The sequence below is a fragment of the Mycobacterium sp. IS-1556 genome (assembly GCF_001499985.1).
Lineage (GTDB): Bacteria > Actinomycetota > Actinomycetes > Mycobacteriales > Mycobacteriaceae > Mycobacterium.
Window position 1 is genome coordinate 1 of record NZ_LQIM01000008.1, and the last position, 54,324, is coordinate 54,324.

At 67.0% G+C, this 54,324-nt stretch carries 61 protein-coding genes, 4 tRNA genes and 2 pseudogenes; 30 read left to right on the forward strand and 37 right to left on the reverse strand.

What is annotated here, in order from left to right; genetic code table 11:
* Window positions 1–481 (forward strand): annotated as a pseudogene (locus AU187_RS07350) (transglycosylase family protein); the annotation flags it as partial.
* 16 nt (window positions 482–497) lie between these two features.
* Here AU187_RS07350 and AU187_RS07355 read toward each other — a convergent pair.
* The 4 genes from AU187_RS07355 to AU187_RS07370 are packed head-to-tail and all read right to left on the reverse strand — an operon-like array spanning window position 498 to window position 2,073.
* Complete coding sequence (locus AU187_RS07355; RefSeq protein ID WP_059166484.1) at window positions 498–926, reverse strand: molybdenum cofactor biosynthesis protein MoaE; 429 nt, start codon at window positions 924–926, stop codon at window positions 498–500.
* Window positions 923–1,399, reverse strand: coding sequence for a MogA/MoaB family molybdenum cofactor biosynthesis protein (locus tag AU187_RS07360; RefSeq protein WP_082684026.1), 477 nt, complete (start codon window positions 1,397–1,399; stop codon window positions 923–925). The genes AU187_RS07355 and AU187_RS07360 overlap by 4 nt, the downstream gene beginning before the upstream one ends.
* Window positions 1,399–1,824, reverse strand: a complete 426-nt coding sequence (moaC, locus tag AU187_RS07365) for a cyclic pyranopterin monophosphate synthase MoaC (protein WP_059098465.1) — start codon at window positions 1,822–1,824, stop codon at window positions 1,399–1,401. Before moaC ends, AU187_RS07360 begins: the two co-directional genes overlap by 1 nt.
* 51 nt (window positions 1,825–1,875) lie before the next feature.
* Window positions 1,876–2,073 carry a hypothetical protein gene (locus AU187_RS07370; RefSeq protein WP_059098268.1) on the reverse strand — a complete coding sequence of 66 codons (198 nt, stop codon included), beginning with the start codon at window positions 2,071–2,073 and terminating at the stop codon, window positions 1,876–1,878.
* A gap of 58 nt (window positions 2,074–2,131) precedes the next feature.
* On the opposite strand from AU187_RS07370, the gene AU187_RS07375 reads away from it, so the two are divergent.
* Entirely contained in the window at window positions 2,132–4,390 is a 2,259-nt protein-coding gene (locus AU187_RS07375) for a helicase-associated domain-containing protein (RefSeq protein WP_059166485.1), read from the forward strand.
* A 143-nt stretch (window positions 4,391–4,533) separates the two neighbouring features.
* On the forward strand, window positions 4,534–6,183 hold the full coding sequence (locus tag AU187_RS07380) for a DNA repair helicase XPB (protein ID WP_059166486.1): 1,650 nt from the start codon (window positions 4,534–4,536) through the stop codon (window positions 6,181–6,183).
* A gap of 10 nt (window positions 6,184–6,193) precedes the next feature.
* Here the strand turns inward: AU187_RS07380 and AU187_RS07385 are convergent, their stop codons facing one another.
* Entirely contained in the window at window positions 6,194–6,538 is a 345-nt protein-coding gene (locus AU187_RS07385; protein WP_059098466.1) for a cupin domain-containing protein, read from the reverse strand.
* Window positions 6,539–6,734: 196 nt separating this feature from the next.
* Here AU187_RS07385 and AU187_RS24900 point away from each other — a divergent pair, with 196 nt between their 5' ends.
* Entirely contained in the window at window positions 6,735–7,334 is a 600-nt protein-coding gene (locus tag AU187_RS24900; protein WP_082691771.1) for a hypothetical protein, read from the forward strand.
* Here the strand turns inward: AU187_RS24900 and AU187_RS07390 are convergent.
* The gene (locus AU187_RS07390; protein ID WP_059166487.1) at window positions 7,331–8,323 is read right to left on the reverse strand and encodes an LLM class F420-dependent oxidoreductase; all 993 of its coding nucleotides are present in this window, start codon (window positions 8,321–8,323) and stop codon (window positions 7,331–7,333) included. The two genes, AU187_RS24900 and AU187_RS07390, sit on opposite strands and share 4 nt — an antisense overlap.
* A gap of 333 nt (window positions 8,324–8,656) precedes the next feature.
* Between AU187_RS07390 and AU187_RS07395 the strand changes: the two genes are divergently transcribed.
* The 3 genes from AU187_RS07395 to AU187_RS07405 are packed head-to-tail and all read left to right on the forward strand — an operon-like array spanning window position 8,657 to window position 9,940.
* Window positions 8,657–8,866, forward strand: a complete 210-nt coding sequence (locus AU187_RS07395) for a hypothetical protein (protein WP_156425622.1) — start codon at window positions 8,657–8,659, stop codon at window positions 8,864–8,866.
* Window positions 8,867–8,913: 47 nt separating this feature from the next.
* On the forward strand, window positions 8,914–9,339 hold the full coding sequence (locus AU187_RS07400; RefSeq protein WP_059098273.1) for a pyridoxamine 5'-phosphate oxidase family protein: 426 nt from the start codon (window positions 8,914–8,916) through the stop codon (window positions 9,337–9,339).
* A gap of 4 nt (window positions 9,340–9,343) precedes the next feature.
* Window positions 9,344–9,940 carry a class I SAM-dependent methyltransferase gene (locus tag AU187_RS07405; RefSeq protein WP_059098274.1) on the forward strand — a complete coding sequence of 199 codons (597 nt, stop codon included), beginning with the start codon at window positions 9,344–9,346 and terminating at the stop codon, window positions 9,938–9,940.
* On the opposite strand, the gene AU187_RS07410 is transcribed toward AU187_RS07405, so the two are convergent.
* The 3 genes from AU187_RS07410 to AU187_RS07420 are packed head-to-tail and all read right to left on the reverse strand — an operon-like array spanning window position 9,916 to window position 14,819.
* Entirely contained in the window at window positions 9,916–11,406 is a 1,491-nt protein-coding gene (locus AU187_RS07410; protein ID WP_082684013.1) for a class I adenylate-forming enzyme family protein, read from the reverse strand. The genes AU187_RS07405 and AU187_RS07410 overlap by 25 nt on opposite strands.
* A 35-nt stretch (window positions 11,407–11,441) precedes the next feature.
* A complete protein-coding gene (locus tag AU187_RS07415; protein WP_059098276.1) occupies window positions 11,442–13,598 on the reverse strand; it encodes a 3-hydroxyacyl-CoA dehydrogenase NAD-binding domain-containing protein in 2,157 nt (718 codons plus the stop codon).
* 9 nt (window positions 13,599–13,607) lie between these two features.
* Complete coding sequence (locus AU187_RS07420; RefSeq protein WP_059098277.1) at window positions 13,608–14,819, reverse strand: acetyl-CoA C-acetyltransferase; 1,212 nt, start codon at window positions 14,817–14,819, stop codon at window positions 13,608–13,610.
* A gap of 226 nt (window positions 14,820–15,045) precedes the next feature.
* On the opposite strand from AU187_RS07420, the gene AU187_RS07425 reads away from it, so the two are divergent.
* Window positions 15,046–16,218, forward strand: coding sequence for a pyridoxal phosphate-dependent aminotransferase (locus AU187_RS07425; protein ID WP_059098278.1), 1,173 nt, complete (start codon window positions 15,046–15,048; stop codon window positions 16,216–16,218).
* Window positions 16,219–16,265: 47 nt separating this feature from the next.
* Here AU187_RS07425 and AU187_RS07430 read toward each other — a convergent pair whose 3' ends face one another.
* Genes AU187_RS07430 through AU187_RS07440 form a run of 3 tightly spaced genes read right to left on the reverse strand, consistent with a single transcriptional unit; the run spans window position 16,266 to window position 18,310 of the window.
* Window positions 16,266–16,724, reverse strand: a complete 459-nt coding sequence (locus tag AU187_RS07430) for an SRPBCC family protein (protein ID WP_059098279.1) — start codon at window positions 16,722–16,724, stop codon at window positions 16,266–16,268.
* A 9-nt stretch (window positions 16,725–16,733) separates the two neighbouring features.
* Window positions 16,734–17,174: an SRPBCC family protein gene (locus tag AU187_RS07435; RefSeq protein ID WP_059098280.1), complete on the reverse strand. Its 441-nt coding sequence runs from the start codon at window positions 17,172–17,174 to the stop codon at window positions 16,734–16,736.
* A 47-nt stretch (window positions 17,175–17,221) separates the two neighbouring features.
* On the reverse strand, window positions 17,222–18,310 hold the full coding sequence (locus tag AU187_RS07440) for a CaiB/BaiF CoA transferase family protein (protein ID WP_059098281.1): 1,089 nt from the start codon (window positions 18,308–18,310) through the stop codon (window positions 17,222–17,224).
* 18 nt (window positions 18,311–18,328) lie between these two features.
* On the opposite strand from AU187_RS07440, the gene AU187_RS07445 reads away from it, so the two are divergent.
* On the forward strand, window positions 18,329–19,291 hold the full coding sequence (locus AU187_RS07445; RefSeq protein WP_059098282.1) for a cation diffusion facilitator family transporter: 963 nt from the start codon (window positions 18,329–18,331) through the stop codon (window positions 19,289–19,291).
* Here the strand turns inward: AU187_RS07445 and AU187_RS07450 are convergent.
* Window positions 19,275–19,718, reverse strand: a complete 444-nt coding sequence (locus AU187_RS07450; RefSeq protein ID WP_059098283.1) for an SRPBCC family protein — start codon at window positions 19,716–19,718, stop codon at window positions 19,275–19,277. The two genes, AU187_RS07445 and AU187_RS07450, sit on opposite strands and share 17 nt — an antisense overlap.
* Window positions 19,719–19,749: 31 nt before the next feature.
* On the opposite strand from AU187_RS07450, the gene AU187_RS07455 reads away from it, so the two are divergent.
* Complete coding sequence (locus AU187_RS07455; RefSeq protein ID WP_059098284.1) at window positions 19,750–20,202, forward strand: nuclear transport factor 2 family protein; 453 nt, start codon at window positions 19,750–19,752, stop codon at window positions 20,200–20,202.
* A 49-nt stretch (window positions 20,203–20,251) separates the two neighbouring features.
* Window positions 20,252–20,437 (forward strand): hypothetical protein, encoded by a 186-nt coding sequence (locus AU187_RS07460; protein ID WP_231740237.1) that lies wholly within the window; start codon window positions 20,252–20,254, stop codon window positions 20,435–20,437.
* A 1-nt stretch (window position 20,438) separates the two neighbouring features.
* Here AU187_RS07460 and AU187_RS07465 read toward each other — a convergent pair whose 3' ends face one another.
* The 3 genes from AU187_RS07465 to AU187_RS07475 are packed head-to-tail and all read right to left on the reverse strand — an operon-like array spanning window position 20,439 to window position 23,702.
* A complete protein-coding gene (locus tag AU187_RS07465; RefSeq protein WP_059098286.1) occupies window positions 20,439–21,419 on the reverse strand; it encodes an NAD-dependent epimerase/dehydratase family protein in 981 nt (326 codons plus the stop codon).
* A 47-nt stretch (window positions 21,420–21,466) separates the two neighbouring features.
* Window positions 21,467–23,056 (reverse strand): phytoene desaturase family protein, encoded by a 1,590-nt coding sequence (locus tag AU187_RS07470; RefSeq protein WP_059098287.1) that lies wholly within the window; start codon window positions 23,054–23,056, stop codon window positions 21,467–21,469.
* Between the two features lie 52 nt (window positions 23,057–23,108).
* Entirely contained in the window at window positions 23,109–23,702 is a 594-nt protein-coding gene (locus AU187_RS07475; protein WP_059098467.1) for a TetR/AcrR family transcriptional regulator, read from the reverse strand.
* 71 nt (window positions 23,703–23,773) lie between these two features.
* On the opposite strand from AU187_RS07475, the gene AU187_RS07480 reads away from it, so the two are divergent.
* Both AU187_RS07480 and AU187_RS07485 read left to right on the forward strand, forming a co-directional pair.
* Window positions 23,774–24,268, forward strand: coding sequence for a DUF2834 domain-containing protein (locus tag AU187_RS07480; protein WP_059098288.1), 495 nt, complete (start codon window positions 23,774–23,776; stop codon window positions 24,266–24,268).
* A 47-nt stretch (window positions 24,269–24,315) separates the two neighbouring features.
* A complete protein-coding gene (locus AU187_RS07485) occupies window positions 24,316–25,104 on the forward strand; it encodes an MBL fold metallo-hydrolase (protein ID WP_059166488.1) in 789 nt (262 codons plus the stop codon).
* On the opposite strand, the gene AU187_RS07490 is transcribed toward AU187_RS07485, so the two are convergent.
* The 11 genes from AU187_RS07490 to AU187_RS07540 all read right to left on the reverse strand — a co-directional run bounded on the left by AU187_RS07490 (window position 25,101) and on the right by AU187_RS07540 (window position 32,800).
* Window positions 25,101–25,946, reverse strand: coding sequence for an SDR family NAD(P)-dependent oxidoreductase (locus AU187_RS07490; RefSeq protein WP_059166489.1), 846 nt, complete (start codon window positions 25,944–25,946; stop codon window positions 25,101–25,103). The two genes, AU187_RS07485 and AU187_RS07490, sit on opposite strands and share 4 nt — an antisense overlap.
* Window positions 25,943–26,827 carry an alpha/beta fold hydrolase gene (locus tag AU187_RS07495; protein WP_286131876.1) on the reverse strand — a complete coding sequence of 295 codons (885 nt, stop codon included), beginning with the start codon at window positions 26,825–26,827 and terminating at the stop codon, window positions 25,943–25,945. The genes AU187_RS07490 and AU187_RS07495 overlap by 4 nt, the downstream gene beginning before the upstream one ends.
* On the reverse strand, window positions 26,824–28,182 hold the full coding sequence (locus AU187_RS07500) for a cytochrome P450 (RefSeq protein WP_059166490.1): 1,359 nt from the start codon (window positions 28,180–28,182) through the stop codon (window positions 26,824–26,826). The genes AU187_RS07495 and AU187_RS07500 overlap by 4 nt, the downstream gene beginning before the upstream one ends.
* Window positions 28,183–28,287: 105 nt before the next feature.
* Complete coding sequence (locus AU187_RS07505; RefSeq protein WP_286131877.1) at window positions 28,288–29,784, reverse strand: cytochrome P450; 1,497 nt, start codon at window positions 29,782–29,784, stop codon at window positions 28,288–28,290.
* A gap of 396 nt (window positions 29,785–30,180) precedes the next feature.
* On the reverse strand, window positions 30,181–30,450 hold the full coding sequence (locus AU187_RS07510) for a hypothetical protein (RefSeq protein ID WP_156442333.1): 270 nt from the start codon (window positions 30,448–30,450) through the stop codon (window positions 30,181–30,183).
* A gap of 52 nt (window positions 30,451–30,502) precedes the next feature.
* Window positions 30,503–31,591 carry a hypothetical protein gene (locus AU187_RS07515; protein WP_156442334.1) on the reverse strand — a complete coding sequence of 363 codons (1,089 nt, stop codon included), beginning with the start codon at window positions 31,589–31,591 and terminating at the stop codon, window positions 30,503–30,505.
* A gap of 223 nt (window positions 31,592–31,814) precedes the next feature.
* Window positions 31,815–32,120: a hypothetical protein gene (locus tag AU187_RS07520; RefSeq protein ID WP_059166493.1), complete on the reverse strand. Its 306-nt coding sequence runs from the start codon at window positions 32,118–32,120 to the stop codon at window positions 31,815–31,817.
* Window positions 32,117–32,392, reverse strand: a complete 276-nt coding sequence (locus AU187_RS07525) for a hypothetical protein (RefSeq protein ID WP_059166494.1) — start codon at window positions 32,390–32,392, stop codon at window positions 32,117–32,119. The genes AU187_RS07520 and AU187_RS07525 overlap by 4 nt, the downstream gene beginning before the upstream one ends.
* 105 nt (window positions 32,393–32,497) lie before the next feature.
* Window positions 32,498–32,574, reverse strand: a tRNA-Phe gene (locus tag AU187_RS07530).
* Window positions 32,575–32,616: 42 nt separating this feature from the next.
* Window positions 32,617–32,693 (reverse strand) — tRNA-Asp (locus AU187_RS07535).
* A gap of 34 nt (window positions 32,694–32,727) precedes the next feature.
* Window positions 32,728–32,800: transfer RNA gene (locus AU187_RS07540), tRNA-Glu, on the reverse strand.
* A gap of 120 nt (window positions 32,801–32,920) precedes the next feature.
* On the opposite strand from AU187_RS07540, the gene AU187_RS07545 reads away from it, so the two are divergent.
* Window positions 32,921–32,996: transfer RNA gene (locus AU187_RS07545), tRNA-Lys, on the forward strand.
* A 105-nt stretch (window positions 32,997–33,101) separates the two neighbouring features.
* Here the strand turns inward: AU187_RS07545 and AU187_RS07550 are convergent.
* Window positions 33,102–33,461: an Rv2640c family ArsR-like transcriptional regulator gene (locus tag AU187_RS07550; protein WP_059098294.1), complete on the reverse strand. Its 360-nt coding sequence runs from the start codon at window positions 33,459–33,461 to the stop codon at window positions 33,102–33,104.
* Between the two features lie 101 nt (window positions 33,462–33,562).
* On the opposite strand from AU187_RS07550, the gene AU187_RS07555 reads away from it, so the two are divergent.
* The 3 genes and pseudogenes from AU187_RS07555 to arsB all read left to right on the forward strand — a co-directional run bounded on the left by AU187_RS07555 (window position 33,563) and on the right by arsB (window position 35,924).
* Window positions 33,563–34,018: an ArsI/CadI family heavy metal resistance metalloenzyme gene (locus tag AU187_RS07555; protein WP_059166495.1), complete on the forward strand. Its 456-nt coding sequence runs from the start codon at window positions 33,563–33,565 to the stop codon at window positions 34,016–34,018.
* A gap of 60 nt (window positions 34,019–34,078) precedes the next feature.
* Entirely contained in the window at window positions 34,079–34,444 is a 366-nt protein-coding gene (locus AU187_RS07560; protein ID WP_059166496.1) for an ArsR/SmtB family transcription factor, read from the forward strand.
* Window positions 34,441–35,924: pseudogene (gene arsB / locus AU187_RS07565) on the forward strand (ACR3 family arsenite efflux transporter). The gene AU187_RS07560 and the pseudogene arsB overlap by 4 nt, the downstream one beginning before the upstream one ends.
* Before the next feature lie 10 nt (window positions 35,925–35,934).
* On the opposite strand, the gene AU187_RS07575 reads toward arsB, so the two are convergent.
* Window positions 35,935–36,891 carry an oxygenase MpaB family protein gene (locus AU187_RS07575; RefSeq protein ID WP_502687744.1) on the reverse strand — a complete coding sequence of 319 codons (957 nt, stop codon included), beginning with the start codon at window positions 36,889–36,891 and terminating at the stop codon, window positions 35,935–35,937.
* A gap of 120 nt (window positions 36,892–37,011) precedes the next feature.
* Between AU187_RS07575 and AU187_RS07580 the strand changes: the two genes are divergently transcribed.
* Window positions 37,012–37,596, forward strand: a complete 585-nt coding sequence (locus AU187_RS07580; protein WP_059098300.1) for a TetR/AcrR family transcriptional regulator — start codon at window positions 37,012–37,014, stop codon at window positions 37,594–37,596.
* A gap of 3 nt (window positions 37,597–37,599) precedes the next feature.
* On the opposite strand, the gene AU187_RS07585 is transcribed toward AU187_RS07580, so the two are convergent.
* Both AU187_RS07585 and AU187_RS07590 read right to left on the reverse strand, forming a co-directional pair.
* Window positions 37,600–38,043 (reverse strand): PASTA domain-containing protein, encoded by a 444-nt coding sequence (locus AU187_RS07585; RefSeq protein WP_059098301.1) that lies wholly within the window; start codon window positions 38,041–38,043, stop codon window positions 37,600–37,602.
* Between the two features lie 86 nt (window positions 38,044–38,129).
* The gene (locus tag AU187_RS07590) at window positions 38,130–38,588 is read right to left on the reverse strand and encodes a PASTA domain-containing protein (protein WP_231740241.1); all 459 of its coding nucleotides are present in this window, start codon (window positions 38,586–38,588) and stop codon (window positions 38,130–38,132) included.
* Between the two features lie 232 nt (window positions 38,589–38,820).
* Here AU187_RS07590 and AU187_RS07595 point away from each other — a divergent pair, with 232 nt between their 5' ends.
* From AU187_RS07595 to phoU, 4 genes are all read left to right on the forward strand, one after another.
* Entirely contained in the window at window positions 38,821–39,819 is a 999-nt protein-coding gene (locus AU187_RS07595) for an acyl-ACP desaturase (RefSeq protein WP_059098302.1), read from the forward strand.
* A gap of 8 nt (window positions 39,820–39,827) precedes the next feature.
* Window positions 39,828–40,988, forward strand: a complete 1,161-nt coding sequence (dusB, locus tag AU187_RS07600; RefSeq protein ID WP_082691772.1) for a tRNA dihydrouridine synthase DusB — start codon at window positions 39,828–39,830, stop codon at window positions 40,986–40,988.
* A 199-nt stretch (window positions 40,989–41,187) separates the two neighbouring features.
* Window positions 41,188–43,287 carry an LCP family protein gene (locus tag AU187_RS07605; RefSeq protein WP_059166500.1) on the forward strand — a complete coding sequence of 700 codons (2,100 nt, stop codon included), beginning with the start codon at window positions 41,188–41,190 and terminating at the stop codon, window positions 43,285–43,287.
* 94 nt (window positions 43,288–43,381) lie between these two features.
* Window positions 43,382–44,050 carry a phosphate signaling complex protein PhoU gene (gene phoU / locus AU187_RS07610; protein WP_059098304.1) on the forward strand — a complete coding sequence of 223 codons (669 nt, stop codon included), beginning with the start codon at window positions 43,382–43,384 and terminating at the stop codon, window positions 44,048–44,050.
* A 70-nt stretch (window positions 44,051–44,120) separates the two neighbouring features.
* Here phoU and pstB read toward each other — a convergent pair whose 3' ends face one another.
* The 6 genes from pstB to AU187_RS07640 all read right to left on the reverse strand — a co-directional run bounded on the left by pstB (window position 44,121) and on the right by AU187_RS07640 (window position 49,828).
* Window positions 44,121–44,897 carry a phosphate ABC transporter ATP-binding protein PstB gene (gene pstB / locus AU187_RS07615; RefSeq protein WP_059098305.1) on the reverse strand — a complete coding sequence of 259 codons (777 nt, stop codon included), beginning with the start codon at window positions 44,895–44,897 and terminating at the stop codon, window positions 44,121–44,123.
* A gap of 9 nt (window positions 44,898–44,906) precedes the next feature.
* Window positions 44,907–45,821: a phosphate ABC transporter permease PstA gene (gene pstA / locus AU187_RS07620; RefSeq protein ID WP_059098306.1), complete on the reverse strand. Its 915-nt coding sequence runs from the start codon at window positions 45,819–45,821 to the stop codon at window positions 44,907–44,909.
* Window positions 45,818–46,861, reverse strand: a complete 1,044-nt coding sequence (gene pstC / locus AU187_RS07625; protein WP_059098307.1) for a phosphate ABC transporter permease subunit PstC — start codon at window positions 46,859–46,861, stop codon at window positions 45,818–45,820. The genes pstA and pstC overlap by 4 nt, the downstream gene beginning before the upstream one ends.
* Window positions 46,862–46,909: 48 nt before the next feature.
* Complete coding sequence (gene pstS, locus AU187_RS07630) at window positions 46,910–48,028, reverse strand: phosphate ABC transporter substrate-binding protein PstS (protein ID WP_059166501.1); 1,119 nt, start codon at window positions 48,026–48,028, stop codon at window positions 46,910–46,912.
* A gap of 130 nt (window positions 48,029–48,158) precedes the next feature.
* Window positions 48,159–49,052: a mycothiol synthase gene (mshD, locus tag AU187_RS07635; protein ID WP_059166502.1), complete on the reverse strand. Its 894-nt coding sequence runs from the start codon at window positions 49,050–49,052 to the stop codon at window positions 48,159–48,161.
* Window positions 49,049–49,828: a winged helix-turn-helix transcriptional regulator gene (locus tag AU187_RS07640; RefSeq protein WP_059098310.1), complete on the reverse strand. Its 780-nt coding sequence runs from the start codon at window positions 49,826–49,828 to the stop codon at window positions 49,049–49,051. Before AU187_RS07640 ends, mshD begins: the two co-directional genes overlap by 4 nt.
* Window positions 49,829–50,006: 178 nt before the next feature.
* Between AU187_RS07640 and lmeA the strand changes: the two genes are divergently transcribed.
* The 8 genes from lmeA to AU187_RS07675 all read left to right on the forward strand — a co-directional run bounded on the left by lmeA (window position 50,007) and on the right by AU187_RS07675 (window position 54,243).
* Complete coding sequence (gene lmeA / locus AU187_RS07645; protein ID WP_059166510.1) at window positions 50,007–50,804, forward strand: mannan chain length control protein LmeA; 798 nt, start codon at window positions 50,007–50,009, stop codon at window positions 50,802–50,804.
* A gap of 28 nt (window positions 50,805–50,832) precedes the next feature.
* Window positions 50,833–51,255, forward strand: coding sequence for a thioredoxin family protein (locus AU187_RS07650; RefSeq protein WP_059098311.1), 423 nt, complete (start codon window positions 50,833–50,835; stop codon window positions 51,253–51,255).
* Between the two features lie 29 nt (window positions 51,256–51,284).
* A complete protein-coding gene (locus AU187_RS26125; RefSeq protein ID WP_353612127.1) occupies window positions 51,285–51,377 on the forward strand; it encodes an Ms5788A family Cys-rich leader peptide in 93 nt (30 codons plus the stop codon).
* A gap of 103 nt (window positions 51,378–51,480) precedes the next feature.
* A complete protein-coding gene (locus AU187_RS07655) occupies window positions 51,481–51,957 on the forward strand; it encodes a DUF4395 domain-containing protein (RefSeq protein WP_059166503.1) in 477 nt (158 codons plus the stop codon).
* 35 nt (window positions 51,958–51,992) lie between these two features.
* Entirely contained in the window at window positions 51,993–52,826 is an 834-nt protein-coding gene (locus tag AU187_RS07660; RefSeq protein ID WP_059166504.1) for a sulfurtransferase, read from the forward strand.
* 1 nt (window position 52,827) lies between these two features.
* Window positions 52,828–53,130: a DUF1416 domain-containing protein gene (locus AU187_RS07665; RefSeq protein WP_059098314.1), complete on the forward strand. Its 303-nt coding sequence runs from the start codon at window positions 52,828–52,830 to the stop codon at window positions 53,128–53,130.
* Window positions 53,131–53,347: 217 nt separating this feature from the next.
* On the forward strand, window positions 53,348–53,977 hold the full coding sequence (locus AU187_RS07670; RefSeq protein WP_059098315.1) for a heme-binding beta-barrel domain-containing protein: 630 nt from the start codon (window positions 53,348–53,350) through the stop codon (window positions 53,975–53,977).
* The gene (locus AU187_RS07675; RefSeq protein WP_059166505.1) at window positions 53,977–54,243 is read left to right on the forward strand and encodes a YajG family lipoprotein; all 267 of its coding nucleotides are present in this window, start codon (window positions 53,977–53,979) and stop codon (window positions 54,241–54,243) included. The genes AU187_RS07670 and AU187_RS07675 overlap by 1 nt, the downstream gene beginning before the upstream one ends.
* Window positions 54,244–54,324: the final 81 nt, after the last annotated feature.

A 54,324-nucleotide genomic window follows, 5' to 3' on the forward strand; every position in this document is an offset into this window, starting at 1 on the left:
TGCCGCCCCCCCCCCCCCCCCACCGCCGCCAGCACCGGCGCCACCGGCTCCGCCGATCGAGGCACAGCCCGTCGCCAACTGGGATGTCGCTCCGGCCGCACCGGCGCCGGGCGAGCAGCCGCAGCTGTGGTCGCTCCCCGTCGACGCACCGCAGCCTGCACCCGCGCAGCCGCCCGCTCCTCCGGCACCCGCACCGGCGGTCGCTCCGCTCGCGTCGGACAGCGGTGTGCCACACCTCGCGAGCCCGCAGAACCTGCCGCCGGGGACCACTGTCGACCGTTCGCAGGTTTCCACCGACAGCCCGAATGTCGCGTATCTGAAGGAGATCTGGCACGCGATCCAGACGCAGGACGTCAGCGGCAAGGATGCGCTGCTGGCGCTTACGCAGCGGCCGCTGACGACGCCGGATGCACCGGGCGGCCAGGCGCCGAACCTTCCGGTCGCCCCGGCTCCTGCCCCGCCGCCCGCCCCGACGGTCTGATCGCGCTCGACACGCTTTAGGCGGAGTTCACCCACTCGTCGGAGCCGTCGGCGAAGAACTGGTGCTTCCACACCGGTAGCCGCTGCTTGACGACGTCGACCAGGCGAGCGCAGGTCTCGAAGGCCGCCGCGCGATGGTCGGCCGCCACCGCGGCCACCAGCGCAGCATCACCGATCTCGAGAACTCCGATGCGATGGCTGACAGCGACGGCCCGCACGCCCGTCGCCTCGGCGGCGACTTCCGCGGCCACCTCGGCCAGGGTCTGCGCCGCCGAAGGGTGCGCCGAATACTCCAGCCGGATCACCGAGCGGCCGCTGTCGTGATCGCGCACCACACCGGCGAAGCTGACCACCGCTCCTGCGGAGGCGTTTGCGACCAGCGCCTCGTGCTCGGCGGGTTCGATCGGCTGCTCGGACAGGTCGGCGCGCACCACGACGGCCGTCATCGCGAGTGGTCCTTTCCGCAGAGTTGATCCAGCGCGTGCTCGAGGACCCCGTCCAGCACACCCAAGCCGTCCTTGACCCCGCCGGGCGAGCCGGGCAGGTTCACGATCAGCGTGCGACCCTTGACCCCGCACACCCCGCGCGACAGCACCGACGTAGGCACCTTGTCCTCGCCGGCGCGGCGGATCGCGTCGGCCAGCCCGGGAACCTGATAGTCGACGATCTCGGCGGTGGCCTCGGCAGTGCGGTCGGTCGGCGAGATGCCCGTGCCACCGGAGGTGATCACCACGTCGACACCTTCGCCGACGGCGGCTGAGATCGCATCGGCGACCGCGTCGCCGTCCGGTACGACGACCGGCGCTCCAGTGGCGATGTCACGGCCGGTGAGCCAGTCCACGACGATGGGCCCGCAGCGGTCCTCGTACACCCCGGCAGCGGCGCGTGTGGAGGCGATGACGACGCGACCCGAACGCATCAGCGTTCCCACGTTCCCGTCTTGCCGCCCTCTTTGCGCAGCACCCGGATGTCGTCGATGCGGGCGGCCGGGTCGACGGCCTTGATCATGTCGTAGAGGGTCAGCGCGGCCAGGCCGACCGCGGTCAGCGCCTCCATCTCGACGCCGGTGCGGTCGGTGCTACGCACGGTCGCGGTGATATCCACCGCCTCGTCGCCGATCTCGAAGTCGACGTCGACGCCCGTCAGCGCCAACTGATGGCACAGCGGGATGAGGTCGCTGGTGCGCTTGGCCGCCTGGATGCCCGCGATCCGGGCGGTGGCCAGCGCGTCGCCCTTGGGCAGCCCACTCGTGGCGATCATCGCCACGACGTCGGCGGTGGTGTGCAACGTGCCGGCCGCGACGGCCGTGCGCTTGGTGGCGTCCTTGGCGGTGACGTCGACCATGTGCGCCGCGCCGGACTCGTCGACGTGCGAGAGGCGGGCCCGCTCGGACACTTACTTGTTGACGACCGTCACCGGGTGCACGTACGGCAGGTCGTCCGCGGGCAGCGGGAAAGTGAGCTCACCGAAGGGCGACAGCGCGCCGGTCCGGTCGGTGGCAAGCTCACTGACTGCGTGGTCGTCCTCACCGTCGATCGCCGGCCAGCCCGGATCGATGTATCGCTTCTTCCCTTTGTTGTCTGCCACGCCCACATTGTGGCAAATGCCTCGACCGGTGGCGAACGGCCGTACTGCTTTACCCTGGTCAGCAATGACCGACAACGCTCCTGGCGTGCCTCTGGGCGCCTGGTTGGCTGATCTTCCCGACGAGCGGCTCATCCGGCTGCTGGAGTTGCGGCCCGACCTGACCCAACCGCCACCCGGGACGATCGCTGCGCTGGCGGCCCGCGCCCAGGCCCGTCAGTCGGTCAAGGCCGCCACCGATGACCTCGACTTCCTGCGGCTCGCCGTGCTCGACGCGCTGCTGGTGCTGCACGCCGACACCGCCGCCGTCCCGCTGACCAAACTGCTGGAGTTGATCGGTGACCGCGCCGCTGAGGCGGCCGTCGCCGGGGCCGTCGACGATCTGCGCGACCGTGCGCTGGTGTGGGGCGACACGACCGTTCGGGTGGTGGCCGAAGCCGCCGCGGGGCTGCCGTGGTATCCGGGGCAGGCGACCGTCGAGGACACCACGGCAACGCCGGAGGAGATCGCGGCGCGGCTCGAAACGCTCGACGAGGCCCAGTCCGATCTGCTGCGCAAGCTGCTGGAGGGCTCGCCGGTGGGCCGCACCCGCGATGCCGCGCCCGGCACACCACCCGACCGTCCGGTGCAGCGCCTCTTGGCGGCCGGACTGCTGCGCCAGGTGGACGCGGAAACGGTGATTCTGCCGCGTCTGGTCGGCCAGGTGCTGCGCGGCGAACTGCCCGGGCCCGTGCAGTGGACCGAACCCGACCCGGTGGTCGCGACGACGACGGCAGCCGACGCCGACGCGGTGGCTGCAGGAGCTGCCCTGGACCTACTGCGTGAAGTCGAGGTTGTTCTCGAAACCCTGGGGGCCACACCGGTTCCCGAGCTTCGCAGCGGCGGGCTCGGAGTGCGCGACGTCAAGCGGCTGACCAAGATGACCGGCATCGAGGAGCGCAGGCTGGGGCTGATCCTCACGGTGACGGCGGCCGCGGGTCTGATCTCGGCGGGCATGCCCGAGCCCGAACCAGAAGCCGGCGACGGGCCCTACTGGGCGCCGACGGTGTCTGCCGACCGGTTCGTCGAATCGCCGACCGCGGTCAAGTGGCACCTGATGGCCACGGCGTGGCTGGACCTGCCCGGTCGGCCGGGCCTGATCGGCAGCCGCGGACCTGACAACAAACCCTATGCCGCGCTGTCGGATTCGTTGTTCTCGACCGCAGCGCCGCTGGACCGCAAGTTGTTGCTCGAAATGCTCGCGAGCCTTCCGCCGGGCGCGGGCGTCGAGGCGACGGAGGCGTCGCGCGCGATGATCTGGCGCAGGCCGCGCTGGGGGGCGCGGCTGCAACCGGCGCCGGTCGCCGACCTGCTGACGGAGGCACACGCGCTGGGCCTGGTGGGCCGCGGCGCGATCGCCACCCCGGCCCGGGCGCTGCTCGCCGACGCCGCCGGCGATGACGTGGTCAAGGAGATGGAGCGGATCCTGCCCGCGCCGATCGACCACTTCCTGCTCCAGGCCGACCTGACGGTGATCGTGCCGGGGCCGCTGCAACGCGACCTGGCCGAAGAACTGGCCGCAGTGGCGAGCGTGGAGTCTGCGGGCGCAGCAATGGTGTACCGCATCAGCGAGGCGTCGATCCGGCGGGCGCTCGACACCGGGCGGACCGCCGGTGAGCTGCACGCCCTGTTCGCCCGGCACTCCAAAACCCCTGTGCCGCAAGGACTGACGTATCTCATCGACGACGTTGCGCGCAGGCACGGCCAGCTTCGCGTCGGAAAGGCAGCATCGTTCGTGCGGTGCGAGGACGCCGCACTGCTGGCGCAGGCGGTGTCCGCGCCGGCGGCCGAAGCCCTGGAGATGCGGCTGCTCGCGCCGACCGTCGCGGTGTCCCAGGCGCCGATCTCCGAGGTGCTCGCCGCGCTGCGGCAAGCCGGCTTCGCCCCGGCAGCCGAGGACTCGACCGGCACCATCGTCGACATCCGGGCGCGCGGCGCGCGGGTGCCTGCCCCGCCCGGGCGTCGGCGCACCTACCGACTCCCGCCGACCCCGACCAGTCAGACGCTGGCCGCCATCGTCGCGGTGCTGCGCAAGGTGGCGTCCGCCCCGACGGGCGGGATGCGACTGGACCCGGCCGTGGCGATCACCCAGTTACAGGAGGCCGCGCATATGCAGGCTTCCGTCGTGGTCGGCTACGTCGACCCCGCAGGGGTGGCGACGCAGCGTGTCGTCGCACCGATCAACGTGCGCGGAGGCCAGTTGACCGCCTACGACCCGGCGTCGGGGCGGGTTCGTGACTTCGCCGTCCACCGGATCACGTCGGTGGTCACCGCCGACGACGACTGACGCTCGCTTTGCGCGAGCGGGCGCGCCTGCACACCACACGCGACGGAAAAGCAGCAGTTCACGCATGCTCGCCGGTGCCGAGGTCGGGCGGTTCTGGATAATGGACCGGATGACCAGCCAGCGAGAAGCGCAGCGGATCGCGCATGACTGACGGCCCCCTGATCGTGCAGTCCGACAAGACCGTGCTGCTCGAAGTCGACCACGAGCAGGCGGGCGCCGCGCGTGCGGCCATCGCCCCGTTCGCCGAACTCGAACGTGCGCCCGAGCATGTGCACACCTACCGGATCACCCCGCTGGCGCTGTGGAACGCCCGCGCGGCGGGGCACGACGCCGAGCAGGTCGTCGACGCGCTGGTGACCTTCTCCCGGTACGCGGTGCCGCAGCCGCTGCTGGTCGACATCGTCGACACCATAGCCCGCTACGGCCGCCTGCAGCTGGTGAAGAGCCCGGTGCACGGCCTGACCCTGGTCAGCTTGGACCGCGCGGTGCTGGAGGAGGTGCTGCGCAACAAGAAGATCGCGCCGATGCTCGGTGCGCGTATCGACGACGACACCGTCATGGTGCACAACAGCGAGCGCGGCCGCGTCAAGCAGATGCTGCTCAAGATCGGTTGGCCCGCAGAAGATCTGGCCGGCTACGTCGACGGGGAGAAGCACCCGATCAGCCTCGCGCAGGACGGCTGGCATCTGCGCGACTACCAGCAGATGGCCACCGAGTCGTTCTGGGAGGGCGGATCGGGGGTCGTCGTGCTGCCGTGCGGTGCGGGCAAGACGCTCGTCGGTGCGGCCGCGATGGCGAAGGCCTCGGCGACGACCCTGATCCTGGTGACCAACACCGTCGCGGGCCGGCAGTGGAAGCGTGAGCTGATCAACCGAACGTCGTTGACCGAGAACGAGATCGGCGAGTACTCCGGTGAGCGCAAGGAGATCCGCCCGGTCACGATCGCCACCTACCAGGTCATCACGCGTCGCACCAAGGGCGAATACCGCCACTTGGAATTGTTCGACAGCCGGGACTGGGGGCTGATCATCTACGACGAGGTGCACCTACTGCCGGCCCCGGTGTTCCGAATGACCGCCGACCTGCAGTCACGTCGTCGACTTGGGTTGACCGCCACGCTGATTCGCGAGGACGGCCGCGAAGGTGACGTGTTCTCGCTGATCGGGCCGAAGCGGTACGACGCGCCCTGGAAGGACATCGAGGCCCAGGGCTGGATCGCGCCCGCCGAGTGCGTCGAAGTGCGCGTGACGATGACCGACAACGAGCGGATGCTCTATGCGACCGCCGAGCCCGACGAGCGCTACAAACTGTGCTCGACGGTGCACACCAAGATCGCGGTGGTCAAATCGATCCTCGACAAGCACAAGGGCGAGCCGACGCTGGTGATCGGCGCCTACCTCGACCAACTCGAAGAACTCGGAGCCGAACTCGACGCGCCCGTCATCCAGGGCTCGACGAAGACCGCTGAGCGCGAAGCGCTGTTCGATTCGTTCCGCCGTGGCGAGATCCCGACGCTGGTGGTGTCCAAGGTCGCCAACTTCTCCATTGATCTGCCGGAAGCTTCTGTGGCGGTGCAGGTTTCAGGTACCTTCGGTTCCCGGCAGGAGGAGGCTCAGCGGTTGGGCCGGCTGCTGCGGCCCAAGGCCAGTGGCGGCGGCGCGATGTTCTACTCGGTGGTCTCCCGCGACAGCCTCGACGCCGAGTACGCCGCTCACCGTCAGCGGTTCCTTGCCGAGCAGGGCTACGGCTACGTCATCAAGGACGCCGACGACCTGCTCGGCCCGGCGATCTAGCGGCTCGCGATCAGATATGCGGCCCAACGGGATTCGACACGGTCAGTAGCACGGCCGAGTCCTCGATCGCCTGCAGACCGTGCCGCGACTTCGGCACCACGATGTGATCGCCCGCCGAACCCTCCCAGTTCGCCGACTCATGGGTCAGCCGCACCCGACCGTGCAGCACGTGAAGGGTGGCCTCCCCGTTCGTCTCGTGGTCGTCGAGCTTGGAGCCGCCGGTCAAGGCGATCAGCGTCTGACGCAGCGAGTGCTCGTGGCCGCCGTAGACGGTGTGCGCGCTACGCCCGCTTCGCGCGGCACGGGCGGTTTCGAGTTGCTCACGCGCGAGTGCGGTCAGGGAGGTCTTGTTCATCGCAAGCTTCCTTCCGAGACGGCCGAGCACGCCCACCCGCGTGTGGGCCATGGATCGTCTCAATCGAGGGCTGTTCGATCGCGGTATGGCAAGAAGACAATCCTAAAGGTCGCGGGCACCGAGGAGGGGTCGGGCCGCGATACGCCACCGCTCGTACCTGCGCGCCTTCCGCGGTGAGCCGCTAGCCTCACTATCCATGACCAGACGCCGGCGCGCTCGTGCCCTCTCATCCGTCGAGGCCGCCCAGACCGCGCTGGCCGGCGTCGCGGCCGGTCTCGCAGCACTCGCCACTGCCGGCCTCGCCAGTGCGGATCCCGAGATCCCGGCCCCGCCGACGCCCGCGCCCGCCGTCGCCGACGCACCTCCGGCGCCGGGACAGCCCTATGTCGCGCCCGCGGACGCGGCCGATCCCCCACCCGCGCCGCCGCCCGTCGGCGCTCCGCCGGTTCCCGAGATCGCGAACCCCCAGTACGGTCAGGGCTCGAGGCCTGGTCCCCTGGGCTTCCTCAGGGACGCCTGGCAACAGGCTCAGGACCCTTTCGGGTTCACCGGAATGCCGCCCGGTCAGGTACCCGCGGGAGCCCCGCCACCGCCCGGGGCCGGGCCCGCGCCGCAGCTGCCACCCGGATACACGTCAATAACCGCGCCGGAGTCCAACGGCCCACCGGTGGCGCCACCGGCAGGAGGCGGCCCTCCGCTGCCGCCCGGATACCACTCCCTGGACGGCCCACCGCCGCCCGGTTACTACGACGCTCCAGCCGCACCGACTCCGGGGCCGGTTCCGCCGACGCCCTAGCTCAGCGCGGGGATGACCTGTCGTTCGAAGAGTTCGATTCCGGAGCGGTCGTACGCGGCTTCGGGGAAGTAGAGGATGGCGTACTCGCAGCCCAATTGCCGCATCTTCTCCAGCTTTTCGACGACCTGTTCCGGTGTGCCGCTTGCGGATTCGGGCGCGGAGACGGTACTCAACATCGCGTCCACCGCTGACTCGTCGGCCTTGGCGACCTGCCGCGCGCGCACCCTGCCCACCCGGTCCTTGACGTCGGCCTCCGACTCGCCGATGACCGCGTTGAAGTTGGCCGAGCGCACGATCGCGTTGTAGTCGGTGCCGACCTCGCGGCAGTGGTCGGCCAGCACCTGCGACTTGTGCGCGAACCCTCCAGGCTCGGAGGTGAAGTTGGTGTACTGGGCGTACCTGGCGGCGATGCGCAGCGTCACCTTCTCGCCGCCGCCGGCGATCCACATCGGAATCCCGCCTTCCTGCAACGGCTTCGGCTCGACTATCGCTCCGGCGACCTGGTAGTGCTTGCCGTCGAAGCTGACCTTCCCGGCCCGCCAGGCGTCGCGCATGATCCGCACTCCCTCGTCGAGGCGGGCCAGCCGCTCCCCGGCGGACGGGAACCCGTATCCGTAAGCGCGCCATTCGTGTTCGTACCAGCCGGCCCCGATGCCCATCTGGACCCGGCCGCCCGAGATGACGTCTGCGGTGGCGGCGACCTTGGCCAGGTACACCGGGTTGCGGTAGCTCATCGCCGTACACATCTGGCCGAGCTTGATCCGTGACGTCGTCGCTGCGTACGCCGCCATCAGCGTCCACGCCTCGTGGGTGGCCTCGGAGGTGGGAACCGGCACGGTGTGGAAGTGGTCGTACACCCACAGCGAATCCCAGGCGTCGCTGCCGTCGGCGTAGGCGGCGAGGTCGTGCATCACCTTCCACTGGTCCTCGGGTGGGATGCCGATCAGATCGAGTCGCCAGCCCTGCGGGATGAACAGTCCGAAGCGCATGGCACCCGACTTTAAGCCACCGGCGACGCCGGGTCAGTAGGGCGCGAGGCGCGTCCGAGTGGTGTCGGTCGGGCATCATTTCCGGCGGCTGCCACACCCGCGCCGCGCCGCCTACCGCGCAAAGCACTTAGCTGCGCTTCACATGATCACCATGCAGCGGGGAGTTGTCGGGGCATGCGTCGACAGCGCCACCCCGCATCCCGCCTCAGCCACGCGGGCGCGCGCCGCACAGGCCAAAAAGCCCGTGCCGGTTCGCTGACCGGCGGTTTCTGTTGTATGGTGTGGCTCACAGACCAAGCTGTGTGTGACCTGAGCCACAATGAGGAGGCGGTCGTGGCCCGTGATCGGATCACCCGGATGGAGTCTCACCCCGCGCGTCACAACGGCGCCATCGGGGTCCGCTGGTTCTACGCGCTTTTGCTGGCGCTCATCGCCATCGCCGCCGTCGCCGGCATCGTGAGCACCGCGGCGATGGGTCAGACGCCCGTCGCGATCGCAATCGGCATCGTCACGCTCGCCTTCTTCTCCCGGATCGGGTGCTGACGCTCGATCCGCCGGATCATGTCAGAGGCCGCGGCTAACCTGGCGCCATGGCCCTGTCGAAGGACGAACGCGAACAATTCCTGGCCGAACCTCATGTCGCTGCGCTGTCGGTGAGTGCGGGCGACAAGCGCGGTCCGCTGACCGTGCCCGTCTGGTACCAATACAGCCCCGGCGGTGAGCCGTGGGTCCTCACCGGTGACGGCTCGCGCAAGCACCGGCTCATCGAGACCCAAGGCGAATTCACGCTGATGGTCGAGCGGATCGAACCGACGGTGCGCTACGTGGCGGTCGACGGCCCGGTCAGTCGGATCGAGCCGGGCACCGACGAGCACCTCGTCGAGGTCGCCAAACGCTATCTGCCGCCCGAGAAAGTCGACGACTACCTCGAGTACGCGCGCCGCGAGCACGGCGAGAGCGTAGTGATCTTCATGAAGCCTCAGCACTGGCTGTCGTCAGATCTCGGTTCGTTCTGAGCCGATGTCGTCACGGCAGCTGCTGTTCAACGTCTTCTACCGGCTGGGGTTCACGCCGTGGGACGGCCACCCCCTGCCCGCCAGCCTGCGCAACCTCGTCGAAGGCGTCGACGCGCTGCCCGCCGGCAGCGCACTCGATCTCGGCTGCGGCACCGGCGACACTTCGATCTATCTCGCCCGGCACGGCTGGCGCGTCACGGGTGTCGACTACGTCGCCAAGGCGGTGAACACGGCGAGAGCCAAGGCCGCCGCGGCGAAGGTCGACGTGACGTTCACTCGGGCCGACGTGACCCGGTTGTCCGCCGAAGGCGTCGGCTCGGACTTCGACCTCATCGTCGACAGCGGCTGCCTGCACGGGATGAGCGCCGACGATCGCGACGCCTACGTCCGCGAGGTCACCGCGGTGGCCGCACCCGACGCGCGACTTCTCCTCGTCGAATTCGTCCCCGGCGAACGGTTCGGAGTGCCGGGCATCGAGCCGGCCGAGGTGCAACGGCGGTTCGCAACAGGCTGGTCCCTGCTGTCGACCGGGGACGAGCCGGAAGTCGCTCACGACGGCGGGCACGCGCCCCGCCACTACCTCTTCGCGCGCAGTTCGTAAAGCGCCGCGACGGCCGGCAGGCTCACCTTCAGCGCCGGGTTGCGCGGCAGTTCGTCGACGGCTGCGAAAGCCACCGGCACGTTGTACACCGGCAGGGTCGAGCGGACCAGCTCGGCCAACTCGTCCTCGGACGGTACCGGCGACCCGGGCGTCACCTCGATCGCCGCGAACGGCACTTCGCCCAGACGCGCGTCGGGCACCCCGACAACGCAGGCATCACGCACGGCGGGATGCGAAATGAGAACGCGCCTAACGGTTTCCGGCAGTATCTTGAACCCGCCGCGGTTGATGGCGCCATCGGCCCTGCCGTGTAGCGTGACGAAACCGTCGGCGTCGATCGAGGCGATGTCGGTGGTGCGGATCCAGTCCGATCCGATTGCAGCGACCTTGGCTTCCAGCAGACCCTGCTCTCCGGTGGGGAGCTCGGCGCCGGTGTCGGGGTCGACGACACGCAACTGGACATCGGGCAGTGCCCTACCGACGCTGTTGCGCTTGGCCGAACCGAATTCGCGCGCCATCTCCGGAGTCCACGCGCACAGCGAGCCCGCGAATTCCGTTGCGCCGTAAGCCAGCATGATCGGAATGGCGTACTTTGCCTCGAACTCGTCGCGGGTCTCCGGATCGAGCGGACCCGAGGCGCTGATCAGAAAATCCAGCGACGCGAGATCCTCCTTGGCGACCTCGGCGTCCAGCAGCATCCTGACGACGGCCGGCTGAACGCCCGAACGCCTGATTCGGTGCCGCTTCACCGCGTCCACGTAAGCCTCGACGCTGAACCGCTCGAGCATCGCGATCCGCCTGCCGTTGTAAATGCCCGCGATCAGTTGGCACACACCGATTCCGCCGAACTGCCAGTACGCGAGCTCGGGCGGGGCGTCGTCGGCCGCGGCCTCGCCGCTGGTGACGCTGAAGACCGTGCGTTCGAGCACCGCCGTCTTGATCGACTGCCGTTTGGGCGGGCCCGTCGTTCCGCTGGTCAGGATCTGCAGCGCCACTCCAGGTTCCGCGTGCGCGTGCGAGCGGCTCGGGTTGCGACGTTCCAGCCCCGGAACCGCGGCGACGGTCGGCGATCGCGATGAGATCGCCACGCCGACGCTTCCCGTTCGCCTCGCGGCGCCGACGACGGGTGCCGCCCAGTCGTCGACGTCGGCGATGATGGCCGACAGCCGCAGCGTCTCGACGTCACGGCCGATCGCCTCCGGTGACTGAAACGAGTAGATCATCGACACTGTGCGACCGGCGCCGAGAAACCCGATGATCGCCGCGGCGTGGGGTAGCCGGTTGCGCACCACGAGCCCGACCGGGGCGTCGTCGGCAACACCCGCGGTCCGCAGGGCCTCGGCGACGGCGACGCCGTACGCCGCCACCTCGTCGCCGGTGTACCAGCGGCCCTCGAACTCGATGCACGGCTTGTCGCCGTAGCCGGCCAGCCCCGCCGCGAATTCGTCGGTGAAGCTCTGGGGCACGGTGGCCAATCTAGCGGCCACCGCCCCAGTGAGCGCTACGGAGTCAGGGAGGCCGGCGGGTTGAACCGCTCGCCGTACTTGGCGGCCAGCTCCTTGGCGCGGGCCACGAACGCCTCCCTGCCGATGCCGCCCGCGCCCTGGTAGCCGACGATGAACTGCGCCGAACCACCGGTGTACGGCGGGAAGCCGATGCCCATGATCGAGCCGATGTTCGCGTCGGCAGTCGAGGTCAGCACGCCTTCGTCGAGGCACTTCTGGGTCTCCAGCGCCTCGGCGAACAGCATGCGATCGATCATGTCTTGCAGCGGGATTTGAGACGTTGAAGTGGAGCCGGACTTGAACGTTTCCCGCAGGCCCGGCCACAGACCGGTGCGCTTGCCGTCGACGTACTCGTAGAAGCCGGCGCCCTTCAGGCGGCTCGGTCGACCGATCTCGATCATCTTCTCGACGACCGCCTCGGCCGGATGCGGCTCGTAGGTGCCGCCGGTCGACTCGACACCCTTGCGGGTGGCGACGGCGATCTTGTGCATCAGCTCGAGGTTGAGCTCGTCGGACAGCTGTAGCGGCGGCGCCGGATAGCCGGCCTGCGAACCCGCCGCCTCGATCGATGCCGGCTCCACACCCTCGCCGAGCATGGCCAGCGCCTCGTTGACGAAGGTGCCGATCACGCGGCTGGTGAAGAACCCGCGGCTGTCGTTGACGACGATCGGGGTCTTGCCGATGGCCAGCGTGTAGTCGAACACCCGGGCCAGCGCCTCGTCAGAGGTCTTCTCGCCCTTGATGATCTCTACCAGCGGCATCTTGTCCACCGGTGAGAAGAAGTGGATGCCGATGAAGTCCTCCTGGCGCTTCACACCGGTCGCCAGACCGGTGATCGGCAGCGTCGAGGTGTTCGACCCCAGCAGCGCGTTCGGTTCGACGATGTCCTCGATCTCCTGGAAGACCTTGTGCTTGAGGTCCTGGTCCTCGAACACCGCCTCGATGACGAAGTCCACGCCCTTGAGGTCGGCCGGGTCGCCGGTCGGGGTGATGCGATCGAGGAGCGCCCTGGACTTTTCCTCGGTGGTCCGCCCCCGCTCGAGCGCCTTGGCCTCGAGTTTCTCGGAGTACCCCTTGCCCTTCTGCGCGGCCTCGAGGCTGACATCTTTGAGGATGACATCGAAGCCGGCTTTGGCCGACACGTAGGCGATACCGGCGCCCATCATGCCCGCGCCGAGCACGCCAATCTTGTTGATCTTGACCGGCTCGATGCCCTCGGGGCGGCTGCCGCCGCCGTTGATGTACTGCAGGTCCAGGAAGAACGCCTGGATCATGTTCTTGGCGGTCTGGCCGGTGACGAGTTGCGTGAAGTAGCGGCTCTCGATGCGGCTCGCGGTGTCGAAGTCGACCTGCGCGCCCTCGACGGCCGCGTCGAGAATCGCGCGCGGCGCCGGCATCGGCGCACCCTTGAGCTGCTTCTTCAACAGCGCGGGGAACGACGGCAAAATGCTCGCCAGGCCAGGCGACGACGGGGTGCCGCCGGGCATCTTGTAGCCCTTGGCATCCCACGGCTGGGTGTGACTTTCCGGATTCGCCTTGATCCAGGCCTTGGCGGCCGGCAACAGTTCCTCGACGCTGCTGACGAGTTCGTCGACCAGGCCGGTGTCCTTGGCCTTGCCCGGCTTGAACCGGGTGCCCTGCGAGAGCACCTCCATGAACGCCTTCTGGATGCCGAACATCCGCACGGTGCGGGTGACGCCGCCGCCGCCGGGCAGCAGGCCCAGCGTGACCTCGGGCAGTCCGATGACCGAACCCTTCACGTCGGCAGCGATGCGGTGATGACACGCCAGCGCGATCTCCAGGCCGCCGCCCAGCGCGGCGCCGTTGATGGCGGCCACGACCGGCTTGCCCAGCGTCTCGAGCTTGCGCAGGTCGGCCTTGATGGACTCGACCTCGTCGAACGCCTCGGCGGCGTTGTCGGGGCCGACGTTCATCATGCCCTTGAGGTCACCGCCGGCGAAGAAGGTCTTCTTCGCGCTGGTGATGACGACGCCGGTGATCGAGTCCTTCTCGGCCACAAGGCGTTCGACGGCGTTGTGCATCGACTCCTTGTAGTGCTCGTTCATCACGTTGGCCGAGCCGGTCGGGTCATTCAACGTCAGGGTGACGATGCCGTCGGCGTCCTTGTCCCACTGAATGGTGTTCTCTGCCATTGCTTTTCCTTAGACTCGCTCGATGATGGTGGCCACGCCCATGCCGCCGCCCACGCACAGCGTGATCAGCGCGCGCCGGGCGCCCCGACGCTCGAGCTCGTCGACCATGGTTCCGGTGATCATGGCGCCCGTGGCGCCCAGCGGATGGCCCATCGCGATGGCGCCGCCGTTGACGTTGAGTTTCTCATCGGGGATGTTGAGGTCCTTCTGGAACTTCAGCACCACCGACGCGAACGCCTCGTTCAGCTCGAACAGGTCGATGTCGTCGACCGTCAGGCCGGCCCGGTCGAGCACCTTGCGAGTGGCCGGCGTCGGGCCGGTGAGCATGATGATCGGATCGCTACCGCTGGTCGCGGTCGCCACGATCCGGGCGCGCGGCGTCAAACCCTGTGAGGTGCCTGCCTTCTCTGAGCCGACGAGCACCAGCGCCGCACCGTCGACGATGCCCGAGCTGTTGCCGCCGGTGTGCACATGGTTGATCTTCTCGATCCAGTGGTACTTCTGCAGCGCCACGTCGTCGAAACCGCCCATCGCACCGATGCCGTCGAACGCGGTCTTGAGCTGGCCCAGGCTCTCCACCGTGGTGCCCGGACGCATGTGCTCGTCGTGGTCGAGGATCACCAGACCGTTCTGGTCCTTGACCGGCACCACGGATTTCGCGAAGTAACCGCCCGACCACGCCGCGGCTGCGCGTTCCTGCGACCGCGCGGCGTAGGCGTCGACATCCTCGCGCGAGAAGCCCTCGATGGTGGCGATCAGATCCGCGCCGATGCCCTGCGGCACAAAGCCGACCGCGTAATTCGTCTCCGGGTCGGTCGCCCAGGCGCCACCGTCCGAACCCATCGGGACCCGACTCATCGACTCCACACCACCGGCGAGCACCAGGTCGTCCCAGCCCGAACGGACTTTCTGCGCGGCAGTGTTGACCGCCTCCAGGCCGGAGGCGCAGAACCGGTTGAGCTGCACACCACCGGTGGTCTCCGGAAGGCCCGCCGCGATCACCGCAGTGCGCGCGATGTCGCCGCCCTGATCGCCCACCGGCGATACGACGCCGAGGATGACGTCGCTGATCAGGTTCTCGTCCAGATCGGGAAAGCGCAGCCGCATCTCATCGATCAAGCCGGTGACCAGGTTGATCGGCTTGACCTCGTTGAGCGCACCGTTCTTGTTCTTGCCGCGAGGCGTACGAATCGCCTCGTAGATGAAGGCTTCTTCAGACATGAAGATATTTCCTCTTCAGATTGGGTTCCGGGACGCCTGTCCAGATGGACGGTAGTCCTCCGCCCGGCAGCCTAACAGTTTCGGCCAACCTGTTGGTTGGCCGGGCGGTCGGCGGTAATGCTGACACAATGTCGCGCTGAGGGTTCCGCCGAGGCTATATATCCATGGCGACGCTGTCAGGCTGACATTGCGACTAGGTGGGTTCAAAACCTTAGGCTCGACAGCCGTGACAGTCAGACGGCTCCAGCCCTATGCGGTGACGATCTTCGCCGAGATGTCTGCGCTGGCCACCCGGATCGGCGCCGTCAACCTCGGCCAGGGCTTCCCCGACGAAGACGGTCCGCCCGCGATGCTCGAGGTCGCCGAGCAGGCGATCGCCGAGGGCGTCAACCAGTACCCACCCGGTCTCGGCATCCCGCCGTTGCGCCAAGCCATCGCCGCGCAGCGCGAACGCCACTTCGGCACCCCATACGACCCCGACTCCGAGGTCCTGGTGACCGTCGGCGCCACCGAAGCCATCGCGGCCGCTGTCCTCGGCCTCGTCGAGCCCGGATCCGAGATCCTGCTGATCGAACCGTTCTACGACTCCTACTCCCCCGTGATCGCGATGGCGGGCTGCCAGCGCCGCGCGGTCCCGTTGGTCCAGGACGGCCGCGGGTTCCGGATCGACGTCGACGGGCTTCGGAAGGCACTCACGCCGAACACGAAGGCGCTGATCGTCAACTCGCCGCACAACCCGACCGGGATGGTGGCCGGCGACGACGAACTACGCGCGCTGGCCGAACTCGCCGTCGAGGCCGACCTGCTGGTGATCACCGACGAGGTCTACGAGCATCTGGTGTTCGACGGGCACCGCCACATCCCGCTGGCCTCCTATCCCGGGATGGCCGAGCGCACGATCACGATCTCCAGTGCGGCCAAGATGTTCAACGTGACCGGCTGGAAGATCGGATGGGCCTGCGGCGCAGCCGATCTCATCGCCGGCGTGCGTGCCGCCAAACAGTACATGTCCTACGTCGGCGGCGCGCCGTTCCAGCCCGCGGTCGCGCACGCACTCAACAACGAAGAGGCATGGGTGACGTCGCTGCGGGATTCCCTGCAGGCCAAGCGCGACCGACTGGGCGAAGCGCTGACGGAGTTGGGTTTCGAGGTGCACGACAGCTCCGGAACCTACTTCCTGTGCGCCGACCCGCGGCCGCTCGGCTTCACCGACAGCGCCACGTTCTGTGCGGACCTGCCGCACAGCGCCGGAGTGGCCGCGATTCCGATGTCGGCCTTCTGCGATCCGGGCGCCGAGCACGCCGGTGCGTGGAATCACCTGGTGCGTTTCGCGTTCTGCAAAAAGGACGACACGCTAGACGAGGCGATCCGCCGGTTGGCCGCACTGCGCCGGCCCTGACTCTGGCGACGATTTCCGTCGGCAGATTCACAATCGAGACGCCTGGGCTACTCCGGCTGACCGGATGGCTTGCCGCCCAACACCCGTCGGCGCAGACCCTCCACCTGCGCGTCGATCACCGACTTGCCGACCCGCTCGATGAGGAAATCCGGGATGAGCGAGTCGGTTTCGGCGGTGACGTCCATCCGCACAGTCGTCGATGTTCGCGTGTAGTCCGGCCGCAGCGTGTACTCGATGTGCTGCGAGTACCGCTGTGTGGTGCGTTCTGAGTCATACACCAGCCAATCAGGCCCCCAACGGTATTCGAGAATGTCATCGAACACCTTGCCGAGCACCTTGACCGCGGTGTGCACGTGGTGGGGACGGCCGTCCTCGTAGGTGTCCAGAACGTCGGCGCACTTGAAGGCGGGCGAGTATGACGGCAGCGAGCCGACATCGGCCAACGCGGCCATGACGGCTTCCGGTGGCGCTTCGATGACGATCTCGCGTGATGTCCGTACGGCCACGGGGTGCTCCTACCGTGCGTCCGCCATCACTCGTCGCCGGAGGTGCTCGGTCGCGACGTCGAGCACCATCTTCTTCGCGCGGCGCAGCAGGAAGTCGGGAATCGGCGCGGCCAGGTCGATGACGATGTCGAAGCGCACGCGCGTGCGATCCTCGCCGACGGGGGTGAGGTTGTACTCGCCGTGCTGACCGCGCTGCTGCAGGGTGGCTTCGGCGTCCCAGACCACCCAGTTGTCACCCCAGTGGTATTCGAGCACTTCCTTGTCGGTGACGCCCATGATCTTGAACGTCGCCTTGACGTGATGGGGACGCCCGTCGGGATGCCGGTCGAGCACTTCGGCGCGTTTGTGCACGGGCGACCACGTGGGAACGGCGTCGATGTCGGCGAGCGCGTCCAAGATCGCATCCTTGGGCGCTTCGAAAACCACTTCCCTCGATGCCCGGACCGCCATGTGGCAATCGTAAGTAGCTCGACAGCCGCGTGTATAGGACCTTCCAGCTAATTCTCCGGCCAGTCGATGTCGGCGATCGGAGTCGCGGCCTGCGGCGGGGAACCGATCGGACCCGCCGGCGTCCGGGAGAACCGCGGCGCCGGCGCCGCCTGGTCGACGCCGTTGACCTGCACCAAAGTTGACCGGCCGCGCAGGTGGTCGTTCTGCGCGGCCTCACTCCATGTCAGTACCGGTGTCACGCACGCGTCGGTGCCCGCAAAGATCGCTGCCCATTCGTCACGAGTCTTGCTCGCAAACCGGTCGGCGAACAGCCTGTGCATCTGTGGAAACGCGGACTTGTCCGACTGCCGCGGCACCTCGTCGGCACTCAACCCCAGGCCATGAAGCAACTGCGCGAAGAACTGCGGTTCGATCGCGCCGACCGCCATGTACTTGCCGTCGGCGGTCTCGTAGGTGCGGTAGAACGGTGCGCTGCCGTCGAGCATGAACGACTCCCGGTCGTCGCTCAGCGTGCCGGTCGACTTCATCGTCCACATGTCCTGAACCAGCACGGACACGCCGTCGACCATCGCTGCGTCGATCACTTGCCCTTGGCCGGAGCACTCCCGCTCGTAGAGCGCCGACACGATGCCCACCAGCACCAGCATCGATCCGCCGCCGAAGTCGGCCACCAGGTTCAGCGGCGTCACCGGCGGCCGGTCGCGGTAGCCGATGGCCGCCAACGCGCCGGTCTGCGACAGGTAGTTGATGTCGTGGCCGGCGGTCTGAGCCAGCGGGCCGTGCTGACCCCAGCCGGTGATTCGAGCGAAGATCAGCCGCGGGTTCACCGCCGCGCAGTCGTCGGGTCCGATTCCCAGTCGTTCACAGGTGCCGGGCCGGAACGCGTCGATGAGCACGTCGGCCTTCGCGACCAAAGCCAGCAGCGAGGCCGGGTCCTTCTTCAAGTCGAGGTCGACGACGCGCTTGCCGCGGTGCAGCAGGTCGACGTTCTCTGCCGGCATCTGCAGCCCGCCGGGCCTGCGCACCCGCACCACGTCGGCGCCGAGGTCGGCCAGCATCATCGCGGCGTGCGGTCCGGGCCCGATGCCGCCGAGCTCGATGACCTTCACTCCCGCGAGGGGTCCTTGGCTCGTCATGAGTCGCAGACTAGTGGGATGACCGAAACCGACCAGCGCTCCGGCGAGAGCACGCTGACCGTCCTCGTCGCGTTCGGCGCCAACCTGGCGGTGGCCCTCGCCAAAACGGTGGCCGCCGTCCTGACGGGTTCGGCGTCGATGACCGCGGAGGCCGCCCACTCCTGGGCCGACGCCGGCAACCAGAGCTTGCTGGCCATCGCCAACCGAAGAAGCCGCCGACCGCCGGACGCCGACCGTCCGTTCGGCTACGGCCGGGAAGCGTACGTGTGGTCGTTGTTGGCGGCCGTCGGATTGTTCGTCGTCGGCGGTTCCCTTTCCGTCTGGCACGGCATCACCGAATTGCTGCGCGGCGAGACCGGACCCGAGAACTATCTCGTGGCCTACATCGTGCTGGCCGTCGCGTTCGGGCTCGAGTCGATGTCACTAGTCCAGGCCCTGCGACAACTGCGCACAGAAGCTCGTCGCTTCGAGCGCGATCTGCTCGACCACGTGCTCGAGACCTCGGATCCGACCACCCGCGCAGTGTTCGCCGAGGACACCGCAGCGTTGATCGGAATCATCCTCGCCGCGTTGGGAATTGGCCTGCATCAGCTCACCGGCAACGCCGCCTGGGACGCAGTCGGGTCAATCATGGTGGGGCTGCTGCTCGGGGTGATAGCGGTGGTGCTGATCGACCGCAACCGCCGCTTTCTGGTCGGCGAGCCCGCCGATCCGCGGGTGCGTGAGGCCGCGATCAGGCGCATCGAGCGATTACCCGAGGTCGCCGCGGTGCGCTTCGTGCGTCTGGTGTTCGTCGGGCCGAAGCAACTATTCCTGGTGGCAAGCGTCGATCTCGAAGGCGATGCGAGCGAATCACGGGTCTCCGAGACGCTTCGGCGCCTGGAGATGCAGCTGCAGGCCGACCCTTACATCGTCGACGCCGTGTTGACCATCGCCGAACCCGACGAGCTGGAAGCGTCGTCGGCTAGCGGTTCTTCTTGACCTTGAGCACCTGCTTGCGCAGGCCGTCGGTGGCAGCCTCCAAGCCGCCCTTCATCGCGCGCTTCAACACGAAACCGGGGATCGGCACCGCCGGGTCGACGGTGATCTCGAAGCGCACCTTGGTCTTGTCGCCGTCGGGCGTGAGTGTGTACGACGCGCTCTGGGTCTTGAGCTGAGTCGATTCCAGCAGCGTCCAGCTGGCCTTGTTCTCCGCCCAGGTGTACTGCACCACCTGCTCGTCGGAGATGCCCATGGTTTTCAGCTTGAGCCGCACCCGGCCCGGCCGGCCATCGGCGTCTCTGTCGAGCACTTCGGCGCCTTGGTGTTGGGACGACCAGTCCGGTGCGGACTCGACGTCGGCGATGACGTCGAGGATTTCGGCCGGGCTCGCCTCGATCACGACCTCACGGGAATCGCTGGTAGCCATGGCCTGACCCTAGCCCCGTTACGGTTGGCCTATGGAGCTTTGGGAGCTTTCCGCCCGCGAACACATCAGAGACACCCTCGCCCGATACAACTGGTCGGGAGATGCACTGCGCCTCACCGAGCTTGCCGCCGCGTTCTGCGACGACGGCATCCTCGAAGTGCGCGGCAGCGAACCGGCGCAAGGCCGCGATGCGATCGCCGAGTTCTTGGGCGGCGCGGTCGCGGCGCCGAAAGCGGCGGCGTCGCAGTCGAACGTCAAACGCATCGTGCGGCACAACGTGACCAACATCCGGTTCACCGACGTGACGCCGCAAGAGGCGCATGTCGCATGCTATTTCACGGTGTTCACCGAGATCGGCCTGGACCACTACGGCCGCTACCGCGACGTGTTCGTCCCCGTCGACTCGGTGGACGGGGACTGGCTGATCCGCCACCGGTTCGTCTCGACCGACTGGAGCGCGCCGAACTCGACGATGGCGCGTTAGGGGGAGAAAAGCGGCGACTGAAATCCGGCTCGATGGGTACCCGATGCCGGTGAGCGACTACAAGAAAGACAATCCCGACACCACCGATACCGACGCAGGCCCGTCGAAGGCCGACGACGACGTGCAGAGCGATCCGGCTCGTGGCACCGACGGCACCGAGGAGGGCGTGGACTGGTCGGATGAGGGCGGCGCGACGCCGAGCGGTCCCGCCGACACCGGCGACCCGACACAGTGATTCAGCGCGAGTCGGCCAGCTGCGACAGTGTCTCGGCGGCAGTGTGTTTCGGCTGCCAGCCAAGTTGAGTCTTCGCCTTGGTCGTGTCCATGACGACCGATGTGCGTCCGACGTGTAGCCACTCGAGCATCGACGGGACGAACGGCAGCCGCGCGATGATCTCCGACGCGACGGTCGCCGAGACCTTCGGCACCCGCACCGGACGAGCCCCGAGCTTGCCCGTGACGTCGGACATCGACACCAAACCGTCACCGGCGATGTTGTACGCGCCGGGCGGCGCGGATGTCGTGGCGGCCAACGCTATTGCGGTCGCCACGTCGTCGTGATGCACCAACTGCAGCGGTATGCCGGGGTCGGGGACCGGCGGTTTCAACAGCGGCAGCCCACGCGTGATGCCCTTGACCGGTCCGGGCAGTTTGTTCCACGGCATGGCGTCGGCCAGCGCGGGCGCCTTCGGCCCGGCGACGATGCATGGCCGCAGCACATAGACCTCCAGCGGTGTGCCGTCGGTGACCTCGGCCAGCGTGGCCTCACATGCGGCCTTCTGTTGTGAGTAGTAGTGCTCGGGTGACCCTCGCGGCGGGACACTTTCGGTGATCGGCACGGGGTTGTCGGAGTGGTAGCCGTACGCTGCGACCGACGAGGTGTACACCAGTCGGCGCGGGCGCGCCGCGGCCACCGTCGCCTCGAAGACGTTTCGGGTGCCCTGCAGATTCACCCGAGCACTCTCCTCCCGCGAGCCCATGATGATGAAGGCCAGATGGACCACCACGTCGGCGCGGGCGACCAGTGAGTCGACCGCGTCCCGGTCGAGGATGTCGCCTTGCTGATACGTGGTCTTCGACCAACCGTTGTCGGCCGGGTCGAAAGGCCTGCGCGCCATGCCGACGATCTCGTCGACCTCGGCCACACCCTCGAGTGCCTCCACGGCCGACTTGCCGATCTCGCCGGTGGGCCCGGTGACAGCCACGGTCAATCCCATGGACGAGGCATTCCCGGCACCGCCGTATCGGAAACGAACGACCGGCGTCAGGACATGTCGGCCAGCACCTGCTTGGCCGCGTTGTACCCGGGAACGAACGTGATACCCGGCCCGCCGTGGCAACCCGCGCTGGCCAGGTAGAGCCCGTCGATCGGAATCGGTTGATCCAAATAGCCTTTGGGCCCCGGCCGGTTCGGGCCCATCTGTTCGGGGTGGATCAGTCCGTGGCAGTAGTCGCCGCCGGGAGCGCCGAACATGGTGCCCATGTGCTTGGGGGTGAACGTCGTGTGCTTCGTGATCAGACTTTCGAAGTTGGGCGCCAGCCTGGTGATCTTGTCGATCACCCGTTGCCCCATCTCCGCCTTCATCGCGCCGTAGCTCGACGGGCCGTCCTCTCCGGCGTCTGCGCTCCTCGCGTCCGCGGGCGGAAACCACAGCGAGAATGCCGACGCCGCATGCTTGCCCGGCGGCGCGAGGCCGGGGTCGTTGACCGACGGAATCTGTAGCGCGATGGCCGGGTCGGCGGGCACGACGCCGCGCCTGCAGTCCTCCCACTGTTGCTGAAGCTCCTCAGGTGTGCTGAAGATCCCGATGTTGGACTGCATCGCCGGGTCGTTGAGCAGTTCATAGGGTGCTGCGAACTCGGGGACGCCGTCGAGCGCGAAGTGCATCTGTAGATAGCTACCGCGATGGTCCAGCCGGGCGAACCGGTCGCGCACGTCCGCAGGCATCGCGGCCGGATCGACGAGGTGGTTGACGGTGAGATCCGGTGCGATCCCAGAGACGACGATCGGCGCGGTCAGCGTCGTGCCGTCCTCGAGGCGCACGCCGGTCACGCGGCCGGCGACGACGGTGACCTCCACGACCTTGCTGCGTAGCCGCAGTTCGCCCCCGCCGGCTATGAACACATCGCACAGGTGCGACGTGAGCGCGCCGATCCCGCCGCGCAGCTTCTTGACCAGCAGCGCGTTCTCGTCGGGAACGGCGAAGCCGTAGGCGAGCGCTGCGGCGGTACCCGGTGTGGCGGGTCCGCGGTACGTGGTGTTGCACGCCAGCAGCGCCAGCATGCCGCGCAACGCGCCGAACTTCTCCTTGTCCGGCAGGTAGCGGTCGAGCACATCGGTGACCGATCCGAACAGCAGGTCGGTGATCGCCGACCGTTCGAATTCGTTTGTGGCGCAGGCATACATCTCGTCGAGCGTCTTCGGTGGCTGACCCGCGTCGAATCGGCCCAACGCCCGGGTGGGCGCCTGACACCACGCCATCAGACCGGCCATTCCGTTGACGGCTTCGGCGCCGTGCACCTCGTTGAGGTGCGTCAGCAGCTTCATCGGGTCGGTGTAGTAGACCAGCGGTTCGTCACCGACCCCGCGCAGCGACACCGACATCACGTCGAGGTCGACGGTCGGCAACTCGTCGAGCCCGAGTTCCCGGCTGACCACCGCCGACGTCGGGATCTGCACCGAGCCGGCGATCTCGAATCTGAACCCGTCGAACAACTCCACCGTGGAGGCCATCCCACCGGCGTACAGCTTGGTGTCCAGGCAGAGGGTGCGCAATCCCTGCTTCTGAAGCAGTGTGGCCGCGGTCAACCCGTTGTGCCCCGCGCCGATGACGATCGCGTCGAAGTCGCTCATCGGCCGAGGCTGACACGCCATGCAATGTTTTGTCAATGATGACAAAACATTGTCAGTCGATTCCGTCGGCCACGACCCTCAGCGCTTCTCCGGTGAGCCGCGACAACTCGGGCAGGGACCGCTCCTGCCCGAGCATCCACACCTCCATCGCCCCGAAAACCGCGGCGGCGATGCACCGCGCGGTCACGGTGATCCGCATTCGCTCATCGGCGGAGACGGTTGGTGGACCGGCCTCGCTCAGATGCTCCTCGATCGCCCGGGCGAAGTCGGCCTCGACCTGGCGCATGTGCCGCACGACCCGGCCCGGTTCGAGTTCCTGCGCGCGCAACGCGGCGGTCTGCGCGACGGCCCAGTCGTCGTACGGGCGTGCCATGATCGCGGACTGGACGGACTCGACGATGGACTCGTCCGGGTTCCGCGCCGCCAGTGCCGCCCGGAACCACTCCAACCCCGCGTAGTCCGCGAACAGCAGATCGTGCTTGGACGCGAAGTGCCGGTAGAACGTCCGCAGCGAGACGCCGGCGTCGGCAGCGATCTGTTCGGCCGAGGTCTCCTCGACGCCCTGGGCCAGGAACCGGACCACCGCCGCCCTTCGCAGCGCGTCGCGCGTGCGTTCACTGCGTGCGGTGTGGGCCGGCCGTGGCATGTGCATGAAGGTACCCGACCCAAGTTATGTCACGATTGACAAAACTTCAGCGGGTGGCCAGACTCCCCGCTATGGTCTCGCTGATCGTTCACCTCCTCCTCGGGTTCGCGACGCTCGCCGTGATCGTCAAGGCGAATCCGGCGATCTTCGCGCGCTACTCCTCGGGCCCGCAGGTCACCAAGCTCGAGTTGTTCTACTACGTCGCAGGCATCGCCTCGGTGCTGCTCGGCTACTACTTCAACAACCAGTTCGTGGCCGAATACGCGCCACCGGGTGGGCTGCACAACTTCATCTGGGGCCCCGGCAGTTGGTCGGAGTTCATCGCGCTGGGCTACGACAACCCGGCCGCCGGCTCGGCGAGCCAGGACTACACGATCATGAGCCTGCTGCTCTTCCCGGCGTGGTTGCTGGTCGACGGCCGCAGGCGCGGAATCAAACATGCCTGGCTGTATCTCGGCTTCATCCTGTTCGCCAGTTCGGCGTTCGCCTGGGCGTTCTACCTGGCCACGATCGAGCGGCAACGCCGGCATCAGCAGTCGGCGGCGGAGGTCAAGTCGACCGCCTGACGCCGCTTCCGGCCGTACAGTGCGGAGATGATCACCGGCGGCGCGCCGTGAAGGTGCACCACCTCAACTGTGGATCGATGCGACCGCCGAGCGTGCATCGCCTGGTGTGCCATGTGCTGCTCGTCGAGACCGACAACGGTCTGGTACTCGTCGACAGCGGCTACGGCCTGCGCGACTGCGACGCTCCGGCGCCGCGCACCGGCCCGATCCGCCGCATCACCCGACCGGTCTTCGACCGCGACGAGAGCGCCGTTCGACAGGTGCAACGGTTGGGCTTTCGCCGCGACGATGTGCGACACATCGTCGTCACCCACTTCGACGCCGACCACATTGGCGGCATCGCGGACTTTCCGGACGCCGAAATTCATTGCACCGCAGCAGAAGCGCTCGGCGCGATGCAAGCGCCCACGCGGGCGGAGAAGTTCAGGTTCCGGCCCGCGCAGTGGGCGCACGGACCCAAGATCGTCGCACACGATCCCGACGGCGAGCCGTGGCGCGGCTTCGCCGCCGCCAAGGAGCTGACCGAAATCTCGGCGGGCCTTGTGCTGGTCTCGCTGCCTGGGCATACCCGTGGCCACGCCTGTGTCGCCGTCGATGCCGGCAGCCGCTGGCTGCTGCACTGCGGGGACGCGTTCTACCACCCCAGTACCATCGGGGGCGAAGGTCGAATTCCCTGGCTGTTAGGAGCTTTCGAGGAGTTCGCGGCGTTCGACCGCAAACAGGTCCGCGACAACCACGCCCGGCTCACCGAGCTGTACGGCCGCAACGAGCCCGACCTGTTCCTGATCTGTTCGCACGATCCGGGCCTGTTGGACCTCGCGGTCCGGACCGCCTAGCGGCTCGAGCGCTTGCGCAGGAACGCCTCGAGGCCGCCGAGCGCGTCGTAGTAGCGGGTCGGCGCAATACGCCCGAGCGCGTCGAACAGGTAGGCGTCGGGGCCGACGAGGATGCGGGCCTTGCCTGCCTCCACGCCGCGGTGAATGATCGCCGCCGCCTTGTCCGGTTGTGTCATCGTGATCGAGGCGAACTCCTGGGCCATCTGTTCCTGGGTGCGGCCGCGACCGTCGGGATCCTGCCGGTACCGAGCGTTGCGCACGATGTTGGTGTTGATGCCGCCGGGATGTACGTTGACCGCCGAAACCCCGGTGCCACGCAACTCCTGGCGAAGCGAGTCGGTGAACCCGCGGACCGCGAATTTGGCCGCACAGTAGGCACTTTGCGTCGGCATGCCGACGAGACCGAACACGCTCGAGGTGTTGACGACAACGCCTTCGTCCTGTTCGACGAGGATCGGCAGGAACGCCCTGGTGCCGTTGACCACACCACCGAAGTTGATGTCCCACAGCCACTGATCGTCTTCCGGCACTGCGTCCAGCACTTTCGACGCCACCGCGACGCCCGCGTTGTTGAACACCGCGCCGATCGGCTGCGGCGCCCACTCACGCACCTCGGCGGCGAAGTCGCGCTGCGCGTCGGCGTCGCGCACGTCGAGCACCCGCAGCAGGGCCGGACCGCGCAGCGACGCCTCTGTCTCCTTGAGCCCGCGCTCGTCGACGTCGGCGATGGCCACCGGGCAGCTGTACGACGAAAGACGTTGTGCCAGTGCACGACCGATGCCTGATGCGGCGCCGGAGATTACCGCGGTGCGGCCGCTTATCGTCCTGCGCTGCTTGCTCATGCTGACTCCTTGACGGTGATGTGGTCGATGATGAGGTCAATGACGCGGTCCCACGCACCGGTGGGCAGGTCATGGCCGAGGCCTTGGATGGTTTCCAATCGAGCGCCCGGGATCGCGCGCGCGGTCGCCGCGCCGCCGGTCGGGTGCACCATGCGGTCCCGGTCGCCGTGGATGACCAGGGTGGGCACGTCGATGTGGGCCAGTTCGGCGGTTCGGTCGCCGGAGGCGAAGATGCCCGCGAGTTGGCGCACGATGCCGCCGTTGGTCGGGTCGCGGTCCCAGGCGATCGCCGCGGCTTCGCGGACCGCGCGCTCGTCGTACGGGTAGCCATGAGAGCCGATATGGCGGAACATGTTCGCCGCACGGTCCATCGCCTCGGCGCGCGTGCGCGGTGGCCGGGCCGTCAACATGCGCCGCCAGGTCGACCACGCGGGCCTGCCGAGACGGGACGCACCCGTGGTCGACATGATCGAGGTCAGCGTGCGGACACGGCCGGGGTGATGCGCGGCGACGGTCTGAGCGATCATGCCGCCCATCGAAATTCCGACCAAATGCGCGTCTTGGTAGCCGAGCGCGTCCATCAGCCCGATGGTGTCGCGTGCCATGTCGCCCAGGTGGTAGGAGTTGCGGCCGCGGAACATCGCGACGGAGTTCGGCGGCCGGTGGGTCATGTGGGTGGACCGGCCCGCGTCGCGGTTGTCGAAGCGTGTCACGCAGAACCCACGGGCGGCCAGTGCGGTGACGAAATCGTCCGGCCAGGAATGCAACTGCTGGCCGAGACCGGCGATCAGCAGCAATGGTGCGTCTGTCGGATTGCCGATCTGCTGATAGCACAGCTCGATGCCGCGGCCGACGTCGACGACCGTCTCTTGCCCGATCACGCCGACACCCGCTGTTCATCGCTCTTCGAAGTCATCCGGGTCGCCGTCGGCCGCCGGAACACGACGGCGCGGCCACCGCGGGCAGGCGCGGTGGCGACCCCGCGTGAGCGCCGACGCTCCCCCGGTTCATATGTCGTGCCGAACTCAAACTCGCGCAACAGGGTTCGCAGTGTGACGTTCATTTCCATGTTCGCGAACGCGGCACCGATACAACGGCGGATGCCCCCGCCGTAGGGAATCCAGGTGTGGGTGTCGGGGTTGGCCCCGAGGAACCGGTCCGGGTTGAACACGGCGGGATCGGTGAAGTTCTGCGGGGACTCGTGAGCCATCCCGATGCTGGCGATGACGGTGTGGCCCTTGGGAACCACCCACTCGCCCAGCCGAAGCCGATCACGGGTGACCCTGATCGTCGCCTCGACGACGGGTCTCGTCCGCTGCACCTCCCACACCGTGGCCTGGGTCAACTCGGTGCCCCCGGCGTCGACTTCGGCGGTCAGCCGCGACAGCAGCCTTGGATGTCGGCGCAGCCGTTCGACCGTCCACGCCAGCGTGGTCGCGGTCGTCTCGTGCCCGGCGGCCAGCAGCGTGAGCAGTTCGTCGGCGACGTGACCGTCGGAGATCGGCGAACCGTCCTCGTAGCGAGCCTGCAACAGCAGGGCGAGGATGTCGGTGCGGTGTTCGAATCCGGGGTCGGCGCGCGCCTCGGAGATGAGCGTCGCGATGATCTCGTCGTAGCGCCGCCGAGCGCGCTGCACCCGGCCCCACGGACTCCACGGCCCGACATCGCGCCGCAGCGCCTTGGGTAGCAGGGCCATTCGGGACGCCAGCGGCACCATCGGCGGCAGCAGTTCGCGCAGCTCGTCGAGAGCGCCGCCCTCGGCCCCGAAGACCGTGCGCAGGATCGCGTTGAGCGTGATGCGCATCATCGGCTCCAACGTCTCGAACTCGCGCCCTTCGGGCCATGTGGCGATCTCGCGCATCACCTCTTCCTCGACGATCGCCTCGTAACCGACCATCCGCTTGCCGTGGAACGGGGGCACCAGCAGTTTTCGCCGTTCGCGATGCTCGTCGCCGTCGAGGCTGAACGTCGACCCCGGTCCCAGCACCTGGCCGAGGTTGGATGCCCTGGCAACCAGGTCACTGTTCGAGGTGAACAGTTCCTTGATGAGGCTTCGCTCGCTGATCACGAGTGCGGGCCCAAAGACCGGCAGTTCGACGCTGAAGGCACCACCGTACTTGCGGCCGAGCGCCACGATCGCCCTGTGCCGGGCGGTCAGGAATGCCAGTCCGACCGCCGCCTTGGGGAGCCGGGGCCCGGGCGGGAGCCGCACGGGGTCCGTCGTCGCTTCGGCCATGAGCCGCCTTCCTCCTGCGCGGTGGTACACCAAGGTACCGATGTACGGTACGTGGTGGTACCGGAGAAGACAAGGGGGCGGCTCCCCGTAGCGCCCGGCGCGGCGTCACCCCCTGGCGGGGCGCAAGTCCGAGTGCGCCCGCGGCCGAAGTGACATCATCAGGGGCCCGTCCGGACCGCCGGTGAAGGTGAGTTCGCGGCGCAGTCGCTGGCCGGGGACGAGATCGAGCTCGAATCGCTGCGCCAAAGTCGCCACCAAGAGGTTCGCCTCCAGGGTGGCGAAGCCCGAGGCGACGCACATCCGCTTGCCGGCGCCGAACGGGATGTGAGCGCGACGCTGGTGCGGGTCGAGGTTCTCTTTCAAGAAGCGCTCCGGGTGGAAGTTCTGCGGGTCCTCCCATACCCGGCCGTTGTGGTGCACGCCGTGGATGAGGATCGCGACGTTGGTGCCGCGCTTGATCGGGTAGTCGCCGAGGACGTCGTCGGACTTGGCCACCCTGCCCAGCCCCATGATCGGCGGATACCTGCGCATTGCCTCTGCGACCACCGCCTGGGTCCACGGCAAGTTGTCGACATCGTCGGCGGTGGACTCGCGGCCGGCGAGTACCTCGTCGAGCTCACGGCCGAGCCGGGTTCGCGCCTGCGGGTTCTGAGACAGCAGATACCAGGTCCACGCCAGGGCGGCCGCAGTGGTTTCGAAGCCCGCGCCGAGGAACGTCATCAGCTCGTCGCGGATCTCCACATCGCTGTAGCGGTAACCCGTTTCGGGGTCCTCGGCGGCAATCAGCAGGGCCAGCAGATTGTCGGTGCGGTCGATGCGTCCACTGCGATACTCGGCGATCAGTCCGTCGATGAACCGCTCGATGCGGCGCAGCCCGCGCATGGTGCGTGGAGCGGTGACCGAGGCGCCGACGCGTAGCGCCTTGATGGCCAGCCGCGGTGAGCCCACGCGGTCGCTGAGCTGGCGCCACGGCCGCGCCGCTGCGCCGATGAACCCGTAGCCGAAAAGCGTGAGCAGCCTGGAGAAGTCGATCCGCATTTGTTCGGCGAGCCGACCGCTCAGCTCGATGCCGAACATGGTGCGGGCGATGACGTCCATGGTGATGTAGTTCATCTCGGCCGCAATGTCGAGGGGCTGGCCAGTGGCGGCATGGCGATGCCACCGCTCGGCGGCGGCCACTGCCGCGGCGGTCATCTGTGGGGCGAGAGTGTCAACCTGTCGCTTCGCGAAGATCGGCTGCACCAATCGGCGATTGCGTTGCCACTGCTCATCATTGAGGTCGGTGACTAGGCCACGGCCGAAAGCCACTGCGAGAAGATCGTATTCGGCGTTCTTCGCGTAGTTGTCCTGATTGGAGACCAGGACGTGGCGGGCGATGTCTGGATTCCGGACGACGACGAACTTGGCCAGCGGCGCTCGAGCCACCACGATGTCGTCCTGGCCCGGCAGCTGCGAGGCGTAGTCGAAGATGGTGTGGCGGTATCCCGCCCACAGCCCCTTGAACGTTAGCTGCCAGGACCTGAGCCAGCCGATCTGCGTGTGCTGCCAGCGGACGAAGGTGGGGGCCCAGCTCGGCGGATGAAGTTCTGCGTTGACGCCCACGAACTTATACAGTACCGCCGGTACTGCATAAGTTCTAGACCCTGCCGCTCTCGATTGCGGCGGCGTGCTGGCGAAGCTTGATCCATGTGCCGTAACCGACGCCGATCTTCCATCCGCCACGGCGGGCTGTGCTATTGGTCGCAGAGTCGGTTAGTTTCAGTGCTGCGGCCTTTCAGGTCTTTGCGAACCGCCGCACAAATGGCATCGCCACTTCGCTGGTAACACCGCCTCTTACAGTCTCGCGCAAGTTGACGTGTGTCGTGGAAAGCGTCGTCTGAACCGCTACACAGCCCGCAGCCACGTGCACACGCAGCTCTAGCGGCACATCATCGAGTTCGTTGACGGCCAGCACCGCCGTCGCCGCAGGTATTTTATGACATTCGATGGTGTGACGAACTACGCCGTTGTCGCTTGATTATGCCTGTGCTGGGAATTTGCGAGTTTAAGCAACTCGGTGAAGCCCGGTTGAAGAGACATCCGTAAATTAGAATCCATGCCTTCCAGGTACCGCGGAAAGTCATCAACGATCGCCGCCACGATCAGGTCCTGTGAAGGATCGCGCAAATCCAACATCATTACATTATTGTCTCGCAACTCTTCAATGTAGGACCTGGCATGGCCTTCGGGGAGTTGGTCAACCAAGAAATCAAACAAAAGTCGCGTCATCGATGAGCTCCAGGACCAGTCATCCTCAATAAATCGGACGAATCCGCTCAATTCACTGTCCTCCTATAACGATAATGTTGGGATTATTCAGGCTTCGCACAAACTCTCTTACCGTTTCTTGCTGCGCGGCGGTGAACCTAGAAACATCTACGGGAACTATCTCGGCTTTGAGGTCTGCGTGGCGGATTATTTGATCTTGCAAGTTCGACCACTGAGCGTCAAAGAACTTCGAGGGGAAGTTTCCGACCGCGTCGTATGTCCTTCCGCTGGCGTCAACCCAGTCGTGGGAGGCACCCGCTTCAGCTCGCGAAAGGTTGACGCCCAGTTCATGTTCAATTCTGAGGCCGGTCTCGGCTTCGCTTGCCACAAACGACCCACCTCTGGCTGGGTCGGCTCCCAAGGCCAGGGCGTGGTCGGTAGTCAGGTCGAACGTGGGCGTCTCGACATGAGTATGCGGTGCAGGAGACGTGTCGACCGGCCCATGACTGCCAGAGGGTGCGTCGCCGTGGCTGTGCGGCGTAGGCGGCGGATCGACGTCGACGTGGGCCGTGGGGACGTCATCGACGTGACGGGATGCCCCGCCGAGGGCGTCGAGTCCGTGTTCGATGCCTTCGCCGAGGATTTTGCCGCCGGGTATGGGAGCCATGCCGGCAGCGTCGGCGATGGCTTGGGCTCGCTCGGCGCCAGAGGCCTCGTCCCAGTTGGTGGCGACGTCGTACATGTTGCCCACGTCGGGCATCGTCAGATCCCAGATGGTCTTCGAGGTGTCCTTCATGCCCTCGGCAAACGCCCCGGTCGCTCGCTCGAGGACCGGCGGTTCCGGCGGGAACGCTTGCACGTCAGCGTTTTCCGGAAGCGGCGGGATCGGCACGGCCTGGCCACCTAGTTCGCTCCGGGCCTGGGTGAGTTCTTCGAGGATCGCCGTCTGTTCGGTCAGCTCTCCGCGGGCGTCGAACACCGCTTGGCTCAGGGGGTCCGTGACGTCCCGTCCTGGACCCGCCCCCGCGCCCTGCGAGTAGGTCTGTCCGGCACCGGCGTCCAACTCGGCTTGCGCAGCGTCGAGGGCCTCGCGGGCAGCATCGACTCGGGCGGCTTGTCGATCGACCACCGACGGGTCGGCCTCCACGATCGGCGCGGTCAACGGGGATTTGGTGTAGCGCCCATCCTGGCCGTCCCCTTTGCCGTTTCCGGCGTGTTGGTTGAGGATCTGATCCAGTGCGCTCCGCGGCGGCTGCTGGCTGAGCGCCGGCGGAAGGCCACTGGGCTCACGGTCGCCGGTTTTACCGGGCGCGGCTTCTTCCGGATTCAACAGGTCTTCGAGTGTGCCCCCAACGTCGCTCGTGTCAGAAGGCTTGCCATCGGGCTCAGCCTCTGGTTCCTTCGCCGCATCTTCGACGGACTTGGGCGGCGGCCTCATCCTGAACGGCCGTGTGCCGGCGCACCACCGCGGTGTCGGTGGCAACCCGATTCAGCGCGGCGTCCTTCGCGTCACCCTCCCAGGTTGTTCCGCCGGGAGCGACGATGTTCTGTCGGTGCTGCTCGAACGACGTGACGGACTGGTTGCCCGACGTCCGCAGCCGGACCGCCGCGTTGTCAAGGTGCTCGGTCGGCCAGTTCTCGATATCCGACCGGCTGGGCAGCACGACGGCCCCGGTAGGAGCAGCGCTCACACAGTCACCGTGATGGTGTCCGCGGCGTCGGAATCCGTGGCTTCGTACCGAGCGCTGCCTACCGAGAGGTCATTGGCCTGTCCGGTGATGCGGTGGGACTGGCGGGTGCGGACGGACTGGACTGCGGCAAGAACGGCGGCCACGCCCACCTGACTTGGGTAGGTGCCAGACGCACCATCGGTGGTTCCAGGGGTCAGCGCCGCGGCGACAGCCTCACTGCGGCCGGCGGCGGTCCGCAACCCGGCCGCGTCGACTTCAAGTTCGTTTGCCATGCCAATCCCCAAACGGCCCACAAAGCTGATGACGACGCTACCGGACGATTTGCACCGCCATCGACACGAGTTTTCGAGGAGGCGTGTGCGTGCGCAGGTCGAACGTGGTGGCCAGGGCCGGGATCGAACCGGCGACCTTCCGCTTTTCAGGCGGACGCTCGTACCAACTGAGCTACCTGGCCGGAAGGCACCGGTCGTGCACAACCCCAGATGCCTCGCCGTAATGGCGACCCTGACGGGACTTGAACCCGCGACCTCCGCCGTGACAGGGCGGCGCGCTAACCAACTGCGCCACAGGGCCTTGCTGTGCGTCCCATCGTACGGGCCGTCACGTGTACCCCCTACGGGATTCGAACCCGCGCTACCGCCTTGAAAGGGCGGCGTCCTAGGCCGCTAGACGAAGGGGGCCAGCCGAATCTCTCCGGGGTACTCGCAACGTGATGACGTTGGGAGCCTCGATAGCTTAGGGTACCGGCTCCCCAATCCTCAAACGAGCCGCCCACAGGTACCCAGTATCCTGTCCTTCGCGCCCCTATAGCTCAGTTGGTAGAGCTACGGACTTTTAATCCGCAGGTCCTAGGTTCGAGTCCTAGTGGGGGCACCACATACGTTGCACCACAGCGTGACCGCCGCCGCGAGTGCACACTTGCGTACACGCCTTCTCGGCGTTTCGCGTACGTAACCGTGCGCTCGGCGTTCGTGGTCGGCGCTATGTACAACACGTCGGATCCAGCACAGCGCACAGCGCAACGAGGGCGTCGCGGTGCGCCCGGTGGTAGACGTTCATGCCCCGACGCTCTGACTCGACGAGCCCAGCCCGCCGAAGCTGGCTGATGTGATGACTCACCGTCGACTCGGTCAAGCCCAGAACAGTGGCGAGCTCGCTGCTGTTCTCTTCGCCGGAAGCCGAGCTGAACAGATACGACATGATCTTGACCCGGGCCGGATCGCCGAGGGCCTTGAGCCGCAGCGCGACGTGCAGCGCATCGTCGTCGCTTATCGGGCCGGCCGCCACGGGCGCGCAGCACACCGGGGCGGACATGTCGATCACTGGCAGTGCCTTGGGCATGCAACCATCCTGCCACAGGGTATTGACATATATCGAAAAGGTGCACATGCTGGCTGCAGACGCTATTTCGATATATGTCTCACAGGTACGGAGGAAGCATCATGTCCCGCGTCCAGCTCGCTCTCAACGTTGACGACCTCGACGAGGCCGTCGCCTTCTACTCGAAGTTGTTCGACACCGCACCCGCCAAGGTCAAGGACGGCTACGCCAACTTCGCCGTCGCGGAACCGCCCCTGAAACTCGTCCTGCTGCAGAACCCCGGCAAGGGCGGCACCATCAATCACCTCGGCGTCGAGGTCGAGTCCAGCGACACCGTGCATGCCGAGATTGCCCGACTGACCGACGAGGGCCTCTTCACCGACGAGGAGATCGGCACCACCTGTTGCTTCGCCAAGCAGGACAAGGTGTGGGTCACCGGTCCGGCCGGCGAGAAGTGGGAGATCTACACGGTTCTCGCCGACTCCGACACGTTCGGCACCAGCCCACAGCGCGCCGATGGCGATGAGGAGACCATCTGCTGTGGAGGTGCAGCATCCGACCACGCCGCCTGCTGCTGACGGTCGGCGCGGGTACTCAGTTCGTTTGCACATGGATTCGATGGATGTCAATATCGATGGATGTCTAAACCGGCGGTGCCCGGCTGCGAATATGCACCCGTGGTCCGGGAACCGTTGTCGGTCGTCGCTGCCGCCGACGTCGCGATGAAACTCAAAGCCCTGTCCGACCCGGTACGACTTCGGCTACTCAGCTTGATCGCCAGTCACGCCGGTGGAGAGGCATGTGTATGCGACATCTCCCGCGATTTCGACGTCACGCAACCGACGATCTCCCACCACCTCAAGGTGCTCAAGGAGGCCGGATTGCTGACTTCCGAGCGCCGAGCGTCGTGGGTCTACTACTCGGTGGTTCCTGAGGCGCTGCGGAACGTCTCGTCGGTGCTGAGCGTCGCCGACAGCGACGCAACCGTCGGAACGCCAGAGTGAGCGGTCCCCTCGTTCGCGAGACGCACGTCGCGGAGAGGCTCTCGCCACTGGACCGTCTCCTGCCAGTCTGGATCGGCATTGCGATGGTCGCGGGTTTACTCATCGGCCGGCTCACACCCGGTGTGAACAGGGTGCTCAATCATGTTCAGGTAGACGGTATCTCGGTGCCGATCGCGCTCGGACTGCTCGTCATGATGTACCCGGCGCTGGCGAAGGTCCGTTACGACAGGCTCGACACCGTAACGGCCGACCGCAAGCTGCTCATCAGCTCTCTGGTGCTCAACTGGCTCCTCGGTCCCGCGCTGATGTTCGCGTTGGCTTGGCTGTTGTTGCCGGATCTGCCCGAGTACCGCACCGGCCTGATCATCGTCGGCCTGGCGCGCTGTATCGCGATGGTGATCATCTGGAATGACCTCGCATGTGGAGACCGGGAGGCCGCCGCCGTCCTGGTGGCGCTCAACTCGGTCTTCCAAGTCCTCATGTTCGCGGTTCTCGGTTGGTTCTACCTTTCCGTGCTGCCCGGCTGGCTGGGGCTCGAGCAGACGACAATCGACACGTCGCCCTGGCAGATCGCGAAGTCGGTGCTGATCTTCTTGGGCGTCCCGCTCCTGGCGGGTTATCTGTCGCGTCGCTTGGGCGAGCGGGCCAAGGGACGCGACTGGTATGAGTCGAGAGTCCTGCCCCGAATCGGTCCTTGGGCGCTCTACGGACTGCTGTTCACGATCGTCGTCCTGTTCGCGTTGCAGGGAGATCAGATCATCAGCCGCCCCTTGGATGTCGTTCGTATCGCCCTGCCGCTGCTCGCCTATTTCGCGATCATGTGGGCGGGCGGCTACGGGCTCGGCTTGATGCTCGGTATGGGATATGAGCGCACCACGACGCTGGCGTTCACCGCCGCGGGCAACAACTTCGAACTCGCCATCGCCGTGGCCATTGCCACATACGGCGCGACTTCCGGACAGGCTCTCGCCGGCGTCGTCGGGCCGCTGATCGAGGTGCCCGTACTCGTCGGGCTCGTCTACGTCTCCCTGTTTCTACGCCGACGGTTCGCAGAGATCACACCAGTGGCGATCCGATGACCACCGTGCTGTTCTTGTGCACTCACAACGCGGGCCGCTCGCAAATGGCAATGGGTTTCGCTGAACTCCTTGGCGGCGAACGTGTCTCGGTATTCTCCGGCGGATCCGAGCCGGCTGATCAGGTGAATCCCTCAGCAGTCGCTGCGATGGCCGAGAAGGGCATCGACATCGCGTCCGCACAGCCGAAGCAGTGGACCGACGACATGGTTCGAGAGGCGGACGTCGTTGTCACCATGGGCTGCGGTGACACCTGCCCGCTGCTTCCCGGGAAGCGTTACGAGAACTGGGAATTGCCCGATCCGGCTGGCCGATCCGTCCACGACGTCCGCCCGATCCGAGACGAGATCGAGCAGCGCGTCCGAATGCTGTTACACGAACTCGGTTTTCCACCAGCTGCCTGACGGCAGCGGATCAGACCTGCGGGCAGTAGAACTGCGGCTGACCGCGATACTCGACCGGCGGCAGGTTACGCGCCGGAGTCTGCGCCAGTGGGGCGTCCGCGGGGATGCGGCCGGTCGCGCGATCAAAGGCAGAGCGCTTCCGCGGATGCATCAGCATGCGCTTGGGCAGCACCTTGCTTGCGAAAGTGACTACGTCACAAAACCTCCGGTGCAGCCACTCCTGGCGGGGCGACCACGTATAGCCCATCAGCTTGCGCACGGGCGGATCGTACAGGGCCACGGTCATGAACGTCAGGAAGTGCTGCATGACCTTCAGGTTCAGCCGCCACAGCGGATCCGGAATCCATTCCAGCGACGGATGTTTGGGCATGGTCGATAGATCCATCACCTCGCGCGCCGCCCAGTTGTTCTCCAAGACGTTGTGGCACATGTGATCCCAGTACTCCTGGAATTCCTCCCAGGTCTTCGGCACCGGGCGCATGCTCATCCCGTACATCCGATACCAGGTGATGTGCTCGTCGAACAGTTGACGTTTCTGGTCCTCGGTCAGCCCGCCGCCGAACTTCTCGGCCGCCAGCAGTGTCGACTTGAAGAACGTCGCGTGCGCCCAGTAGAAGACGTCGGGGTTGAGTGCGCTGTATCGCCGCCCTTGCTCGTCGACTCCCTTGATCCCGAGGTGGTAGTCGCGCACCTCTGCGCCGGTCATGGGCGCCCGGTCACCGTCGAAGACAACGCCGCCGATCGGATAGATCGACCGCAGGAGCCGAGGAATCCGCTCCATGAAGAAGATCGAATGCTCCTGCACCGCCGCACCCAACTGCGGATGCATGTTCTGCATCGAGCCCGCCCAGGTGCCCTGAAACAGTCCCGTCCACTGACCGAAGTACCTCCACGTCAGCGAGTCAGGACCCAGCGGAAGTGGCGGCGCGTCGTAGCCGCCAGACGTCACCGGGCAGCCGGCCGCCATCGGGGACACGCTGGTCACCGGGCACGTCTCAGACGTATCTTGAGTCACTGATGTACTTCCGTCCGGGTCCATCGCAGATTTTTGACTACGGGCGTTGTCATCGCCGAGCTTAGGAGGGATGTGCCTTCGGGTCAACGACGGGGCCGATGGTCCGGCGTGCCGCTGCAAGACCGTCAGGTGTTGCGCCGCGACGAACTCATCGCCGCGGGCGTCGAACTTCTCGGCAGCGCGCACGGCCCTTCCCTCACTGTCCGCGCCGTGTGCCGGGCCGCCGGCCTGACCGAGCGCTACTTCTACGAGAGCTTCACCGACCGCGATGAGTTCGTCCGTGCGGTCTACGACGACGTGTGCGCGCGCGCGATGTCGACCTTGATGACGGCCGAGACCCCGCGCGACGCCGTCGAGCGGTTCGTGGAACTGATGGTCGACGATCCGACCCGCGGGAGGGTGCTGCTGCTCGCGCCGGCCAGTGAACCGGTGCTGACCCGATCGGGCGCCGAGTGGATGCCCAGCTTCATCGAACTGCTGCAGCGAAAGCTCACCCGCATCACCGATCCCGCGCTGGCGGCCATGGTCGCCACCGGGTTGATCGGGGCGCTGACCGCGCTGTTCACCGCGTATCTCAACGGCAGGCTCGCCGTCACGCGGGAGCAGTTCATCGACCACTGCGTCGCGATGTTGCTCGGCCGCGTGTCGAGTTACTGAACGCTACTCGTCGGGCGTGACGGGGTTCTCGAGTTCCTGTTCTTCCTGCTTTGCGGCTTCCTCTTCGGCCTCCGACTTCGCCTGTCGACCAGCAGGACTGCCGACCGAGGCACCCGGGTGGGTGGCCGTGGCGTATTCGCCGGCACAGTTCAGCGCGACGGAAATCTCATCGCTGTCGGGCTCGGCGATACGCAGGAACGAGGAGTCCCAGGCATGCGTCACGATGCATTCGCCCTCATCGAGCTTGTCACCGACCTTGGTGGCGATCACCGGCGTCCCGCCGCTGTCCTCGATCTGCTGCTGCGCATCGGAATATTTCATCCCGACCACATCGGGCGCGGCGGCGGCGATACCCGCCCCGCACAGGGCAGCCGATGCCGCGGCTGCACTCGTCGCTGACAGGAACGCGATCGAGATGACCTTTTTCACGATGCCGCCAACCTGCATGTCCGGGCGATAACCGCCATGTGCATAGCTGGTGGAAGTCTATTGCGTGCGGGTGTATGCCGCCACCGCTGCGAAGTGGCAAAAGGTCAGGTGTTCGGCGTCTCCGCCCGGGCCAACTCCTGCTCTTCCAGCCTGGCCGCTTCCCGCGCGGCCTTGGCCGCCTGGCGTTGCTGCTCGGCCTTGGCGTCGCGGCCGACCGGGCTCATCGCCGAGTTGCCCGGCGCGCCGGGAGCCGCCACGGCCGCGTTGCAGTTCAGCGCCACCATCACATCGGAGTTGGCGACCGGGCGCCCACGCGAGTTCGGCCGCCGGACCGCCGCGTCCCACGCGTTCGTCACCAAGCACTCGGCTTCGTCGGCGCCGCTTCCCACCCGCGTCGCGATCACGGCGTTTCCGCCTGCCCGCTGGATGATCTTCTGTGCGTCGCTGTAAGTCCGGTCGACGACGTCGGGGACGGCCGTCGCCTCGCCCGCTCCGACGAGCGCAACACCTGAGGCTGCCGCCGCGGCGAGCGCAGCGGCCAGTAGGTTCCGCGGCTTGAGCAACGCCCGCCCTCCAAGACTCGTGACGCTTCGGCCCGGGCGTCGATGTTGCCCGGCGGGATACTACAACGCACAGATGCGACTGGTGGTGCATACGTGACACCCCTGACGGAACTTGAATGTCACCGGGGTTCACAGATATATTGAGTGCAACCAACAGGTACAGATAACTGGAGGGGCTTCCCGCACGCGAGGAGGACGAACGACCCATGCACGCGAGAAGGACTGAGGACCGATGCACGAGAACCTGACTGACCTGCACCTGCTGCATGAGCTCGAGCCCGTGGTTGAGAAGAACCTCAACCGGCACCTGTCGATGCGCAAGGACTGGAACCCCCACGACTACATCCCGTGGTCGGACGGAAAGAACTATTACGCGCTCGGCGGCCAGGATTGGGACCCCGAGCAGGCCCAGCTATCAGAGGTCGCCCAGGTCGCGATGATCCAGAACCTGCTGACCGAGGACAACCTGCCGTCGTACCACCGCGAGATCGCGATGAACTTCGGCATGGACGGCGCCTGGGGGCAGTGGGTGAATCGCTGGACGGCCGAGGAGAACCGCCACGGCATCGCGCTGCGCGACTACCTCGTCGTCACCCGCGCGGTCGACCCTGTGCAGCTGGAACAGTTGCGCGTCGAGCAGGTCACCCGCGGCTTCTCCCCCGGCCAGAACCAGCAGGGCGACCTCTTCGCCGAAAGCCTCTTCGATTCGGTCATCTACGTCACGTTCCAGGAACTGGCGACCCGTGTCTCGCACCGCAACACCGGCAAGGCGTGCAACGAGTCCGTCGCCGACCAGCTGCTGGCCCGGGTCTCGGCCGACGAGAACCTGCACATGATCTTTTATCGCGACGTCAGCGAGGCCGGCTTCGAGATCGCCCCGGACCAGGCGATGCATTCGCTGCACCGGGTGCTGCGCAACTTCAAGATGCCCGGCTACACCGTTCCGGAGTTCCGCCGCAAGGCCGTCATCATCGCGGTGGGCGGTGTCTACGACCCGCGCATCCACCTCGATGACGTGGTGATGCCGGTGTTGAAGAAGTGGCGCATCTTCGAACGCGAGGACTTCACGGGTGAGGCCGCTCGGATGCGCGACGACCTCGGTGTGCTCGTCGAGGAGCTGGAGGACGCCTCGCAGAAGTTCGAGGAGTCCAAGCAGCGCCGCCTCGAGCGCGAGGCGCGCAAAGCCGAGAAGCTGTCCGCGAAGAAGGTCCTGGCCGCCAGCTCGACGTGACCGGCGTCATGACGGTCCTGGCCGAAACGCGCGAACTGCAGATCGGCCCGCTTCGACTCCGCAGCCCCGTCGTACTGGCCCCGATGGCCGGTGTGACCAACGTGGCGTTCCGCACGCTGTGCCGCGAACTCGAGTTGGCCAGGGCGGGCACGGTCAGCGGCCTGTATGTGTGCGAGATGGTCACTGCGCGGGCCCTCGTCGAACGGCATCCCGCGACCATGCACATGGTGACGTTCGCATCCGATGAGAGCCCGCGGTCACTGCAGCTGTACTCGGTCGATCCGCAGAACACCTACGCCGCGGCGAAGATGATCGCCGACGAGGGGCTGGCCGACCACATCGACATGAACTTCGGCTGCCCGGTGCCCAAGGTCACCCGGCGCGGGGGCGGCGCGGCGCTGCCGTTCAAGCGCAAGCTGTTCGGGCAGATTGTGGGGGCTGCGGTTGCCGCGACGGAAAACACCGACATACCCGTGACGGTGAAGTTCCGCATCGGCATCGACGACGCCCACCGCACTCACCTGGATGCGGGCCGGATCGCCGCCGAGGAGGGCGCCGCGGCGGTCGCCTTGCATGCCCGCACGGCGGCCCAGCGCTACTCCGGCACGGCGGACTGGGAGCAGATCGCGGCGCTCAAGCAACACGTCACCGACGTGCCCGTGCTGGGCAACGGCGACATCTTCGAGGCCGCGGACGCGCTGGCGATGATGTCGGCGACCGGGTGCGACGGCGTGGTGATCGGTCGTGGCTGCCTCGGCAGGCCGTGGCTGTTCGCCGAGTTGTCGGCGGCCTTCACCGGACGCCCGGCGCCCACGCCCCCGACGCTCGGGGAGGTGGCGTCGATCATCCTGCGGCACGGCGAGTTGCTGTCCGCACATTTCGGCGAGGACAAGGGCATGCGCGACATTCGCAAGCACATCGCCTGGTATCTGCACGGCTTCCCCGCCGGCGCCGAGCTGCGGCGGTCATTGGCGCTGGTCAAATCCCTCGCCGAGCTCGAGGCGCTGCTCGGCAGGCTCGACGCCGCCGTGCCGTTTCCCGAAGCGGCGACCGGACCGCGCGGGCGCCAGGGTTCCGCGGCCGCGGTCGCTCTGCCGGAGGGTTGGTTGACCGATCCGGACGACTGCACCGTACCCGCCGGCGCCGAGGTCATGCACTCCGGGGGCTGACCCGCGTCCCGGCCGTCTCGCAGTCGTCTCTTTTCCGAGACGACTCCGACATCACATCTCTCAGGATGTCTCAGTACGATATGAGTCTCGTCTGTAATGAGCTCCCGTCGCGGGGCCACCCAGGTGCCGACGCAACGGCGCGCGGCACCGGCGCACACCCCTGTGCTGCACGCGATACGAGTCGGAGGCCGGTAGGAACATGAGTGACGGCGACAACGCCACTCCTGGCCCCGGGGACCCGACCGGCGGGGACAACCAATGGCTCACCCGAAGCCAGCGACCGGCGGCGGGTTCAGCGCCGTGGGAGCGCACCGGCGTTTCCCCCCATCCTGACAGGTCAGAGCCGTTCGCAGCCGACGCCGACGACCCGGACGATGGTGCGCCCACCGGCAACCACACCGACGGCGTCACCGTCGCCGACCTGATCGCCAAGCTGTCGGGCGACACCGCGGTCCCCCCGGAGTTGCGCCGTCGGCGCCGCGAACCCGAACCACCGACCCCCACCGAACGCCCTGAACCTCCCGCCCCGCCCTCGCCGCCCACCGAGATCATCGACGCGGTGCCCGGACCGGACGCGCCAACCGAAGCCGGGGCCGACGACAACGACACCGAGATCCTGCCGGTGCTGCACGACCACCCGGACCTGCCCGATCTGGCCCTGGTGCGCCGCCCGAGCAGGGTGCCCCCGGCGCACTCGGTCACGCGCCGCACGCGCTCGGAACCGCGCCGCCGTCGCCGCAGGGCGGTCATCGCCGGGCGCGCGGTCGCAGCCGTGATCGCCGTGCTCGCGCTCGCGCTGACCGGCGGGGCATGGCAGTGGCAGTCCGCCAAGAACAACATGCTCAACCGGATCTCCGCGCTCGACCCGGACTCCCGCGACATCCTCGACCCGAACGCGCAGTTCGGTGACGAGAACTTCCTGATCGTCGGCGTCGACAGCCGGATCGGCGAGAACAGCGACATGGGCGCGGGCACCACCGAGGACGCCGCCGGCGCGCGGTCGGACACCGTGATGCTGGTGAACATCCCGGCGAACCGGGAACGCGTTGTGGCTGTGTCGTTTCCGCGTGACCTCGCCATCGAACCGATGAAATGCGAGCCGTGGGATCCCAAGACCCGCACGTACGGACCCATCACCGACCCGGATTCGCCGATGTACGGGGCCGAGGAGGTCTACACGGAGTACAAGCTCAACTCGGCGTACGCCGTCGGTGGCCCCAAGTGTCTGGTGAAGGTCATCCAGAAGATGTCGGGCCTGTCGATAAACCGTTTCATGGCAGTCGATTTCGCGGGCTTCTCCAAGATGGTCGACGCGCTCGGCGGCGTTGAAGTGTGTAGCACCACACCGCTCGAGGACTACGAACTCGGCACGGTGTTGCCGAAGGCCGGCCGCCAGATCGTCGACGGGCACACGGCGCTGCAGTACGTTCGCGCCCGCCAGGTGACCACCGAAACCAACGGCGACTACGGGCGAATCAAACGTCAGCAGCTGTTCTTGTCCTCGCTGATGCGCGAGATGATTTCCAAGGAAGTGTTCTTCTCACTGTCCAAGCTCAACAACGTCGTCAACATGTTCATCAACGACAGCTACGTCGACAACATGGACACCAAGGACCTGGTCCGGCTCGGCCAGTCGATTCAGGGCATCGCGGCGGGCCGGATCACGTTCCTGACCGTCCCGACGACCGGCTACATGGACGAGTACGGCAACGAGCATCTGCGCGAGGAAGACACTCGCGCGATCTTCGACGCGATCATCAACGACGATCCGCTGCCCGAGGAGAAGAACGCCGACAACACCCCGGTGCCGGGCACACCCGAGTCGATGAGCGCCCAGCCCGAGTCGGCGGCACCGACGCACGATTCGGCACCGTCGAGCGAACTGGTCGACGCGGTCACCACGAATCCGGCCGACATCACGGTTCAGGTCTCGAACTCCACCGGCGAGACCGGCCTCGCCGCGACCGCGGCCAGCGAATTGCAGACCCACGGTTTCAACGTCACCACCCCCGACGACTACCCGGATCCCCTGGACTCGACGACGGTGTTCTTCTCGCCGGGCAATGAGGAGGCGGCCGCGACGGTGGCCTCCTCCTTCGCCAGCCCGATGATCGAGCGGGTCTCGGGCATGGGCGACACCGTGCGCGTGGTGCTCGGCTCCGACTTCTACACGGTGAACGCGCCGTCGCCGAGCGGGTCGCCGGTCCAGGTGCAGGTCGTGCGCGGGATCCATAGCACTCCGACGCAGCTCCCCGAGGATCTCGCGGTCACCAACGCCGCCGACACGACTTGCGAGTAGCGGTCCTCATCACCGCGTTTGGGCGGTCGGCGTTCACCGGTCGTTCACCGCTCGCCTCATGCCGTTCGGGCAGCAAAGCCCGTAGGCTGGAGCCATGCGTACCGCGTACCACGAGCAGTTGGATGCCCTGACCAGTCAGCTAGGCGAGATGTGCGGACTGGCCGGCGCAGCGATGGAGCGCGCGACTCAGGCCCTGTTGCAGGCCGATCTGGTGCTGGCCGAACAGGTCATCACCGACCACGAACAGATCGCCGCGATGAGCGCGCGCGCCGAGGAGGCGGCGTTTGTGCTGCTCGCTCTGCAGGCGCCGGTCGCCGGGGACCTCCGCGCGATCGTGGGCTCAATCCAGATCGTCGCTGATGTGGATCGCATGGGCGCGCTCGCACTGCACGTTGCCAAGATCGCTCGTCGCCGCCATCCCCAGCACGCCCTGCCCGAAGAGGTGAACGGTTACTTCGCCGAAATGGGGCGTCTCGCAGTCGAACTCGGTAACAGTGCCCAGGAGGTGCTGGTCACCCGCGACCCGGAGAAGGCGGCCCGGATCGGCGAAGAAGACGATGCGATGGACGACCTGCACCGCCATCTGTTCACCGTGTTGATGGATCGCGAGTGGAAGCACGGGGTGGCCGCAGCGGTCGACGTGACCCTGCTGGGCCGCTTCTACGAGCGGTTCGCCGACCACGCCGTCGAGGTCGCCCGGCGGGTGATCTTCCAGGTCACGGGTAAGCATCCGGCGGAAGAGGAGATCCCCGCGCCGCGCTGACCCGCGCTGGTTCGCGCTGACGCGCGCTTACCCGCGCAGTAAGGCCTCGCGCAAAGGCGGGGGCAGACGGTCAGCCGAACCGGCCGGAGATGTAGTCCTCGGTGGCCTTCTGCGTCGGGTTGGAGAAGATCTTCTCGGTGTCGTCGATCTCGATCAGGCGTCCCGGCTTGCCGGTGGCTTCGAGGTTGAAGAACGCCGTCTGATCACTCACCCGAGCGGCCTGCTGCATGTTGTGCGTGACGATGACGATCGTGAACTCCTGCTTGAGCGTGGCAATCAGATCCTCGATCGCCAGCGTGGAGATGGGGTCGAGCGCCGAGCACGGCTCGTCCATCAGCAGCACATCGGGTTGCACGGCGATCGCCCGGGCGATGCACAACCGCTGCTGCTGACCGCCGGACAACCCACCGCCGGGCTTGTCCAGCCGGTCCTTGACCTCGTTCCACAGATTGGCGCCCCGCAGCGACCGCTCGGCCACCTCATCGAGCGTCTTCTTGTTGCGGACGCCTTGCAGCTTGAGCCCGGCGACGACGTTGTCGCGAATCGACATGGTGGGGAACGGGTTCGGGCGCTGGAACACCATGCCGATCGTCTTGCGCACGCCGACCGGGTCCACGCCGGCGGCATAGATGTCTTCGCCGTCGAGCAGCACCGACCCCTCGACCCGCGCACCCGGGATCACCTCGTGCATGCGGTTCAACGTCCGCAGCACGGTCGACTTGCCGCAGCCCGACGGACCGATGAACGCCGTCACGTTCCGGGGCGGAACCGCCAGCGAGACATCGGCGACGGCGTGAAATGAGCCGTAGAAGATGTTGACGTCCTTGAGGTCCAAACGCTTGGCCATCGAAAGCTCCTAAACCTTCTTGGGGGCAAAGATCTTCGCGAGGAAACGGGCCCCGATGTTGAGTATCGCGATCAGCAGGATCAAGGTCAGGGCAGCGCCCCACAACCGGTCGGTGGGAACAGGATTGGCGCCGGCGCCCGCCGATGTCTGGTCGTACATCATGCCGGGCAGCGAGCCCATGAAGCCGTCGAACATGTCGAAGTTCATCGCCTGCGCATAGCCGACCAGAACCAGCAACGGCGCGGTCTCGCCCATGACGCGCGCCAGCGCCAGCATGACCCCTGTGACGATGCCCGACAACGCAGTCGGAATCACAATGCGCGCAATGGTCTTCCACTTCGGCACGCCGAGCGCGTAACTGGCTTCCCGCAGATCCATCGGAACGATGCGCAGCATCTCCTCGGTGGCGCGCACGATGACCGGAATCATCAACAACACCAGCGAGAGTGACACCGCGAATCCCGACCGCGGAAATCCCAGCGTCGCCACCCACAACGCGTAGATGAACAGCGCGGCGACGATCGACGGAACACCGGTGAGGATGTCGACCATGAAGGTGGTCACCTTGGCGAATCTCGTTCCGCCGCCGTACTCGACGAGATAGATCCCGACGAACACGCCGATCGGGATCGAGATGATCGCGCACACCAAACCCTGCAACAGCGTGCCCACTATCGCGTGGTACACGCCGCCGCCGGCCGCGAAAGCCGTCATGCCCGCCTGCGAATTGGTGAACCAGACCGGTGATGTCAGCGCCGTGAAGCCCTTGACGATCACCGAGTACAGCACCCACAGCAGCGGCACCAGAGCGATCAGCACCGACAGCGTGACCAGAACCGTCGCGACGTTGTTGGTCAGCTTGCGCCGAAGCCCGACTCCCTGGAATGTCGTCGCCTTGACCGGGCGGTCCAGCGTCGAGGTCATTTCGCTGCCTTCCCGGCGACCGCGGCGCGCGCCAGCGAGTTCACCACGAACGTCAGGATGAACAGAACGAGACCGGCCGCGATGTAGGCGCCCGCCTTGTACTGATCGTTGAATTCGCTTGCCGTGGCGGCGATCAGGCTGGCAAAGGTGTATCCGCCGTCGAACAGCGACCACCCGAACGCTTCCTGCGTGCCACGCAGGATGATCAGCAGCGCAATCGTCTCACCGAGCGCACGGCCGAGGCCGAGCATGGCGCCGCTGATGTAGCCCGACATGCCGAAGGGCAGCACGGTGGTCCGCACCACCTCCCAACGGGTCGCGCCCAGCGCCAGCGCCGCCTCGATCTGACCGCGCGGTGTCTGAACGAACACTTCCCTCGTCACCGCGGTGATTATCGGCAGGATCATCACCGCCAACACGATTCCGGCGGTGAAGATGGTGCCGCCGCCGGCCACCGACGCGGTTCCGGTCTTGAAGAGAAACAGCCAACCGAGATTTTCGTTGAGCCACAACGCGATCGGTTCCAGAACGGGCGCAAGGACGTAAAGCCCCCAGACACCGTAGATGATCGACGGTACCGCAGCGAGCAGGTCGACCATGTACCCGAGCGGGCCGCCCACCCGCCGCGGCGCGTACTGGGTCAAAAAGATCGCGATGCCCAGCGCCACAGGCATGGCGAGCACCAGTGCGAACACCGACACGAACACCGTCACCTGCAGCAGGTCGAGAATGCCGAAGTGCATCGCCGACGTGTCGGTGGTGATCCAATTGCCGCCGTAGAGGAAGAAGTTCTCCTCATTGCGTGCCAGCGCCGGAATCGCCCGCCACAGCAGGAATCCGCCGATCGCCGCGATCAGCGCGACGATGAACGCGCCGGAACCCTCCGCCAATCCGCGGAAGATGCGGTCGCCGACACGCTCTTTGGCGTTCCTCGACGGGCTGGTGGAGATCGGGGTCGGCTCGGGAAAGGGTGAAGCAAGCGCTTCACCCGATCCCGCGTCGGCCGGATTGGGGATTGTCACTTCGAGCCTATCGGTCATCGGTCCCAGGACCCATCCTCACCGTATCCGTGCCGGCGCGCCACGAAACTAGGCAATAGCTTCGATGGACGTCAGCAGGCGCTCCTTGAAGCGGTCCGGAAGCGGCACGTAACCCGCAGGCGAAAGATTCTGCTGACCCTCGTTCGCGGCGACCGTCAGGAACGACTTGACCGCCGCCGAGGTCTCCGGGTCGTAGCCCTTCGAGCAGACGATCTCGTAGGTGGCCAGCACCAGCGGATAGGCGCCAGGCTCCTTGGTTCCGTACAGCGAGTTCAGGTCCAGCGTCAGGTCATTGCCTTCGGCGGCGAACTTGGCGGCGTCGATCGCCTTCTTGGCCGATTCGTCGGTCAACGCGACAGCCCCTGCGCCGCTGTCGATTTGAGCGAACGGCGCACCTGCCTGTTCGGCGAAACCCTTCTCCACGTAACCGATCGCACCGCCTGTGGCCTGGACGGCCTGCACGACCCCCGCGGACTTCTGGGCGCCTTCGCCGGCACCGCCCTGGAACTCGCTGCCCTCGCCCTTGGTCCAGCTCTGCGGGGCCGCGGTGGCCAGGTACTTCTGGAAGTTGTCGGTGGTGCCCGACGAGTCCGAGCGGTAGATCGGGGTGATCGCGGTGTCCGGCAGGTTGGTGCCCGCGTTCAGCGCCGCGATCGCGGGGTCGTTCCACCTGGTGATCTGACCCTGGAAGATCTTGGCGAGCAGGTCGGCGTTGAGCACCAGCGTGTCGACGCCCTCGAGGTTGTAGGCCAGTGCGACGGGGCCGAACACCAGCGGGAGGTTCCACGCCGGATTGCCGCCGCAGCGCTCGGCGGCCTGCTTGACCTGGTCACCCTTGAGCGCCGAATCCGACCCGGCGAAGTCGACCTGATTGGCGATGAACTGCTCGCGACCCGCGCCCGAACCCGTGGGGTTGTACGACAGGTTCTTGCCCTCGCACAGCTGGCCCCAGACCTTGTTGAACTCGGCGATCGCGTTCTGCTGAGCTGTCGAGCCCTCGGCGGTGACGGAATCCTTGCCACCGCACTCCGCGGCCGACGCTGCCCCGTTGCCGCCCGTCGCGGTCGTGGCGGCGTTGTTGTCGCTGCCGCACGCGGACAGGGTCAACGCGGCGATCGCGGTCACCGACAGCGTGGTTCCGAGTGTCTTGCCAAGGTTGAGCTTCACTTATCCCACTTTCGACTTTGGACGGTTGGCTTCAAACTCCCTGGCAACGTATGCGGCGCCGGTGGACAGCTCCAGGATGGAAGGTGAACGGCGGGTGAACACGTTCAGTTAGTTCGTCGTGGTTTCCCAGCTAGCGCGGGGAACGCGCGGCGTATGCGGTGTCCACCGCGAAGATCTCGAAGCCCAGCTTCCGGTAGATCTTCACGGCCGCCGAGTTATCTGCCTCGACGTAAAGCATGACCGTGGGATGCGAGCTTTGCGACAGCCGCCCGGCAAGGTGGTGCAGACCGGTCAGGGTCAGCGCAGCGCCCAGGCCGCGGCCCTGCGCCGCCGGGTTCACGCCGACCACGTAAACCTCTCCGAGGTCGGCGTTGTGAACCTTGGTCCAGTGGAAGCCGAGCATCTCGCCGGTGTCCTCGTCGACGGCGAGGAACAGCCCGTCGGGGTCGAACCATGGTTCGCCTCGGCGCTCGGCGATCTCGGCCTCGGTCCAGCCCCCCTGCTCGGGATGCCAGGCGAACGCGGCGTTGTTGACGCGCAGCAGTGCGGCATCGTCGGCGGGACCGGAGTAAGTGGTGATGCGGATGCCGTCGGGCGCCGGCGTCGGCGGCAGGTCGGTCAGCGGGCGTCGCATCTGCAGCAGCTCGCGCACGACAACCAGCCCCAGCGACGCCGCGGTGGCGCGCGCCGGCTCGAGGTTGCCGTGGGCCCACACCCGGGCGCCGCCGCCGCCCTCCGCCAGGCCGGCGCGCACCAGAGCCGATCCGATTCCGCGGCGCCTGGTCCGGGGGTGCACAACCAGTTCCGCCATCGCGGACGCCTCACCGGCTGACAGATTCAGATAGCCGACGACGTCGTGGCCGTCGCGGGCCACCAGGTGTCGGGTCCGGTCGTGCGGCAGTTCGCGGAGCACCTGCTCCCCGACCGGGGCGACGCCGTCGGCGGCCGTGGCGGCTGCGATCAAGTCCCGGATGCGACGCTGTTCATCGTCGGAAAGACCAGTGCGCCAGAGGAATTCCGTCACGGACTTCGCAGCGGGTCAGCAAGCGCTTCGGGGATCGTGGCGGGCGCCTCGTAGTCGCCGCCGTCGATGTCGTCGGACACCTCGGCGCCTTGGGCGGGCGGGCGGCCGCGTGCCGGGCGAACCGCTTTGTAGCCGACGTTGCGCACGGTGCCGATCAGCGACTCGTACTCCGGGCCGAGTTTGGCGCGCAACCGTCGCACGTGCACGTCCACCGTGCGGGTGCCGCCGAAGAAGTCGTAGCCCCACACCTCCTGCAGCAGTTGTGCGCGCGTGAACACCCGGCCCGCGTGCTGGGCCAGATACTTGAGCAGCTCGAATTCCTTGTAGGTGAGGTCGAGCGGTCGGCCGCGAAGACGCGCGGTGTAAGTGCCCTCGTCGATCACCAACTCGCCGAGGCTGATCTTGCCGACGTTCTCCTGATTGGCCATGCCGCCCCGACGGCCGACGAGCAGCCGCAGCCGCGCGTCGATCTCGGCGGGGCCGGTGCCCGGCAGCAGGATCTCGTCGAGACCCCATTCGACGCTGACGGCCACCAGGCCGCCCTCGCTGACGACGGCCACGACCGGCACCGAGGTTCCGGTCGTGCCCAGCAGCCGGCACAACCCGCGGGCAGCGGCCAGGTCGGTGCGCGCGTCGACGATCGCGACGTCCGCGCTGCCGGCCTCCAGCAGCGACGACACCTCGGTCGGCGCTGTCCGCACTGTGTGAGGAAGCAGTGACAACGACGGCAGCACCGACTCGGGGTGTGGGTCGACGGTCAGTAGCAGTAGATCCAACTGGCCCTCCAGCAGCCACAGGGACCTCGCCTGGACAACTTTGTCGGTCGGTGACTTCCCAGATTCATGCTCGACATCCGGCCGTTACCCGGCCAATGGTGCTTTAACGATAGCGCGCAACCTGCCGGTCAGCTGCGTCGAACGCACCGACGCGGCGAAGGTGGGCCAGAATGTCCGGGTGCGCAAGCTGCTGCTCGGGGTGGTCGCGACGGTGCTGGCCGTCGCCGTCTGTGCCGTCGGGGCGGACTTCGGGGCGGCGATCTACGCCGAATACCGGCTGGCCAGAAGCGTGCGCAGCGCCGCGGAGCTACAGCACGACCCGTCGGTGGCGATCCTCGGGTTCCCATTCGCCACCCAGGCGATGGATCACCATTACGACGAGGTCGAGATCCGGGCCAATGGCGTCGATCACCCCGTGGTGGGCAAGGCCTCGCTGGAGGCCACGCTGCACGACATCGACCTTCCCGACGACTCCTGGCTGATCGGACCCGACGCCGTGTTGCCGGTCGGCAAGGCCGAGAGCCGCATCATCATCGACTCGACGCATCTGGGCCGCTTCATGGACATCCCCGACCTGCTGGTCGAGGCGCCGACGGGCGAGAGCAACGACGCCACCGGAGGCACCACGGAATCGGGTATCTCGAGTAACCGGGGCGTGGTGTTCACCGGGACACCCGAGAAGGCGGACTTTCACAGCAAGGTCAGCATCGCCGTGGACCTCGACGTCGCGGGGCCGGACCAGACGACGCTGGTGATGACCGCCACCGGCGTGCTGACCGGGCCGGGCACCGCCGACCAGGAGGTGCCCGACGACAAGAAGGACGCGGTGCTGGCGGCGTTCACCGCGACCCTGCCCGGCCAGAAGCTGCCGTTCGGGCTGGCACCCACCGCGCAGGGCGCGCGGGGCTCCGACATCATCATCGAGGGCATCGCCGAGGGAGTAACCGTCGCCCTCGACGAGTTCAACATGCGATGAGCGCCTACGCGAAGAGCAGACTGCAGAGATGAGCTCCTCTTGGGTGTTGGCGATCACCGTGCTCGTCGCGGCGCTGGGCGTGGCATATGTGATCGGCCGGCTGCTCGCGCTGCGGTCGGGCCTGCTCAAGGCGAGCGAGGCCGCGGCCAACGTCGACACCAGCGACCTGGGCTTGTCATCGACCGGACCGACGGTGCTGCACTTCTCCGCCGAATGGTGCGGTCCCTGCGCGGCGGTGCGCAGGGTGGTCGACGAGGTATGCGCCGAGCTGCCGGCGGTGGCGCACGTCGAGATCGACATGGACGCCAACCCGCAGGCGGCGCGGCGGCTTTCGGTGCTCTCGCTGCCCACCACGATCGTGTTCGACAAGGACGGCAGGCCTCGGTACCGGACCCACGGCGTCCCGAAGGCCGCTGACCTGCGCTCGGCGTTGGAACCGCTGTTGGCTTGATCGCCGAGTCGGTTGGTAAGCTGTCCGGCGTGTCCGCCCGCCTCGAGCCGATGCTCACCAAGCGCCGCGCAGTCGATCTGTGCCGCGTCGCGGGTTCTTGCTGTTGTTGTTGCAGCTGCTGAGTAGCCGCGCCGTTCTTCGCGCCGCACTCGGGAGCGACCTCTGTGGTCAATCCCAGCCCAGCCCATGACAGCCCACAGGAGCACATGAATGTCAGCGACGGATATGTCGACAATCAAGACCCGGACACCCGATCAGGTGGACGTGCGCGGACCGCGGTTCGCCGCGTGGCTCACCACCGGGGTCCTCGTGGCGACGCTGCTGGTGTGGCCGCTCAGCCCGGTCGCAGCGGCTGCGCTCCTGGGCGCCCAGGCGGTGGTGTTCGCCGTCGGCGCGTGGCGCGGGCCGCGAGCGCATCCCTACGGCCTGATCTTCGGCCGCTTCGTCGCCCCGCGGCTCGGACCCGTCACCGAGAAGGAACCCGTCGCGCCGCTCAAGTTCGCCCAACTCGTCGGTTTGGGGTTCGCGGTGGTCGGCGTCGCCGGCTTCGTGACCGCCCATCCGCTGCTGGGCCTCATCGCCACCGGCTTCGCGCTCGTGGCGGCCTTCCTGAACGCGGCCTTCGGCATCTGCCTTGGCTGCCAGCTCTATCCGCTCGTCGCACGCGTTCGAAGGAACGCTGGCACACCGTCACCCGCATAGAACTTCGAACTGAAGCAACCGAAAGGATCTCCTATATGGCACGCTCCGACGTCCTGGTCACGGTTGACTGGGCCGAGAGCAATCTCAACGCGCCGAACACCGTCTTCGTCGAGGTCGACGAGGACACCAGCGCCTACGACACCGGTCACATCGAGGGCGCCGTCAAGATCGACTGGAAGACCGATCTGCAGGATCCGGTGCGCCGCGATTTCGTTGACCAGCAACAGTTCTCGAAACTGTTGAGTGAGCGCGGCATTTCCAATGACGACACGGTGATTCTCTACGGCGGCAACAACAACTGGTTCGCCGCGTACGCCTACTGGTACTTCAAGCTGTACGGGCACCAGGACGTCAAGCTGCTCGACGGCGGCCGCAAGAAGTGGGAGCTCGACGGTCGTCCGCTGTCCACCGACGTGGTCAAGCGCCCGGCGACCAGCTACACGGCCAAGGCGCCCGACAACAGCATCCGGGCCTTCCGCGACGAGGTGATCGCCGCGATCAACAGCAAGAACCTCGTCGATGTGCGTTCTCCCGACGAGTTCTCCGGCAAGATCCTGGCTCCCGCGCACCTGCCCCAGGAGCAGAGCCAGCGGCCCGGGCATATCCCGGGCGCGATCAACGTTCCGTGGAGCAAGGCGGCCAACGACGACGGCACGTTCAAGTCCGATGAGGCCCTCGCGAAGCTGTACGCCGAGGCCGGCCTGGACGGTGAGAAGGAGACGATCGCCTACTGCCGCATCGGTGAGCGGTCGTCGCACACGTGGTTCGTGCTGCAGGAGCTGCTCGGACACCAGAACGTCAAGAACTACGACGGCAGTTGGACGGAATACGGCTCCCTCGTGGGTGCCCCGATCGAGTTGGGAAGTTGATATGTGCTCTGCCCCGAAACAAGGCCTGACGTTGCCCGCCAGCGTCGACTTGGAAAAGGAGACGGTGATCACCGGCCGCGTCGTGGACGGGTCGGGACAGGCCGTCGGCGGCGCATTCGTGCGGCTGCTGGACAGCTCTGACGAGTTCACCGCCGAGGTGGTCGCCTCGGCCACCGGCGACTTCCGGTTCTTCGCCGCACCCGGCACGTGGACGCTGCGCGCGCTGTCGAAGGTCGGCAACGGCGACGCCGTCGTGGCCCCGTCCGGCGCAGGGATCCACGAGGTCGACGTCAAGGTCGCGTAGCGCGCTTCCACGTCGAAACTGAGCTTGTGCTTGAGAATTCGTGAAAAACTCGCGCACAAGTTCAGATTCGGCGGGCCGGGCCCGGCGAACCCGGCGACGAGCCGAAGGATAGACTGCACCCCGTGGTGCTGTTCTTCGAACTCCTGCTGGTGGCCGCGACGGTGGTCATCACCTGGTTCGCGTTGTACGCGCTGTACCGGCTGATCACCGACGAGTCGTGACGTCGGGCGACGACGCAGTCGCGGCGGCGGCCGAGCGCGCGAAAACAACCGCCGCGCGGAACATCCCGGTCTTCGGTGATCTGCCAGCGCCGTCCGACACCGCCAATCTGCGCGAAGGCGTGAACCTCAACGACGCGCTGCTGGCCCTGCTGCCGCTGGTCGGTGTCTGGCGCGGTGAGGGTGAGGGCCGCGGTGCCGACGGCGACTACCGGTTCGGCCAGCAGATCGTGGTCTCCCACGACGGCGGGGACTACCTGATCTGGGAAGCGCGCTCGTGGCGGCTGACCGAGTCGGGCGACTATGACCAGCCGTCGCTGCGCGAATCGGGCTACTGGCGGTTCGTCAACGACCCGGCCGATCCGTCCGAGTCGCAGGCCATCGAACTGCTGCTCGCCCATTCCGCCGGCTACATCGAGCTGTTCTACGGCCGCCCCCTCACCCAGTCGTCGTGGGAACTCGTCACGGATGCGTTGGCGCGCAGTAAGTCCGGGATGCTGGTCGGTGGGGCGAAACGGCTCTACGGCATCGTCGAGGGCGGCGATCTCGCGTACGTCGAGGAGCGCGTCGACGCCGACGGCGGCCTGGTTCCGCACCTGTCGGCCCGGCTGTCGAGGTTCGTCGGCTGATGCGCGCGATCTGGCTCGCCACGGGCGTCGTCGCGGCCGCGATCCTGGCCGGCTGCGCGTCGGACCCGCCGGCCGAGCAGCAGACCACCACATCGAACACATCGAACGCCCCGGCCGGCCACGGGTCGCTGGCGCAGTGCCTCAACGACCACGGGGTCCCCGCCGCTCCCGGTCCTGCGGCCGCTCCGCCGCCGGGAGTCGATCGCGATACCTGGCATCGGGCCATGCAGGCTTGCGCGTCGTTCGCGCCGGGACCTGCCGGCTGAGCAAACCGCCACGGCTCGTTACCAATTCGCCCCCAGATATGGGGCGGCCCCCGAGCCGTGTGTTCCTGGCGGACAAAACCG

Coding starts and splice junctions, on each gene's coding strand:
- AU187_RS07435 (WP_059098280.1), bottom strand. CDS start 17,174: ATGGCGGTCCGGGCATCGAGGGAAGTGGTTTTCGAAGCGCCCAAGGAT.
- AU187_RS07405 (WP_059098274.1), top strand. CDS start 9,344: ATGTCGTCACGGCAGCTGCTGTTCAACGTCTTCTACCGGCTGGGGTTC.
- AU187_RS07465 (WP_059098286.1), bottom strand. CDS start 21,419: ATGGGATTGACCGTGGCTGTCACCGGGCCCACCGGCGAGATCGGCAAG.
- AU187_RS24900 (WP_082691771.1), top strand. CDS start 6,735: ATGACCAGACGCCGGCGCGCTCGTGCCCTCTCATCCGTCGAGGCCGCC.
- AU187_RS07360 (WP_082684026.1), bottom strand. CDS start 1,399: ATGCGTTCGGGTCGCGTCGTCATCGCCTCCACACGCGCCGCTGCCGGG.
- AU187_RS07510 (WP_156442333.1), bottom strand. CDS start 30,450: ATGACGCGACTTTTGTTTGATTTCTTGGTTGACCAACTCCCCGAAGGC.
- AU187_RS07440 (WP_059098281.1), bottom strand. CDS start 18,310: ATGACGAGCCAAGGACCCCTCGCGGGAGTGAAGGTCATCGAGCTCGGC.
- AU187_RS07450 (WP_059098283.1), bottom strand. CDS start 19,718: ATGGCTACCAGCGATTCCCGTGAGGTCGTGATCGAGGCGAGCCCGGCC.
- AU187_RS07375 (WP_059166485.1), top strand. CDS start 2,132: ATGACCGACAACGCTCCTGGCGTGCCTCTGGGCGCCTGGTTGGCTGAT.
- AU187_RS07385 (WP_059098466.1), bottom strand. CDS start 6,538: ATGAACAAGACCTCCCTGACCGCACTCGCGCGTGAGCAACTCGAAACC.
- AU187_RS07665 (WP_059098314.1), top strand. CDS start 52,828: ATGTGCTCTGCCCCGAAACAAGGCCTGACGTTGCCCGCCAGCGTCGAC.
- AU187_RS07550 (WP_059098294.1), bottom strand. CDS start 33,461: ATGCCCAAGGCACTGCCAGTGATCGACATGTCCGCCCCGGTGTGCTGC.
- AU187_RS07475 (WP_059098467.1), bottom strand. CDS start 23,702: ATGCCACGGCCGGCCCACACCGCACGCAGTGAACGCACGCGCGACGCG.
- AU187_RS07500 (WP_059166490.1), bottom strand. CDS start 28,182: ATGGCCGAAGCGACGACGGACCCCGTGCGGCTCCCGCCCGGGCCCCGG.
- AU187_RS07355 (WP_059166484.1), bottom strand. CDS start 926: ATGACGGCCGTCGTGGTGCGCGCCGACCTGTCCGAGCAGCCGATCGAA.
- AU187_RS07675 (WP_059166505.1), top strand. CDS start 53,977: ATGCGCGCGATCTGGCTCGCCACGGGCGTCGTCGCGGCCGCGATCCTG.
- AU187_RS07595 (WP_059098302.1), top strand. CDS start 38,821: ATGCACGAGAACCTGACTGACCTGCACCTGCTGCATGAGCTCGAGCCC.
- AU187_RS07585 (WP_059098301.1), bottom strand. CDS start 38,043: ATGCAGGTTGGCGGCATCGTGAAAAAGGTCATCTCGATCGCGTTCCTG.
- AU187_RS07380 (WP_059166486.1), top strand. CDS start 4,534: ATGACTGACGGCCCCCTGATCGTGCAGTCCGACAAGACCGTGCTGCTC.
- moaC (WP_059098465.1), bottom strand. CDS start 1,824: ATGGTCGACGTCACCGCCAAGGACGCCACCAAGCGCACGGCCGTCGCG.
- AU187_RS07420 (WP_059098277.1), bottom strand. CDS start 14,819: ATGTCTGAAGAAGCCTTCATCTACGAGGCGATTCGTACGCCTCGCGGC.
- AU187_RS07455 (WP_059098284.1), top strand. CDS start 19,750: ATGGAGCTTTGGGAGCTTTCCGCCCGCGAACACATCAGAGACACCCTC.
- AU187_RS07555 (WP_059166495.1), top strand. CDS start 33,563: ATGTCCCGCGTCCAGCTCGCTCTCAACGTTGACGACCTCGACGAGGCC.
- AU187_RS07390 (WP_059166487.1), bottom strand. CDS start 8,323: ATGCGCTTCGGACTGTTCATCCCGCAGGGCTGGCGACTCGATCTGATC.
- AU187_RS07655 (WP_059166503.1), top strand. CDS start 51,481: ATGTCGACAATCAAGACCCGGACACCCGATCAGGTGGACGTGCGCGGA.
- AU187_RS07470 (WP_059098287.1), bottom strand. CDS start 23,056: ATGAGCGACTTCGACGCGATCGTCATCGGCGCGGGGCACAACGGGTTG.
- pstC (WP_059098307.1), bottom strand. CDS start 46,861: ATGACCGATAGGCTCGAAGTGACAATCCCCAATCCGGCCGACGCGGGA.
- AU187_RS07525 (WP_059166494.1), bottom strand. CDS start 32,392: ATGGCAAACGAACTTGAAGTCGACGCGGCCGGGTTGCGGACCGCCGCC.
- pstA (WP_059098306.1), bottom strand. CDS start 45,821: ATGACCTCGACGCTGGACCGCCCGGTCAAGGCGACGACATTCCAGGGA.
- pstB (WP_059098305.1), bottom strand. CDS start 44,897: ATGGCCAAGCGTTTGGACCTCAAGGACGTCAACATCTTCTACGGCTCA.
- phoU (WP_059098304.1), top strand. CDS start 43,382: ATGCGTACCGCGTACCACGAGCAGTTGGATGCCCTGACCAGTCAGCTA.
- AU187_RS07605 (WP_059166500.1), top strand. CDS start 41,188: ATGAGTGACGGCGACAACGCCACTCCTGGCCCCGGGGACCCGACCGGC.
- AU187_RS07400 (WP_059098273.1), top strand. CDS start 8,914: ATGGCCCTGTCGAAGGACGAACGCGAACAATTCCTGGCCGAACCTCAT.
- AU187_RS07415 (WP_059098276.1), bottom strand. CDS start 13,598: ATGGCAGAGAACACCATTCAGTGGGACAAGGACGCCGACGGCATCGTC.
- AU187_RS07560 (WP_059166496.1), top strand. CDS start 34,079: ATGTCTAAACCGGCGGTGCCCGGCTGCGAATATGCACCCGTGGTCCGG.
- AU187_RS07650 (WP_059098311.1), top strand. CDS start 50,833: ATGAGCTCCTCTTGGGTGTTGGCGATCACCGTGCTCGTCGCGGCGCTG.
- AU187_RS07575 (WP_502687744.1), bottom strand. CDS start 36,891: ATGGCGGCCGGCTGCCCGGTGACGTCTGGCGGCTACGACGCGCCGCCA.
- AU187_RS07480 (WP_059098288.1), top strand. CDS start 23,774: ATGGTCTCGCTGATCGTTCACCTCCTCCTCGGGTTCGCGACGCTCGCC.
- dusB (WP_082691772.1), top strand. CDS start 39,828: ATGACGGTCCTGGCCGAAACGCGCGAACTGCAGATCGGCCCGCTTCGA.
- AU187_RS07445 (WP_059098282.1), top strand. CDS start 18,329: ATGACCGAAACCGACCAGCGCTCCGGCGAGAGCACGCTGACCGTCCTC.
- AU187_RS07660 (WP_059166504.1), top strand. CDS start 51,993: ATGGCACGCTCCGACGTCCTGGTCACGGTTGACTGGGCCGAGAGCAAT.
- AU187_RS07490 (WP_059166489.1), bottom strand. CDS start 25,946: ATGAGCAAGCAGCGCAGGACGATAAGCGGCCGCACCGCGGTAATCTCC.